Here is a 49,221-nt window from a genome sequence, read left to right on the forward strand (position 1 = left end):
CGGCATTTGCTTCTACATTTGCCCACTATTATACCATGTGAAAATGCTTTAGTGCCTCCATAATTGCCGCTTCCTTGTCTGGTGGACACTGCGGCACTTTAGCATCTTCCTTCTTCGACAGATTATAATTCTGCCCCACATCCAGCCCGCACTTCCGTTTGACCTGGGAGATATACAGGCTGGACACCTTCAGGCCGTGTTTTTCCAGCACATACGCTTTGATCTCATCATAGGTAGCCTTGCTCTCCGCCTCTGTCAAATCCAGCTCGTCCAGATTCAGCTCCACCTTAATATGCTGCTTGGTATTGAGTTTGGACAAAAGTACAACCGTCTCAACATGTTCTGTCCCTGGGAACAGATCCACCGGCACGATTTTCTTCGCTCTCCACCCTGCCTTGCGCAGTGTTTCCATATCTCGTTTCTGTGTCTCCGGATTGCAGGAGATGTAGACGATCTTTTCTGGTTTCATGTGGCTTACCGCTCCCAGAAATTCCGGTGTGCTGCCGGCCCTCGGCGGATCCAGAAAGACGACATCTGCGCGCTCGCCTCTTGCAGCCATCCTCAGGATCACTTCTGTTGCATCGCCGTTGATAAATTTTGCATTTTGAATCTGGTTGTCCTTTGCATTCTGTACGGCACATCTGACTGCACTTGCATTTTTCTCAATTCCCAACACGCTTTTTGCATGTGCCGCGGCTGCAAGTCCGATCGTTCCCACTCCGCAGTATGCATCCAGCACTGTCTCGTTTCCTGTAAGTCCTGCCGCATCGATTGCTGTACGGTAAAGGACTTCTGTCTGGATCGGATTGATCTGATAGAAGCTGGATCCGGAAATGCGGAAACGAACGCCGCAGAGGGAGTCTGTGATATAGCCTTTTCCGTACAGGATCTTCTCCTGGAATCCCAGGACGGCGCTTGTGGATCGCGGATTGATATTCTGGATCACTGTAGCGACTTTCGGACAGCTTTTCCGGAGTTCTTTTACAAAAGTTTTTGCTCCCGGCAAGGATGGTTCCGCTGTGACAAGCACGACAAGGATCTCATCTGTAAGCAGGCTGTGTCTTACAAGGGTGTGACGGATGAGTCCGGTCTTTCTGTCCTCATCGTACGGTTTGTATTTGCACAGGCGTGCAGCTTTCCGCACTGCTTTAACTGCCGCATCCAGTTCCGGATGATGCAGAAGACAGGTTTCCACAGGTAGGACGTAGTGGGAGCCTTTCGCATAAATCCCGCTGATCAGCTGGCGGCCTGGCCCGAAAGCGAACGTGGAGATCGCCTTATTCCTGTAATGCCATGGATTCTCCATCCCCAGGATCGGCTGGATCTTCCCGAATTTCCCCAAAAGCTTTTTGACGTCTTTCTGTTTTTTCTTGAGCTGTTCTTCGTACGGTATTCCAAGAAGCGGACATCCCCCGCATCCTTTCTCTTTTAATCTGCATGTATATTCCTGTGTGTCCATATTCCACCTCTTCGTTCATTCTTATCTTTCTATTGTAACAAGACGACCGCAGCAGGGCTAGTCTTAACAGACAAAAAATCAAAATGAAACAGAAAAAGAAGCCTGTCGAGATATGTATCCAGGATCCATGTACATATCATCAGAAAGGCTTCTTCTCCTATCTTATCTGTATCTGCTTGTTACCGGCGGTATACACAGTTTCCCCCGATATAAGTCGCTTTTACTTTTACCTTATCTATCTCTTCCGGCGGGATCTCAAAGATATCTTTGTCCAGTACGATAAAATCTGCCTCATATCCTTTTTTGATCATCCCCAGGACGCCAAATCCTGCTGCTTTTGCCGCTTCTCTCGTATAGAGACAGACGGCTGTCCGAATATCGATGGCTTCGGCCTGCCCACAGTCGGTTCCATCATAGGCTTTTCTTGTTACCGCTCCTTTTATACACGGAAACGGATCTGATGGAACCGCCCAGGATGTAGCCGGAGCATCGGTAGAAAAACAGAGTTTCACTCCTGCATCCAGCATCTTTTGTACAGGATAGCATGTCTTCATCCATTCTTCTCCCAAATTTTTCAGGTAGCTCTCGATCTCAGCATACATAAAGATGGGCTGAGTCACAAACGCGATCCCTTTTTCCGCAGCTTTTTGGATACTGTCGTCGGAAGGATCCGTTATATGCTCCACCCGCACATATGGGGTGTCATCTTCCATCCAGTTGTCTTCCCCGTATGCCCGCTCGACGACGCGTGAGATAGCCTGCCCGCCCATAGCGTGCATGGAAAGCTGGCATTTGTGTTCTTTACAGAAAGAAAATGCTGTTTCCATCTGTTCGTCCGTGCAGACGGAGATCCCATACTCTTCACATGAACCAACATATGGCCGGGACATCCATGCCGTCCTCCCTGAAACACTTCCGTCCCCGATGAGCTTGAGCCCTGCAGCAAAGATCTGACGCGACCGGTCCATCTTTTCTTTCGGAATATCAAATGTTTGATTTCCCATGAAATAATCCCACATATAATAAATCCCTACTTTTTGGGCAAACCCTCTTCTGGCTGCCTCTTGGTAAAGTGGTTCATTGTCGCTGTCATCTAAATTTCCCATGTCGCAGACTGCTACGATCCCCTGGGATGTGAGAAGATTTCCGAGTGCTACAAGATTTTCGATCTTGTCTTCTTCCTTCTCTTCCGGCATGAATGGAAGGATCAGATTCCTTGCGTTCTCTTTGAGAACTCCTGTCGGCTCTCCGTTTTCGTCCCGCTCGATCTCTCCCCCTTCCGGGTCCGGCGTGTTCCGGTCGATACCAGCCAGGCGAAGAGCCATACTGTTGACGCATCGGATATGTCCGCATGTGCGGATGATGGATACCGGGGAATCGCTGCAGCCTCGATCCAGATCATATCTGTTGACAGAGCGCTTTTCCGCAAATTTTCCTTCGTCGTATCCCCAGCCTTCAATCCACTGTCCTGGCTTTTGCCGTTCTCTTACATGTGTGATCTCCTGAATCAGCTCTTCGATAGAATGGACCTTCGGAGGAAGGGCAGATATTTTCTTGCTGAAATCCGCCAGCATGACCGGGTGCATGTGGGCATCCACAAATCCCGGCAGAACACAGGCTCCTGCAAGATCTACCGTCCTGTCGTTCTCTTTGTATCCACAGTCTTTTGTATTTTCTTCCTTCCCTGTCCACACAATGCGGCCGTTCTCCACAATCATAGTGTCGACAAAAGAATGGTTTTCATCGGCTGTGAAAATTTTTCCGTTTCTGTATTTTACTCGCTGGTTTGTTTTTTCTGCCATTTGTCTACCCCTGTTTTCTTCTTTTTATAACTTTTAGCCTTGTAAATTCTTCTCTTTCTTTTTCTTCCAGGGCGTTGCTGATACTGTATACCAACTTGGAATACATTGGAATCGTAATATTCTGAAGAGCATTGGCGCGCTTCTGTGTCTTCTTGATATTGCTGGCAAGACGGTATGCGGCATTCTCCACCATGGAGAGTTTGACTGTCAGATCTTTTACCTTCCGAAATGCTTCCAAAGCCTGATCCACCGACTCTTTTGTCGTGCTGAAAGCATAGGTTGGAACCGGTGTCTGAGGCGTATACTTTACATGTGGGATTTCTGTCCCCATGATACTTCTCGTCTGTATGACGATGGAATCCTCGATCGGCACTGTGTAGGCGATCTGGGATACGGTATTGATTCCATTTTCAATGTTGGCTCTCTGCAGACACTGATACGCGTGGGTAAAGGTACTGTCGATCTCTTCCTGGATCGTGCGTGCCTGGTCGATGAGCTCCATCAGCTCCCGGATGAGGATATTTCGTTTTTTGTCCATCAGCTCATATCCCTGCTTTGCCAGCTGAAGGGAATTTTTTGCCAGCATCAGGTTCCCTTTTGTAGGAAATGTACGCGGATCCACATCATCACCCCTTTATTTATTCGCAATGGATCCCGGACTTGCACTTGTCGTGACCCCTTCATCTCTTTTAGTTGGATGATAATACTTGTCCAGAATCTTTGTATTGACACGGTCCAGTTCTTCTCTCGGAAGCCTGCCCAAAAGCTCCCATCCCAAATCCAATGTCTCCTCTATCGTCCGGTTTTCCTCCATCCCCTGCCCGATATATTTCTCTTCGAATTCCTTTCCGAAAGCCAGGTATTCTTTGTCGATAGGAGACAGTTCATCTTCTCCGATAACGGATGCAAGATTTCTTGCATCTCCTACTTTCGCATAGGCAGAGAAAAGCTGGTTTGCCAGATCCTGATGATCTTCTCTCGTGTAACCCTCCCCGATACCGTCTTTCATCAGACGGGAAAGGGACGGAAGTACACTGATGGGCGGATAGATGGACTGGCCGTTCAGGTTCCGGTCAAGAACGATCTGTCCTTCCGTAATATATCCGGTTAAGTCCGGGATCGGATGGGTAATGTCGTCGTTTGGCATAGTCAGGATCGGAATCTGTGTCACAGAACCTTCCACTCCGCTCACGATACCGGCACGTTCATAGAGAGAAGCCAGCTCACTGTATAAGTAACCCGGAAATCCCTTTCTGCTTGGGATCTCTCCTTTTGAGGAAGAGACTTCACGCATGGCCTCAGCAAAGGAAGTCATATCCGTAAGGATCACAAGGATGTGCATGTTCTGCTCAAATGCCAGATACTCAGCCACCGTAAGGGCGACTTTCGGCGTGATGAGACGCTCTACCACCGGATCGTTGGCCAGATTCAAAAACATAGCCACGTGGTCGGCGACACCGCTTTCTTCAAATGTCCTCCGGAAAAAATCCGCCACGTCATGTTTGACTCCCATAGCCGCAAAGACGATGGCAAACTCTTCCCCGGACTCTTCTCCCAGGGAAGCCTGCTTTACGATCTGGGCTGCAAGCTGATCGTGCGGAAGCCCGTTTCCAGAGAAAATCGGAAGTTTCTGTCCTCGAATCAGCGTTGTAAGTCCATCAATAGCAGAAATCCCAGTTCGGATATAGTTTCGCGGATATTCCCGTTTAACCGGATTCAGCGGAAGTCCGTTCACATCCCGCTTAAGTCTTGACGGGATCGGCCCCAGGTCATCGATGGGCTGGCCGATTCCGTTGAAAGTCCTTCCAAGCATTTCTTTTGACAGAGCAATCTCCATCGGATGCCCTGTAAGTCTCGTGTGGGTATTTCGAAGAGACATCCCTTCGGATCCTTCAAACACCTGGATGACCGCTTTATCTTCATACAGTTCGATGATACGTCCGATCCTCCGCTCTGTACCATTGATGACGAATTCCACGATCTCATCGAAAAATGCATCCTGAACCCCTTCGAGTACGATCAGGGGGCCGTTGATGCTGCTTAATCCAAGATATTCGATTGGCATAGTTTTCATTTCCCCCTTTTATGCATTCTTTTCCAATACGTTCTGATAAAACGTATCGATATCGCGCCGGTACTGAGCGAACATTTCAAGCCGGTCGTTTGGCACATCGTACTTGATGGAGATGACCCGTTCAAAGATCGGTTCCGATTTCAGCACGGACATTGGATGCCCCATTGTCACAAGCGCTCTTGCCTGTTTATAAAGATACAGGATTGTATCCATCATCAAAAACTGTTTTTCCATAGATACGCACGTGTCGTCTTTGTGGAATGCGTTCTGCTGCAGAAATCCCAGACGAATAACTCTCGCGATCTCAAGGATCAGCTTCTGGTCGTCCGGCAGCACATCGCTTCCTATCAGCTTTACGATCTCCAAAAGGCTGCTCTCCTGATTCAGGAGAGCCATCAGTCTGTTCCGATAGTCTACAAACTTCGGCGATACATTGTCCTGATACCAGTGTGAGAGATCCTGCAGATATTCACTGTAGCTTGTAAGCCAGTGGATGGCAGGGAAATGTCTTGCGTAGGCAAGGCTTTTATCAAGCCCCCAGAAGCAGCGCACAAATCGCTTCGTATTCTGTGTGACCGGCTCGGAAAAATCGCCCCCCTGAGGGGAGACTGCCCCGATGATGCTGACCGATCCTTTCGTTCCGTTTAAATTCTGCATCATTCCGGCACGTTCGTAAAATGCAGAAAGCCGGGAGGCCAGATAAGCCGGGAATCCTTCTTCCGCCGGCATCTCTTCCAGACGGCCAGAGAGCTCCCTGAGCGCTTCCGCCCACCGGGAAGTGGAGTCCGCCATGATGGCGACATCATACCCCATATCCCGGTAATATTCCGCCAAAGTAAGTCCGGTATAAATGCTTGCCTCACGGGCCGCTACCGGCATATTGGAAGTATTTGCGATCAGAGTCGTCCGGTCCATCAGAGGATTTCCGGTACGCGGATCCGTAAGTTCTCCAAACTCTTCCAGTACCTGTGTCATTTCATTTCCACGTTCCCCGCATCCGATGTAGATAATAATATCTGCATCCGACCATTTTGCGATCTGATGCTGGGTCATCGTCTTCCCGGTACCAAATCCGCCCGGGATGGCAGCTGTTCCGCCCTTTGCGATAGGAAACATCGTGTCGATGATCCGCTGACCGGTTATGAGAGGCACAGAAGCCGAAAATCTCCGACTGACTGGTCTCGGTGTCCGGATTGGCCACTTCTGCGCCATCGGAATTTCCACTGTCCGACCGGTTCCCGGGTCGATGGCAATGAGCGGTTCTTCGATCGTGTAAGCGCCATCTTCCTTGACAGACACAACGGTTCCGTGCAGATGCGGAGGGATCATACATTTGTGGACGATAGCTCTTGTCTCCGGTACTTCCGCAAAGATATCTCCTCCGTTTACATAGTCCCCTTCTTTTATCGTAAAATGGGTTTTCCATTTCTTTGTCTTATCCAGATTGTCTACCGACACTCCTTTTGTGATGAATGCACCGCCTGTCTCGGAGATTTTTTCAAGAGGACGCTCGATACCGTCAAAAATATTGTTCAGGATACCTGGCGCCAAAATGACTGACACTGCATCCCCGGTAGCGATGACTTCCTCTCCCGGCCGAAGCCCGGATGTCTCTTCATATACCTGAATGGTTGTCCGGTCTTTGTCAAGGGCGATGACCTCCCCTACAAGACGCTCTTTTCCTACATAGACCATCTCCGACATCTCAAACCCGGTATTTCCCTTCAGATAGATGACAGGTCCGTTGATCCCGTATATAATTCCTGTCTTACTCAATGTCATCACCTCCCGAGAAAATAAACTGGTCGTATTCATTGCGCAGAGCAGTCCTGAAAGAATGGTCGATCAGGATATTTCTCCCCCGGATCACAGCGCGGATTCCTCCGATAAAATCTTCCTGGCTTACCGTAAGGAACGTCCCGCTCTTTACTTCCAGCTCTTCTTTCATCTCCACGTCCGAAGGATTGATATATAAGGTAAGCTCCTCCCGCCCGGCAAACTCCACGGATTTTCGGATGCATCGTAACAAAAATTCCTTGTAGCTTTCCGTCTTCATGTACTCCTCTGCCATCTTCATGACTTCCCGGAAAATCTTATCTTTTAACTCTTGCTGCACCCTCCCTTCTTTCCGTTTCAGGTTGAGCTGCGCTTTGGCCATAGCCTGATTTTTCTGCTGCTTCGCATTGGTCGTCTCTGCCTTAATGCGAGTCTCCATCTGCCGGATCGCTTCCACCTTGTGGTCCTGTAATACCTTCTCAAGAGCGGTACGGTAGGAACTGATGATATCATTTCCTTCCGCTCTCGCCTCCTCCATGGAAGTGACCCTGAGCTGTTCGATTTTTTCTTCTAATGTCAAAAGGAATCCCTCCTTTTATAATTTCAGTCCGATCGCTTCGGTAATATACGATGTGATAAAGTCTTTGCTGCGGCCGGTTCCGTGCCTGTCCGGGATCTCTACAAGAAGCGGCATCTTTCTCTCCAGACGGAATTCATCGATGATGTCCGGAAATTCCCTTCCGAATTTCTCTGTCAGAAGAACGATGCCTACTGTCTTATCTTTCAGGACGTTCTGGAGCGCATCGTAGAGCTCCCCTCGCTCATGTACGACGACTCCATCCACGCCCGCCAGACGCATCCCTGTGTACGTGTCGACATTATCACTGATCAAAAACATCTTCATGGCTTAAAGCTGCCCAAGGATCATGAAGGAGATGATAAGCCCGTACAGGCACACACCTTCTGCAAGTCCTACGAAAATGAGCGACTTACCAAGCACACTGGAGTCCTCACTGATGGCTCCAAGCGCTGCACTTGCCGCGCTCGCCACGGCAATACCGCCGCCGATACAGGATAAACCGGTTACCAGAGCGGCTGCGATATACCCAAGTCCCGTCGCCATAGAAGATGCCTGAGCAGCTGACTGCGCTGCTTCTACCGGTTGCCCAGTAAACATCATAATGGCTCCCACAAGACATGCTCCAAAGAAAAAGAACACATTCACACCGAGGGCACATTTGTAACGCCCTTTGTTTCGCTCCCCTATCAGATAGTATCCGAAGGGAATCACAATACTTAATATCAATGCTGCTATCAAAATCAGTTTGGCTGCAAGAGTCATAATAAGCTCCTCCTTTAATTTTTCTTTTTGCTATATGGTTGAAATACTCTCCCGCTTCCTTTATAAAACCTGCTGAACATCTCGTAATATTCCAAACGGAGTACCTGGATTCCTACGACCAGCCCCTCCATCAGGCAGACGAAAAGGTTTCCAAACACGATGATTACCCAGTTTGTATTTCCATCTTCCACACCTGCCAGCATCAGCACGACCTCCATCATGGCCGCATGGCTGACGGCAAACGCTCCGATACGAACAAAGGACAGCGTATTGGAAAAATAGCTCAACAGCGTCTCAAATAATTCAAAAAATCCTTCCACAAGGAACATGGCCTTGCTTTCTTCCATCTTTTCTGCCTTCTTTTTGATCTTGTTGGTCAACGGCGTCTTAAAGAGAATCAGGATAAGCGGTACGCCGAACATCACAAAGAGGACGATACCCGCCGGTGTCTTGTGACCTGACATAAAAAGCGCCACTACGACGATGACCGATGCATAAAACACAAGTCCCGCCACTCCGTTGGCGTCAAACCAGGCGCTCTGGGTATCATGCTCCTTCATGGCGTTGATGATATGGAGTACCATGGCCACCACGATGAGCCCCATCCCAAAAGCAATAGACACGATGAATACGGTATTCAGCTTTCCGACAAACGGCAGCGTTGTCATATGGTCGATGGGCCTAAGCCAGAGCGGCTCGATCAAGTCTTCAAATCCGAATATACTTCCGAACATAAATCCGAATATAGTGGAAAAAATCCCCGCGGTAGCGATGATCCCGGCAAGCGGCGCCTTCTTGAAGTGATAGATGAGCGCCCCTGCAATAACGAGGAGAAGGCCTTGCCCCACGTCCCCGAACATCACACCGAAAATAAACGAGTATGTGATGCCCACAAAGATCGTCGGATCCAGCTCATTATGTGCCGGCAGTCCGTACATTCCCACAAACATTTCAAATGGCTTAAACAGTTTTGGATTGTCAAGCTTTGTCGGCGGTTCCCCGAAATAGCTGTCATGGTCATCTTCCACAACGACGAAAACCTTGTCGTCATTTTGTGCCTCTGCCATGAATTTTTCCACATCATCCTCCGCCATCCAGCCGCACAGGATATAGTAATCTTCTTTTTTATCCTTTACTTTGGCAGCCACCTTGCGGACGTCGAAATTGTGAGCCAGCTCCTCAAGTCTTTTCTTTGCCGCTACAAGCTTCGGCGCCTCCTTGACAAGCATCTCTTCCGTCTGGCGATCCAGATCCGTCATTTCTTTTTGGATCTCAAAGATCTCCTGTGTAAGTTTTCTGCATGCCTCGTCTGGGGTTCCCTGATAATCCGGCGGAATCTCGATTCTTTCAAAATGGAGGGAACGGAAGACCGCGTCCGCTTTCTGGATTTTTGCCGGCGCAGCAAAATATGCCCCGTACACAAAATTGTCATCCTGTTCCCCTTTTACAAATATAGCCTCCAGATCGTGAAGCAGATATTTCTCTAACTTCTGATACTGTTCTGCCGGGAGCTTTCCGAATCGGTAAGCAATGTATTTGTAATTCATGACCGCACCCAAATCCCCGTTAAGAGGGCGAAACGGCTCGATCACTCTTTGCTTTGTTTCCTTCTCCTCCCGCTTCTTCTTCAGTGTGTCCTGTTTTGCCTGAACCTTCAGGTACTCATCATTGGTGGTCCGGATCAGCTCAAAGATTTCATTGAGCCCCATACTGTTATCCGGCACGATATCCTCCGGATCACTCAGGTATCCCACAAACTGCGTTGCCTTAAGGAGCGCGTCCTTATATGGATTCGTCTCCACGAAAGGCCGAAGATTGTCCACTGTCTTTAGTTCGGACAGCGCTGATTCAAGCTGTATCTCGTATCTTGACAGATAAAGATCCATCACACGGTCGATATCGTTCTGCGGTCCGGATATATTGACGAATTTCATTTTTACAATCATGTCTTCTTCCCTCCTGCATACACTGCGATCTCATCCGGAGCAACGCCATAGCGCACACTCTCCATCACGGTAGTAAGTTTGCGAAGCTCCTCCTCTTTCAGGAACAGGTACGTATTGATAGAAGCGATGGAATACGGATTTCTTCTTCTGTCTGCCATATACAGATGATACAGACAGTCAGCATAGATTTTATCCACCGTCAGTTCCTTTCCGAAATCATAATGTCTGGCGTAACTTGTCTTTTGAAGCGCCTTCCAGAATTCCTCCAGAGACGGAGCCTCCACCATCTCCTTCATCAACTCCGTACTTATCTTATATTGGATCGGGATCAGGAGCGAATAAATATCCGCAGGCGGCAGGCTGAAATACTTTTTCGAACGGTAGATCCATTCGATATTCAGCATATTGATCTGAGCTCCGTAGTCCCTTGTGAAAATCTCAAGTTCTTTCTTTTTCAGAATCTTCTTTTTTTCTTTCCACATCGCTGTAAAATAATAAAGATTCAATGCCAGATCATAGTCAAAAAGTGTCGCCGCCTTTCCGTCTCTTAACATCTTTAGTGTCCGATAATATTCTGTCCCTTTTAGATTTTCGATCACTTCATCCGTCGTCCTGGAATGGATCAGCTTCTCTATGGAAATCTGGGAATACCGGTCAAAAAAATCTTTTTTATAATTCAGGTCAAACGGCTCCTTGTAGTGATTGATGACGATCCTCAGACAGTAATTGATGAGCTCTACCTCATATTTCTTCAGATAAAGCTTCAAAAACTTCCGCTGCTCCATCCCGGAAAACCGGTAGATTTTCATATAATCCCGATACAGGGACAAGACGAGCATCTTTTCTATATTTCCTCTGTGGATCAGGGATGGATCCATTGTCTCCAGTACCTGGCCATAAGTAGAATGCTGAACCAGGTATGCCACAACTTCGGGAACACTTCCCATGGCCATAATTTCATCAAACTGCTCTTTCTTTATGAGCTTTGCCTCCATGGCCCGGAGCTTTGTGACAATCCCACTGTAAGCAAGTAAATTTCCCATAGGCTACACCTCTGTGATCCGCTGTAAGATCTCCTTCGCATACTCTGTATGCCGCGTCTCATATTCGTCCTGAAGCGACATGATAAGATCCGAGCTTGCGCTTTCCTGTCCATCCAGCATCGTCTTTTTATCTCTTTCCAGTTCCTCCTGGATCTTCTTTATCTTCTCGTTTGTCTTTTCCTCAAGTTCGCGGTCAAATTCTTTCCGGCGCTCTTCAAACTCTCTGTCCAGCTCTTCCTTCTCCTTCTCCGCATGGGAAACGATGGCCGAAGCAGCCACCTCGATTTCTGTCAGTTTGTCAATTACAGAATCCATAAAAAGCCTCCTTTTTGTATGAATTGCCGATATACTTAATCATACAACTTTCCACTGAAAATGCAACCACTATTTTGGATGGCCCATCTGTCCCCCTCTTACTGTAAGATTCTGGACAAGAAAACAAAGATTTGATATCCTTATTTCGTAATGTTATCTCAGGAGGGTTAAAATTTATGGACAAGAAGATTTTGATCGTGGACGACGAACAGGCCATCGCCGACCTCGTGGAGCTGTACCTCGCCAACGAAGGCTATCAAATCTTAAAATACTATAACGGAAACGATGCGCTGGCCTGTATCGAGAAAGAAGATTTGTCCATGGCAATCCTGGATGTCATGCTGCCGGGTGTGGACGGATATCAACTTCTCCGAAAAATCCGGGAACATCATTTCTACCCGGTCATCATGCTGACTGCCAAATCCCAAGATACAGATAAAATCCTGGGTCTGACAATCGGGGCCGATGACTACATCACGAAACCGTTCAATCCGCTTGAGCTGGTTGCCCGTGTGAAAACTCAGTTTCGCCGCTACGAACGATATAATCACGCGGAAACCATGGGAACACAGCCTCCGGAAGATCACAGCATTGACATCCGGGGGTTAAGTATCGACAAAGATTCCCACAAATGTTCTCTTAATGGGAATCCGCTCTCACTCACTCCCCGTGAATTCTCCATACTCTGGTATCTCTGCCAGAACCGGGGACGTGTCATCTCCTCAGAGGAGCTTTTCGAACATGTGTGGGGAGAAAAATTTCTGGACAGCAACAATACGGTCATGTCGCATATCGGGCGCATCCGGGAAAAGATGAATGATTCCGGACGCAGGCCAAAATATATCAAAACTGTATGGGGAGTGGGGTATCAAATTGAATAATCAAAACACAACGACTCTGGCAAGTCAGCTCCGCCGCCGGCTGCTGCACCGGTTTATCTTTTCCTACATATTGTATGTAGGCACAGGCGGCCTCATATTTCTTCTTGTGTACTGGTATTACCATACGGTCATCTGGATGGGTTGGGAACCATTTTACCTGTTTGTCTCCACACTGGAACGTTTTCGGGAAATCCTGCTGTTTCTCTACTTGTCAGTAGGCGCCCTGATTTTCGGTACGTATTACCTGTCCAAATCCTGTGCTTACCTCACAGAACTTCTCAATGCCTCCGACTCACTCTGGAGGGATTCGGACACACCTGTCACTATGTCGGACGACCTGCGCGAGGCCGCACTGCATATGAATGAAGTCAGAATGAATATCAAAAACAGTCAGCAGGCCGCGGCGGAAGCCGAGCAGCGGAAAAACGACCTTGTCGTCTATCTGGCGCATGATCTGAAGACCCCTTTGACCTCTGTCATCGGATATCTGACTCTCCTGTACGATGAGAAAGAGATTTCCCCTGCACTCCAGGACAAGTACCTATCCATCGCACTTGAGAAAGCCGAACGGTTGGAAGATCTGATCAACGAATTTTTTGACATTACCCGGTTCAATCTTACTCATCTTTCCCTTGATCTGAGCCGGATCAATCTGACACGGATGCTGGAGCAGACGGTCTACGAGTTTGCGCCGATGTTTTCGGAAAAGCATCTCGACTATACACTTTCGGCTCCACCAAATCTGTCTTTTGTGTGTGATCCCGATAAACTGCAGCGAGTCTTCGATAATCTCCTGCGCAATGCGGTCAATTACAGTTTTTCAGACACTGTCATACAGATCAGCCTGACCCGGGAAGAGAATACACTGATCCTGACCGTACAGAATGAAGGTCCTACAATTCCTCCAGAAAAACTGGAACGAATCTTCGAACAGTTCTTCCGTCTGGACAGCGCCCGTACTTCGCGAAGCGGAGGTTCCGGTCTCGGCCTTGCCATCGCCCGAGAAATCGTAGAGCTTCATAACGGTACGATTACGGCAGAAAGCCATGACCAACTCATCATCTTCCGTGTCGTCCTGCCATGTTCTTAAGAAAATCGTGAGAATTTCGCAGGAAAAAAGACGTGTTTCCTTTTATGAATCTGAGAAAATAAAATACAGCATTCTGATATAGTAAAAGCGTGCTCTGAAGATCCTTTGAAAACCGATCTTTAGACACGCCTTTTCTATCAAAATTATGAAATTCAAAAAGTTTCGCCTTTCCATCTGAGGCGATCCAAATACACAGAAAGGAAACACATTTATGAGTACCAAACATTCTTATTACGACTACCACCCAAATTATAGAAAGGATTCCGACCGAAGACGTCCCACTTCCGATATCCGCCGCAAACGCATCAAACACCGCCGGCATCGGTTCCTGCACTTTATCTTTCCGATGCTCTGCCTGATCCTGCTTCTAGCCGCTTGCGCCTCCTTCATCCTGGAACACAGTCTGAACACGGGCACAGGCTTCCTTAAAAGTTCCTTCTTTGGCGGAAATCCATCCAATCAGGTACGGCGCTACGCTGAAAGAAATGGGCTGAGCCTTTCGGATTATCCTCAGAATCTCATCGATCTGTACGAACGTAATCCGGAGACAAAAGACTTCGTCTTCGAATATCCGCTCAAAAAAGATGCATCTCCATCCATCGATCTTGGCGGACTTTCCACCTCTTCCGTACCGCTCCTGATGCAGTGGGATCAGCGCTGGGGGTATGAAGAATACGCCGGAGATCTCTTTGGCCTTACCGGCTGCGGCCCAACCTGCCTGTCCATGGCAGCGATTTACTTGACCGGCGATACTTCCATGAACCCAAAATGGATGGCCGATTTTGCCACTTCCTACGGGTACGCCTCCGAAGGAAATGGATCCGCTTGGACTCTCTTCTCGGAAGGCGCCCGTAAGCTTGGACTGGACGTGACTGAGATCCCTATGGACGAGCAGCGTATAGCCGACAATTTAAACGTCGGCAACCCTATCGTTGCTTCCATGGGGAAAGGCGATTTTACGACCTCCGGACATTTCATCGTCCTGACTGCATACAAAGACGGCCAGCTGAAAGTCAACGATCCAAACAGCAAGGAGAATTCCGAAAAACTGTGGGACTATGATCAGATCAGCGGACAGATCCGCAACCTCTGGGTGCTCAGAAATTAGAAACTGGCTTTTATTTTTCCTCCAGCGTCCACCCATGGTCATTGTGATAGATCATCTGCCGCGTCATGCCGCCGTCGATACAAATATTCTCTCCTGTTATGAAACCAGCTTTCTCCGAACATAAAAACAGCACCATATTGGCGATATCCAGCGGGGTTCCTACACGCCCCGCCGGATGCTGTCTTGCATCCGCTCCTTCATATGGAGTAAAGTCGGTATCGATCCACCCTGGAGAAATAGAATTGACCCGCACTCTCCCTGCAAGGCTTACAGAAAGGGCGTGCGTCAGCGCAGAGATTCCACCTTTTGCCGCAGTATAGCTCTCTGTCTGAGGCTGGCTCATCCGATCTCTGGAAGATGAGATATTGACGATCGCAGACTCAGGTGTGAAATATGGCAAAAACAGTTTGGAAAGATAGAAGGGCGCAGTCACTCCCACCCGAAGTGCATAATTAAACTCTTCATACGAACAGGACTCAATGCCTTTCATCAGCGGCAGCGCATTGTTGATGAGGTAATCCACTTTCCCGTAATCATAGATTACCTTTTCTGCAAAAGCCCGCAAGGTCGCTTCCTCTGCCACATCTCCGGTAAAATATTCATTTGGCTGTTTATCGATCACGCATACATGCGCCCCATTTTTTATAAACTCATCGGCAATACACTTTCCGATTCCCTGTGCGGCTCCTGTGATCACGACAACTTTACCTTTAAACATAAATTTCCTTCTTCCTTCTGTATAATAAATTTATCCAATATGATATAACCAACACTTTTTCTTGTCAACTATATGAAAAGGACACCTTTCTAAAATTTCTTTTAGAAAAAGTGTCCTCATAATATCTTCTATTTACTTAAACTGGATTGACTGCAGTCTTTGCTTTCTAGTACAGCTTCGCACCTGCCGGAATCCGGTCATCTACCATCAGAAGGTTCAGGCCTTCATGTCCGTCTTCTTCATGGACTGCTGAGATCAGCATTCCGCAGGAATCAATCCCCATCATCTTTCTCGGCGGAAGGTTCACAATAGCGATTGCCGTCTTTCCGATGAGTTCTTCCGGTTCATAATACTCATGGATTCCGCTCAGGATCACACGGTCTGTGCCTGATCCGTCATCCAGAACAAACTTCAGAAGTTTCTTGCTTTTTGGCACTGCCTCACACTCTTTGATCTTCACTGCACGGTAGTCTGATTTCGCAAATGTCTCAAAATCTACCATTTCTTCAAAAAGAGGTTCGATCTTTACTTTGGAGAAGTCGATTTTTTCTGCCTTCACTTCCTCTGTCTTGGCAGCCTGCGCTGTTTTCTTCGGCGCCGGGGAACCGCCCAGAGTCTTCATTGTCGGGAAGAGCAGTACGTCTCTGATGGCTGCGGAATCTGTAAGCAGCATGCACATTCTGTCGATTCCAAATCCGATTCCACCTGTCGGCGGCATTCCGATCTCCAGCGCATTGAGGAAGTCTTCGTCTGTCGTGTTGGCTTCTTCGTCTCCCTGTGCAAGAAGTTCTTCCTGCGCTTTGAAACGTTCTCTCTGATCGATCGGGTCGTTCAGCTCTGAGTAAGCGTTCGCCATTTCCCATCCGTTCATAAAGAATTCGAAACGCTCTGTATATTCCGGATTTTCCGGTTTTTTCTTTGTGAGCGGAGAAATCTCAATCGGATGATCCATGACAAATGTAGGCTGGATCAGATGTTCTTCCACGTATTCTTCAAAGAAGAGGCTTAAGATATCGCCTTTCTTATGTCTTTCTTCAAATTCGATTCCCTTTTCTTTTGCCAATGCTTTTGCTTCTTCAGTCGTTTTGATCTCATTGAAATCAACGCCTGCGTATTTCTTAACTGCGTCTACCATAGTAATACGTTCAAACGGCTTTCCGAGATCCATCTCTACTCCGTTGTATGTGATCTTTGTCGTACCGAGCACGTCCTGCGCAACATGGCGGTAAAGATTTTCTGTAAGATCCATCATGCCGTGATAATCCGTATATGCCTGATAGAGTTCCATCAAGGTAAATTCCGGATTGTGGCGCGTATCAAGCCCTTCGTTTCGGAACACACGTCCAATCTCATATACACGTTCCATTCCGCCTACGATGAGACGTTTCAGATACAATTCCAGAGAAATGCGGAGCTTAAAATCTTCGTCCAGCGCATTGAAATGTGTTTCGAACGGTCTGGCTGCTGCTCCACCTGCATTGGCAACAAGCATCGGTGTCTCCACTTCCATAAATCCCTGTCCATCCAGATATTTACGGATGCTGCTCAAGATCTTTGATCTCTTGATGAATGTATCTTTTACTTCTCTGTTCATGATAAGATCGACATATCTTTGTCTGTATCTTGTATCTGTATCAGTAAGTCCATGGAATTTTTCCGGGAGAATCTGAAGGCTCTTGGAGAGAAGCTGCACCTTCTCGGCGTGGATGGAGATTTCCCCTGTCTTTGTCTTGAACACAAAACCTTTGATACCTACGATATCGCCGATATCAAACTTTTTGAAATCTTTGTAATCCTCTTCTCCGATACTGTCTCTTGCAACATAAGACTGGATATTTCCCTCCAGGTCCTGAACATTACAGAAAGAAGCTTTTCCCATAACACGTTTCTGCATGATACGTCCTGCTATCGATACCTGTTTATTTTCCAGCTCCTCAAAATTGTCCTTGATCTCCTGGCTGTGATGTGTCACATCGTATTTTGTGATAAGGAACGGATCAGCTCCTCTTGCCTGAAGATCAGCCAGTTTTTCACGGCGTACCTTTCTCAAATGGTTAATGTCCTGCTCCTGTACATTCTTCTGCTGTTCTGCCACTTCTTTCACTCCTTTTCGCATTCAATCCTTCTATACATATGAATTTATATATACTGTAAGAAAAAGTTTGTCCGGATCATTCATTCTTAAATCGAACGTTCAATCTTCAATACTTTGTATTTGATTTCTCCTGCCGGTGTCTCCACTGTAACAACATCTCCGACTTTTTTACCCATCAGCGCCTGTCCGACCGGTGATTCATTGGAAATCTTTCCCTGCAGGCTGTTCGCTTCTGTGGATCCTACGATTTTAAATTCGATCTCTTCATCAAATTCATCATCGTGTACAAGAACTGTACATCCGATATTGATCTTTTCGAGATCCACTTCTTCTTCTACAACTACTTCTACATTTTTCAGAATTTTTTCCAGCTCGTCGATACGCGCTTCGATATCTCTCTGCTCATCTTTCGCTGCATCATATTCTGCATTTTCAGACAGGTCTCCCTGCTCTCTGGCTTCTTTGATCTTTCCTGCCACTTCTTTTCGTTTTACAACCTTCAGATTTTCCAGCTCGTCTTCCAGCGCTTTTAAGCCGGCATACGTCAAAATCGTTTTCTTTTCTTCCATCACAATTACCTTCCTTACAAATGGATATAGGCAGCTTTTAGCTGCAAAATTTCATAAAATATTCTACTTCCGTAATTTCAATATTATACATAACCATCTCCGGCATGTCAAGATTTACGCAGGATTCTGCCACTATTCATGCAGTTTTTCAAAGAGCAGTTTTTCAAGCTCTTCATAGCTTTCCACCTGGTTGATCTCCGCTCTCAATCTCGCTGAGTTCGGGAAACCTGCAGTATACCACGCCACATGTTTTCTCATTTCTCGAATCGCTGTATAGTCGCCTTTGCATTCCATCTGGAGTTTTGCATGGCGCAGCATCATCTCTCTTACTTCTGTCACAGATGGCCTGGCAAGTTTCTCCCCTGTCTCTTCATAGTGGATCAGCTCCTGAAAAATCCACGGATTCCCCTGCACCGCACGTCCTACCATGATTCCGTCGCACCTGGTTTCGCTTACCATTCGCTCTGCATCTTCCCCGGAAGAGACATCTCCGTTTCCGATGACCGGTATAGACACAGCTTCTTTAACTTGCCTTATAATATCCCAGTCTGCCTTGCCGGAATAGTATTGTTCTCTTGTCCTGCCGTGTACGGCCACCGCCGCCGCACCTGCGTCTTCGATGATCCTGGCGATTTCCACCGCATTGACGCTGTCATCATCAAATCCCTTCCGTATCTTGACTGTTACCGGTTTTTCTATCGCTTTCGCCACCTTAGATACGATTTCATGGACAAGGGCTGGATTTCGCATCAGCGCGGATCCCTCGCCATTCTTCACAATTTTAGGCACCGGGCAGCCCATATTGATATCCAAAATTGCAAACGGCAGTTCTTCTATCTGCTTTGCGATCTCACTCATGATATCCGGATCCGATCCGAAAAGCTGGAGTGACACCGGGCTCTCTTTTGGATGAATTTCGAGAAGACTTTTCGTATTCCTGTTTTTATATAAAATCGCTTTGGCACTTACCATCTCCATGCATAAAAGACCTGCGCCCTGCTCCTTACAGAGCAGACGAAAAGAAAGATCCGTCACTCCCGCCATCGGCGCCAGAATATAACGGTTCTCCAGTTCCACATTTCCGATTTTCAGTTTTTTCATCTCGTACTTCCCCTACTCTTGTTTTTCATCCAGGTCTTCGCCAAGGAAAAATACCTTGTAGTAAAGCTGAAGGGATTCCAGCAAATCTGCCTTCGTCCTCTGAAGCTCTTTGATCTTTAACGCGCTCCCGATATCGTCAAACATGGCGTCCCCCTCCTTGGAAGTTACCTCAAAGCAAAGGGAGCCATCCTCTTCATATACAAGTGTGAGGATACCGCCCACATCGTGTACATAAAGCACACACATAATCTTGAGCTCATCTTTGATATGATCCGGCAGATTGTCAAAATCCGGATTTAAATAATACTTTTCTTCATATGAGTTTGCGCCACACAATACAATTTTCTCTTCGTACATATCCATCTCCTCTATTTTCTATTCTTACATTCTTTAGATTATTCTCAAATATATCCATAAACTCCCCGAACGGAAACTTCCCCGGAATCCACTTCCCGAAGATTTCCTCCGTCGGTCTTTACAATCAAAGCTCCTGTCTTTGAAATACCGAGCGCTGTTCCTTTCCATTCATGTCCCGGCTCCAGAACACAGACAGTCTCTCCCCTGTTCACAAGAGCAGCTTCGTACTCGTCTTTTATGAAAGCAAGCGACTGCTCTTTACAGAATTGTATGTAAAGCTGTTCAAATTCTTCAAGGACACGACACACCAGTGTTTCCCTGGGCACATCCTGTCCCGTCTCCAGCCAAATGGAAGTCGCCTTCTCTGCAAGCTCCTCCGGAAACTCTCTCTGGTTACAGTTGATACCAACTCCGATCAGCACATAGTCCACCGCTCCCTGTACGACACTCATTTCTGTAAGAATACCGCAGATCTTTCGGCCCCCAATCACGAGGTCATTCGGCCACTTGATTCCAACCTCCACATGGCAGACTCTGCGTACTGCACGGGTTACAGCACATGCCATCAAAAGCGTCAGCATCGGAGCCCTGTCTGGCAGAAAATCCGGCCGCAAAAGCACTGTCATATAAATATTCTCCCCCGGCAAAGACAACCACGAACGCCCCCGTCTCCCACGCCCTGCGGTCTGCTGCTCCGCCAAAACGACCAAGCCCTCGCCGGCCCCACTCCTGGCAGCTTCCTTAACCCGCATATTTGTCGAATCTGTCTCCTCATATACAACCAACTCACGGCCAAACCTGTCTGAACAAAGCAAAAGAGAAATCAGTCCCCTCTTCATCACACAAAACGCCTCCAATCAACCACTGTGTGATATTATAGCATACTATGTTGAAAAATAAAACGGGGACGTGTTCCGACTTGTCGGAACACGTCCCCGTACCTTGCAGTTGCGTTTCTTATGCAACTTTTTTATTTCTGTCGTTTTCTTTCTATTTTGATTTTTTCTTGTTTTTCATCTTGTGATCAATTTTTTCTTTATTCTTCCCCGAGTGTTGCGACCATAACAGCTTTTATCGTATGTAATCTGTTTTCAGCTTCGTCGAAGACAACCGATGCTTTGCTTTCGAATACATCTTCTGTTACTTCATATCCTTTTACTGCCGGGAGGCAATGCATAAATATAGTGTTTTCTTTTTTGGTTTTTTCCATGAGTTTTCTGTTTACCTGGTATTTGTGCAGGATTGCTTTTCTTTCGGCCGTTTTTTCTTCTTCTCCCATGGAGATCCATACATCTGTATAGATAATATCTGCGCCTTCTACATCGTCCGTATTATCGCTGATGGTTATGGCTGCTCCTGATTCTTGTGCGTATTTCTGACATGCGTCGACGAGTGAGCGCATCGGCCAGAGTTCTTTTGGTGCAATCAGTGTAAAGTCAATTCCAACTTTTACGCACCCTATCATAAGGCTGTTTGCCATATTATTTCTTCCGTCTCCGATGTATACAAATTTCAGGCCTTCAAAATATTCGAATTTTTCCTGGATCGTGAGCAGGTCTGCCAGGACTTGTGTCGGATGGTAGTCATCGGTCAGCCCGTTCCAGACAGGTACGCCGCTGTATTCTGCCAGTGCCTCTACGTGTGAATGGCGAAATCCGCGGAATTCGATGCCGTCGAACATTCTTCCTAATACTCTTGCCGTATCTTCGATACTTTCTTTATGGCCGAGCTGTATCTCATTTCCGCTCAGATAAGTGGGAAATGCTCCTTCATCGTTGGCTGCGACAGTAAAAGCGCACCGTGTTCTTGTAGATGGTTTTTCAAATATCAATGCTATATTTTTCCCTTCCAGCGCATGCCCTTTGATTCCCTGTTTCTTTTTCGCTTTCAGCTTTGCAGCGAGATTAACCAGATATCGGATTTCATCCGGTGTATAATCTTTCAATGTTAAAAAGCTTCTTCCTTTTAAATTCATGTCCAAATCCTCCCTGATTTCTGCCAGCACACGAAGAAAACGCGGTATTGCTACTTTACCTTCCAGTTCCGCATATTTTTTCAGCACCAGTTCCAGCAGTTTCCTTTCTTTATAAATTTGATATTTAGGTATATGAAAATATTTTGCACCGGCTTCCAGCATGGAGAGATACAGAAGTTCATCGTCTGCCCCTAGTGGGAGTTTCAGCACAAACTTAATTTCCCGTTTTTCCTTTTCGCTGATCCCTTTCATCCGCTCTGCATACGCTTCTTTCGGATAGGAGCTGTCGATATAATAAATGAGGCCTTTAAGTCCGTAGATCATCCGTTTCGCATCGTAATATCCGATCTTTAGATTCTGCCGGCTCCTTTTTCCGTGAAATTCCAGAATGCTTCCGAGATTGACCCTCGGGGCGATCTCACATATTTTCGTGTTTTCATCCAGCTTTACTTTTGGTTCTCTCCCAGGCCCGTATATTCGGACTGTGATGATATCTTTGTATCCTCGATTTATCAACGAGTTGAGGGGTACATTATTGATAACGCCTCCGTCCAGATACGTTTTTCCATGCAGAGGTTCATTTTTAAACCCAAGCAGATATGCGCTTGCCAGAAGAAAATCTTCCAAAAGTCCTTCCGGAATATCGTCCAATGTAAGATCCAGTTCTTTCATATCAGAAAGCGAAAAGGTAAGAAGTGAGAAGTCGATCCCTGCATTTCGGATTTTCTCTTCATCGATGACTTCGTGGATCAGATTTCTAAGCGGGGTAATATCAATCCCGCCCTCCTTTACTTTTGCCCATACTTCTCTGAAAAGTTCTTTGATAGGCGTCTCTTTCTGAAACAGCCTTTCCATCCAATCATCATCTACATCCATGATTCTTGAAAATGTCATTTTTTCCCAGATGCGCTCTGCCTGATCAACGCTTCCCATGCAGATCAGAGCTCCGTTCAAAGCTCCTACCGATGTACCTGCCACTGCCTTGATCTTAATACCGGCTTCAGCCATCGCTTTCCACGCTCCAATCTGGTACGCGCCTCTTGCGCCGCCTCCGTCCAATACGAGTCCATATTCCTTTGATAAATCGATTACAGGCTTCATGTCTTCACTCCTTATGCATTATATTACTCTTTTTTGCATAAAATTACAATCCATTTTTCTTGTTTTTTACAAAAAAAGATCTTCGTCTGTGTTCAACAAGCTATACTCTCTGAGTTTTCTCGGTTTTGTCTTCTCACACATGTTAATCGCTATAGATTCAGTATACACCGAATTCTCACATAATGTAAAGGGAGCACTTACCATGTAAAGTGCTCCCTTTCTCTTTCTGAATAATTATACAATTTATATATTCTTTCTAACCCCTTAGTGGAACCAATGTGCCCCGATTTTGATTCCTGTATTATTTCCATCCCCGAAATGAAGTGCATTTCCAACCGGGCTTACTCCGGCAAGCGCTTCGCGTGCAGCCTGATAACAAGACGCCGGAATGTTTCCGGATGCAAGGACTCTGTCAAGCTTTCCTGTCATGGCTGGTCCAAACTGTCCTCTCTGATAAATAACTCCTCTGATAGAACTTGCATATCCGGCATTCAATCGGTTCATAACCACAGCTCCCACTGCAACCTGCCCCTGGTACGGCTGGTTTCCTGCCTCACAATAAATCAGTGCTGCAAGAAGATTTTCATCTCCTGCCTGAGCTGCTTGGGCAGCTTTTTGCGCCTTCACAGCTTCCGCGGCTTTTCTTGCTTCTTCGGCCTTTCTTGCTTCCTCAGCCTTTCTCGCCTCTTCGGCTTTTCTTGCCTCCTCAGCTTTTCGAATCTCTTCTGCTTTCTTTACTGCTTCATTTCTTTTCGTCTTTATCTGTTCCGTATATCCGGAAACTGTCTGGGATAACGCCTGTACATTCTCAGCCGCTGCTGCTTCCACAACAGCTCCTTGAGGCGCTTCTGCTATAAGTCCTCCGTCTGCGGCAATAACCTGTACATTCACACTTGCCGTGAGAACTACCGCAGAAAGAATTCCTGCCAGCATTCCTTTCTCAAAATGTCTTTTATGACCAAAATTGGGTTTCATATAATCCTCCTTCTTACCTGATGCAGTTATGTCTATGTAACACTCTGCTCTCTTCGCCATCTTTTGTATGTAATAAATAATACGCATTTTAGTTTTATTTTATTACAAATATTACGAATTTGTTACATAACCTTGCAACGAGGATTATATTAGCAAAATTTCATTGTCTTGTCAACTTTTCTTCCTATTTACGTCATTTTTACCAGTTATTTGCCATATTTTATATCTATTTTTATCTATAATGCACATTTTATATTTTCAGACAACTTCTCTTATTACTATGTTTTTTCTTTCTCACACCTGTTTTTTCCAAAAATACTAGACTACGCTTTGTCACATTAACGTAATATTTCCATCATATTTTAACAAAATATCTAAAGCCTCTTCGCCGCTTTCAGAAAAAGTTTTTTCCGCATAAAAAAACCGCCACTGCCTTTCGCAGTGACGGCTTATATCTCCGCATTTTGGAATGATTATTCCTGAACGTACGGCATCAGGGCAATATGTCTTGCTCTCTTGATTGCTACTGTCAGAGCTCTCTGATGCTTTGCACAGTTTCCTGTGATTCTTCTCGGAAGGATCTTTCCTCTTTCAGAAACGTATTTTCTTAATTTTGCAACGTCCTTGTAATCAATTTCGTTGTTTTCTTTACCACAGAATACGCATACTTTTTTTCTTCTGCGGCTCGGTCTTCTTCTCATCTGAGAATCAGCTTTGTTTGTTTTATCGTAAGCCATCGTTCTTACCTCCAATACTAATTAAATGGTAATTCCTCATCAATTCCGTCCGGGATATTCATAAACCCGTCTCCTGCATCCATACTCGGAGCCTGTGGAGCTGACGAAACCGGGCTTGCCTGATAATGGCTCTGATTTGCTTCACTCACGCTCTTGCTTTCAGCAAATTCCTGCTCTTCTACGACAACTTCTGTCGTATAGACTTTTACGCCATCTTTATTCGTATAACTACCTGTCTGAATGCGACCACAGATTGTGATGCGCATTCCCTGACGGAAATACTTTTCCGCAAACTCAGCTGTTCTTCCAAAAGATACACAACTTATAAAGTCTGCTGTCTGCTCTCCGTCACGTCTGAATCTCCTGTCTACCGCAAGGGTGTACCGCGCAATAGCCAGCGGATTTTCTCCACCTTGAGAATATCTCACTTCAGGATCTCTTGTCAGGCGCCCCATTAAAATTACTTTATTCATAAATTTCCTCTTTTCTTCTTTATGCTTCCTGTTTCACGCATAAATATCTGATCACGTTGTCCATGATGCGAATTCTTTCTTCGATTTCGCCTGGAGTTGTTGTATCAGATTCGAAGTGGATGAAATAATAGTATCCTTCTTTCATCTTCTGAATTTCGTAAGCAAGTCTCTTCTTGCCCCATTCATCAACGTCAGTAACATTTCCACCGAAACGTGTAACTAATGCTTTTACCTTTTCGATCACTTCTGCTCTGGCGTCGTCTTCGATTTTTGCATTGACAACAACAGCTAATTCATATTTGTTCATGTCGTTTGCACCTCCTTATGGTCTTTTGGCTCCCGGTCCTGCTTAACGCCGGGGACAAGGATTATTATAATATATCACAATTTGATACTATATCATGATTTCTCCGGTGTTTCAAGCTTTTTTTGAATTTCTTTTGTATTTTTTTCTACAAGCTTCCTGGCAATCATGATCTGGTGCCCACACCCTTTACATTTCAACCGGAAATCCGCTCCAACCCGAAGAATTTCCCATTCATAACTTCCGCAGGGATGCTTTTTTTTCATCTTTATGGTATCCCCAACCTCAAAATTTACATCCATCATTTTTTCTTCCTCTTTAATTTTGCTGTTCTTCGGCCTTGTATGCCTGCACGATCAGGCGGTCTTCGTTATTGGCCTTTGTACAGGTAGATAACGTCACAACCTGAGCGTCATCCGGCACTTCCACTTTTGTATCATAGAAAGAATGGTCTTTTCCAAACTGTACAAAACTCTGAAACTCCGAAGTATCCGCAAAGGTGGTCTTATAAGCTTCCGAAGTATCTTTGACCTCCCCAACGGCAAAGATCTGATATTTTATCTCCTTCCCATCTGGTGTATAGAGATAAAAATATGGATATTTTTCATAAAAGCTCTGTTCCTTATACTCTTCCAGCTTCCCGAACATAGACTCGCTGTTCATGCGGTGCCCGTAAATAACGCTGTTTTTGTCACTTAGATCTTTATTGTTATATACATTCAGGAATATCGCACCATATGTATTCGGATACCCGGAAATCGTCTTGTCCAGATATTCCTGGTTATCTTTCCCCTGTACGACCGGATAATTGATGATGGACGGCTCATCAAAGCGAATCCATGCAATGATATCCTCGTTTATTTTCCACAATTCTTCAAAATCAACCATATACTTTGGAGTTTCTTCTGCATCACTTGCATTGTCATCGTTATTCGGCTTGATTCCTACCTTGATCAACTGATCGTACTCCTGATCTCCTTTGTGATATCCGTAGTAAATGGAAAACAGTTTATATCCGGATACGCAGAACACAATAATAGCAAGGAGTAAAATCAGAATACTTACAATCCCAAATCGTTTCTTTTCTTGGCGCTTTCTTCTCTGCATTTTCTTCCCTTTTTTCGCCTTTACCGACTTTTCTTCTATGTTCTGCTGGGAAACCTGCCTTTCTTGTACACGTCCCGTTTTCTGCGGATGCTTCGCTCTTTCTTCCTGTGGTCGACTCGGTCCTGTTTCCCGCGTACGTCTTGGTTTTTCTCCCTGCGGTCGTTTTTTCTTTGTCACTTCTGCGTGCCTTGCTCCCTGGGAGTGTTTTACTCCCTCCGTTTCCAGTTTTTTCCTATTTCCTTCCTCTGGGCGGGGCCTGCTCTTTCTTTCTTGTGCCGCACGTTCTCTGTGCTTCTTCGCTTCTTCTGCACGCTCTCTGCGCTTCTTCGCTTCTTCTGCACGCTCTCTGCGCTTCTGCACTTCTTCTGCACGTTCTCTGTGCTTCTTAATCTGTCCCCCGGCCGGCTCCGGTCTTTTCTGCTGGTCCGGCCGGGTTCGAGGTTTTCTCTCTTTTCCGGCTTGCCGTATCTCTTCGTCTCTGACACGCCGCCTCTTCTCTATTTGTTTTGTTTCCATTTTGCTCTCCTGAAACTTTTCTCTTAGTATAAGTAGTAAGTATAAGTATAACTCATTTCTTCGGTAAGCAAAAGGAAAATCTCTATAAAAAGTAAAGCTAGTTCCAGTGTGTTCCGATTCCAGCTTCCACTGCCTTGTCATAAATTGCTTTTGCAGCGATCAGATCCTGAGTAGCCACGCCGACCGTCTCAAACACGATGATTTCTTCGTCGTTTTCACGTCCCACAATCTTTCCTCTTATGACATCTCCCAGGTCGCCGGTAAAATCTTCTTTTGTGATTGTTCCGTCGCCTAATGGAATCAGAATGTCTCCGGATTCGGAAAGAACCGCCTCCTCAGAGTCAAAGTAGATCTTGGAAGCACGGGTAAGGATGACCGGATCCATTTCCTGCATATGAGGCTGGTAAGCTCCCACACAGCTTACAGTTGCTCCTTTTTTGACTTTCGCTCCGTCAAAAACCGGTTTCGAAGAAGGTGTTACCGTGATCAAAAGATCTGCATTGTCAATAGCCTCGTCTGAGGATTTTGCAGCCACAATTCTTACTCCGTATTCTTTCAGCTCCTCCTGCATCCTCGCTGCAAATTCCTGGGTTCTTTCATAATTCAGGTCATACACCCTCACTTCTTCCAGATTTCTTACTGCAAGCATCGCTTCCAGCTGTGTCGCAGCTTGTCCGCCTGTCCCGATGAGAGCCCCGATCCGACAGTCTTTCTTAGCCAGCAGATCGAAAGCTGCACCGGATGCCGCGCCTGTACGCAGCTGTGTCACATATGTTCCGTCCATGACAGATTGAACCAATCCATTTGTTCCATCGATGAGAAGCACCTGAGCAGGGGAAGATGGAATTCCATTGTCAATGTTGTGTGGGAAAATATTGACAATTTTCAGTGATGCCGCATCCATCTCTTCAACGTACGCCGGCATAAACAAAAAGCTTCCATCATACTTCGGCGCCTGTATATTCGTCCGGATCGGAGAATCGCATTTCCCTTCCACTACAAGCTGAAATGCTTTTTTGTCCGCTTCAATGGCGTCCTTCATCGTAAACACTTTTTTGATATCTTCTTTTGACAATAATAACATGTTGTTTCCTCCTGTTCTGCATCTATGCACTTGAACTGTTTTCTATTTTAATGAAATTTCGCGTCGAGATCCCAAGGCTGCATTGCTCCGCCTTCTTCAGCCGGGCGGCACATTCTTGCAAAAATATTCAGACAGCCTTTTTCTTCTTTCAGCGGAGGACATACCCAATTTTCTCTTCTTTTTTCCAGTTCTTCATCTGATACGAGAAGATTGACTTCCCCGTTTGGAATATCGATAACGATTTCATCTCCATCCTTCACAAAGGCGATTGTTCCTCCATCGTACGCCTCCGGAGATACATGTCCGATGATGGCACCGTAGTTAAATCCGGAAAATCTCGCATCTGAGATCAAGCCCACACTCTTGTGAAGACCAAGACCGATCAGTGCGTCGATGCTGAGCATCAGCTCTTTCATTCCTGGAGCACCTTTGCATCCTTCATAACGAATAACAATGATATCTCCCGGCACGATCTTTCCGGATGAAATAGCCTCGAAAGCCGCTCTGTCGCCATCAAATACTTTTGCTTTGCCCTTCATATATTTCACTTCGTCATAGACAGCTGTCGGACGCACAATAGCACCGTTCGGGGAAAGATTCCCTCTTAAGATCTTAAGTCCCGGTTCCTCAAAGAGCGGACGTTCCAGCGAATGGATAACTTTGTTTTCCTGCGGTTTTACTTTGGAAAGGAGCTCTTTCCATGTAGAACCGTACATGGTCGGCACATCTGTAAAAAGCTTGCTCTCCAGCATCTTCATGACATTCATGACGCCGCCTGCATAGTGGAAATCCACTACGGTGTACGGGCCGCTTGGCACTACCGCGTTGATACAGTGGATCTCTTTTGCGTATTTTTCAAAATCATTTAATGTAAGCTTGATACCCAGTTCATATGCGTAGGAGAGGATGTGGAGTACAGCATTGGTAGAACCTGCCACCGCCATGTCAAACATAATGGCATTCATAAGCACTTCTTTTGTGATAAGTTCCGACGGTTTTCTTCCTTCTTTCACAAGACGCACAGCATACTTACCTGCTTCTCTGGCTCTTCTAAGCTTCGCATTGTCTGATGCTGGGATCGTGGATGTGCCAGGCAGAACAAGATTAAGCACTTCCCCAAGCATCTGCATGGTATTTGCAGTTCCCATAGACGGACATGCCCCAAAGGATGGGCAGACACTGTCTTCCATTTCCATAAGTTCCTCTTCTCCTACACCAGAAAATCTGGCAGAGTCAAGATCCGCCTCCACTACTGTCTTCCCACAGTACTGTCCCGGCTGCATAGATCCTCCTGTCACAATCATGGACGGAATGTCAAGGCGCATAGCAGCAAGGTAGCATCCGGCAATAATATTGTCGCAGGATGCGATCATGACAAGCCCGTCGAAATTATGTACACGTGTGACAAATTCCACAGACATGGCCACAATGTCACGGCCTACCTGTTCGTATTTGAGCTCTTCTGCTCCGTTTGCGATATTTCCGCATGTAGCCGGAATTCCGAATTCCACCGGCACTCCTCCTGCAGCCCAGATTCCTTCTTTTACCGCTTCTGCTATCTGTCTTAAATGTGCAGATCCAGGTGATCCGGACATATAAGAGTTCGGCACACCGATATGTGGTTTTTTACGGATATCTTCATCGGAGTATCCGGCTGCTTTCATCATTACTCTTCTGTGCGCCGCCTCGGCGCCGTTCCAATATTCTGTTCCCATGTTAGAACCCTCCTGTTTTTGATATTTTCCGGAGATCTCTTTTCTCCAGCTTCTTGACATTATTTTAGCATATATGTTTATAATAGGATGCAATTTTGAATTACAAAAGCAATATTTCCTAATGACATCCTTCAATTTTTCTAATGGCAGGTGCAACTATATGAATAAATACGAAACCATTTTAAGTGTATTTGAAACTCGCAGCATTTCCCGGACTGCTGCTCTGTTCAATTATACACAGTCTGCAGTCAGTCAGACGATCAAAAATTTCGAAAGAGAGCTTGGCATTGAGCTCTTCTCCCGTTCCAAAAACGGTATGGAGCCAAAGCCTTATACAGCCGAAATACTGGATTCTCTGCGCATTATCTGCCGGGAAGAGAAACGCATCTCAAACATTGCCTCCTCCCTTGCCGGACTGGAAAGCGGTTATGTGCGCATCGGCGCTGTCCAGAGCATTTCATACTACTGGCTTCCGGATATCATGAAGGCTTTTTCCGACCGGTACCCAAACATCCGCTTTGAGCTCTCCGTGGACGGATTCAGTCCGCTGAGACAACTGCTGAAAGAAAACCGTCTCGACTGTATTTTCGTCTCGGAATATTCCGTTCCGGATATGCCGTTCCTCCCTCTCGGAAAAGATGAACTGATGCTTGTGACTCCAAAAGATCATCCATTTGTCTCTTCCCGGTCTATTCAGCTTACCGACCTGAACAACGAGGACTTTATCTTATCCGCAGATGGTCTGGAATATGAGACCGGGAAACTCTTCCAGGAGCATCACATCGTACCTCGGATACGTTATAAGCTCAACGACGATCTTGCTGTCCTGAAAATGGTCGAAAAAGGATTTGGCATCACGATTCTTCCAAGACTTCTTGTGGACCACGCCTCCTTTGATATTGCCTCCCTTCCTCTCCCGGACAAATACTACCGCACACTTGGTATGGCATTTCCTCCGGGTATCCTCCCGGATCACGCAGTTCAGACGTTTCGAATGTTTGCCAAAAAATGGACGGAGCAAAACAATTTTATATAATTTTTATAATCCTTTTATTGATTCCTCAAAAAAATAAGGTAAAATATATTACACATAGAATCAATAAAGGCAGGTTTTTTACATGAAAGACAAATTTATGCGGTTTATGTACGGACGGTATGGAGTGGATTCTTTCTCCAAATTTCTTGTGATCGCAGGTATCATCCTTCTTGCGCTGTCCGGCTTCTTCGAGTACGGATGGATTTTATATCTTCTTTCCCTCGTTTTGCTTGCATATTCCTATTTCCGCATATTTTCCAAAAATCATTCCAGAAGATATGCCGAGAACCAGACATGGCTTAAGTATACATCCCGCTTTCGCCGCGCTTTCGGAAATCTCCGATACCGCGTGCGACACATGAAATCGTACCATATCTACAAGTGCCCGTCCTGCAGCCAAAAGATCCGTATCCCTCGCGGGAAAGGGCGTATCGAGATCCGCTGTCCGAAATGCGGCACGAAATTTATTAAAAACAGCTGATCCCAACGGTCAGCTGCATATCTTTAGCGGAAAGGAGGATGCAGACCATGCTGGATTACATGGTATTATACCAGAGCAATACGGGGAATACAAAAAAGCTTGCAACAGCTATTTTTTCCGCCCTCCCTGGTATGTCCAAAGATTTAAGAAGCATTGACGAGCTCTCTGATCTGCCGGAAGCCCGGACCTATTTTATCGGTTTTTGTGTACATCGGGGGACTTGCAGCCTGGAAGTCGGGAATCTCCTCTCTTCGATCTCATTAAAAAACGTTGCCCTGTTTGGCACATGCGGCGCAGCAAACCAGGACAATTATTATCAAAATATCGAAAACAGCGCCCGCATCTGGCTGGAAGACGACAATCACTATCTGGGCGGATTTTTCTGTCAGGGAAAGATGCCGCAGATGGTACGGCAGAAATACGAGTCTATGCTGACCGGAGATGAAAAGCATGATTATCATCTGAAAATGCAGATGTTGAATTTTGACGAGGCGATGATTCATCCTACCAAAGCTGACTTATCACACGCAGAACAGTTTGTGAAAGAATGTCTCACAAAAGAATTGCCAAAATAAACCCTCAAAGGGGCAGCAGCTTCAACGATCTAAATCGAGAAGCTGCTGCCCCTTTCTATAATCAGTCGAAAGGCTCTTTACCCTTCACTGATCTCATCAATCTTTTTCAGTTCTTCTTCCGTAAACGGCGATCCGCCCAGCATCTTTACATTTTCTTCGATCTGAGAAGGCTTGGACGCTCCGATCAGGACGCTTGTTACCGCACTGTCTTTTACAACCCAATTCAGAGCCATCTGTGCCAATGTCTGTCCTCTTTGTTCTGCCAGATCCTTGAGCGCACAGATCTTTTTCATCCTTGCATCCGTCAGCGCCTCTTCTTTCAGGAAACGCCCGTCTGTCCGGATCCTGCTGTCTTCCGGGATCCCGTGCAGATAACGGTCTGTGAGCATTCCCTGAGCCAAGGGACTGAACGCAATGATGCCTTTTCCAAACCTCTCTGCGGACATTTTCAGACCGTTTTTCTCAATAGTCCGGTCGAATATAGAATACCGGTTCTGGTTGATCACAAATGGACAATGCAGCTCGCTCAAGATGCTTGCCGCTTTCTCCATAGTCTCTCCGTCATAGTTCGAGAGCCCGACATACAGTGCTTTCCCGCTCTGTACAATAGAAGCGAGCGCTCCCATCGATTCCTCCAGAGGGGTTTCTGAGTCCATACAGTGGTGGTAGAAAATATCTACGTAAGAGATTCCCATCCGCATCAGACTCTGATCCAGACTGGCAATCAGATATTTTCTGCTGCCTCCTCTCCCGTATGGGCCATCCCACATATCATATCCTGCCTTTGAGCTGATGATGAGTTCGTCTCTATGACTCATCAAATCTTTTTTTAAGATCCGCCCAAAGTTTTCCTCCGCGCTTCCGGCTTCCGGACCGTAATTGTTTGCCAGGTCAAAATGGGTAATTCCATTGTCAAAAGCGGTAAAACACAGTTCCTTCATATTGTCATAGGATGCATTGCTCCCGAAATTGTGCCAGAGCCCCAGTGAGACAGCAGGAAGCTTCAGACCGCTCTTACCGCATTTTCTGTATGACATTGTCTCATATCTGTCTTTTTTTGCTGTGTACATTTGAAATCCATCCTTTCACATTGTTTTTCTACTGCAGCCTTTTCCGCCGGTACACTTCCTGCATAAAGCCTTTTTTATCTTTTACAGACACCATCACATTATCGCCTGACAATGTATAGATATAAATCCTGTCAAGAGACATGGCCAGAGAAGAAAGCGGATTGTGTGTCTCCTTTAATAATATGATGTTTTCATATGCGATCCGTTTTTTAAAAAGTCCGAAAAAGATGACCATCTCTTTGTCTTTCAGAAGGATACGGTTTCGGAAATACATTGGTACTAAAAATATGTCGATCAAAATCAACGTGATCGCCATGAACACGATTTCCCCTTGTTCTGCTTCTGTAGCAGCTGCCACAAGCATCGCACCGTTGATGAAAAGCAGGACTGCCCACATCCAGACAGCGATCTTTCCCTGGAATGTCAAATCTCCTGTTTCGACAGCATACCCGCCGCTTTCACAGGTGCTTTTCTCCAGTTTTTTCGCCTCCCCGGCTATCTGCCCGGCGTTACTCCTGGCTTTCACACATACATAGATGATCACTGCCGCTGTCGCGCCAAGAAAAACGATCAGGAAACCTTTTCCAAGCCTTCCCCAGTAAGTCCCGGCAAACGTAATCCATCCGATCCCGCCGGCTACAACCGGTCCCATAGATGACAGCGCATCCCTGCCCGTCATATCGGAAAATCCGGTCCTCTCACTATCCTTTATCGCCCTGTGCAGCGCTGCGTGCTCGACTGCTGAAATAAAAATCTGAACACCTGTCATAATCCATAGCATCCACTTTCCTCCCCACTCATCCGGCTCTCCAAAGAACCCGTAATGGTGGGGAATGATGTCCGGAAGATTCGGATACTCTATCATCACATACAGCAATGTGGCCAGATTAATGCCCCACATGAGTCCAACCGATACTTTCTCCTTCGTCCGATAGCTTCTAAAGATTGACATCCCATCCACCTCCCAGCATGATTCCGTAGTTTTTACATTATTGCCGTTCTGTCTCCTTCAAAATCCGTTTTTCCATGAGGTAAAGCCAGCCTTCCCATATCAGCACATACACTGCAAGGAAAAGAAAGCCTGCTCCAAAAAAGGCCAAGGTCTCCATTCCATTATAGTATCTTACCGCACACGTGGTCGCCCACATGATCACAGAGATCACTCCTGCCACAAAGATGGAAATGCGAAAATTCATCTGTACCTGGCTTCGAACCAGCTTTCTCCTCTCTTTTCCTTTCATCCCGACTCTCTGGAGGAACAGATCCTGCCATATGATCTCTTCCATCTCGCTCTCTGTCTTGATATATGCCTGCAGAAGTCCGAATGAAAGCAGAATGACGATGGTCAGGATACTTACAATCTGATTTTCCAGGCGAACCGGTTCGATGCCTCCTACGTAAGACCTTGCCCCATACAGCGGGCCTGCCGTCGGATCCCAGGATGTATCCATCGGATACTTCTCTTTGAGAAATCCCAGCTCCTCCATCATGCTGTCATACTCTTCCTCCGGAACATCCCATACAAAAAGGGTTGTCTGGCCTTCCGTCATGTTCTTTCCGTGTTCCTCCAGATATGCATCCCACTGGGCATCCTGAGTTTCCATGCGAAGCTCCATGTTTTTGCTGTTCCATTCCATGATCTCAGAATACACTTCATCAAACCATTCGTCTGACAAGACGACGAGATTTTCCTGCTGTCCTTCAAAGAAGACTCCGGTTAAAATGTCTTTCTCCTCACTCACGACCTTTTGCGACGGAAATACATCGTTGCGCTCCGTATTGTCGTAGTGATTAAGCGGCTGGCCAAATCTCATGCGGTAAGCAAGCCTGCTTCCGCTTGTCTCTATCATTTTCGGAGACATCGCCACATCTTCCTGGTAGACAATATGCATCTCTTTCCCTTTCAGATCCAGATCTTTCGCTTTTTTCCCAAGCTCTTTTTTCATCTCTTTGTATGTCGATTCCGAGATGGCCACATTTTGTCCCTGCGGCCAGAGTACGGAAATCAACGATTCTGCCGACTGCATTGATTCCGAAGCGTACCGTGCTGTGATCCTTACCATCGGATATGATCTTCCGTTCGCGTGATGACGGGCTGCGATATCCTGGATTTCCTCCACATCCTGCTCATATCCCATACATACAATGTCATACGGGTAAAGCTTTTCCGGCGCCGGCGCGATGGCAGTCGCCAAAAATGAACTCCCCACTATCACAAAAACACAGAAATGGACAACTGAAAAAATAAAGGTGTTCCAGCGGTTTCTCCGAAACCGGTAATAAATGTTTTTATTTCTCAGCAGATTTTTCTGGTAGGCACCCGGCTTTTTTCTCTGCCTTCTCATATACAGAAGCATTCCTGCCGAGAGCAGCAAAAACATACTCAGCAAAATGGCAAGATAGCTGCCCGGATTGTCCGTCCATGCCCGTATCGCAAAGATTCCTCTTCCAGTATCGAAAAAAAGGAGCCCAAAGATTACGGATCCAAGTACCTTTTCCGGTATGGGCTCTGGTTTCTTCTCTGCGTAAAATACGGTCGAACTCCCCATCTCCAGAATGTTTTCCTGGTTGAACATGGTGGCTAACAGCACGATCAGGAGAAAAGCCGCTGACCCAATGCCCAATATTTCCACGGAAAAAACTCCCGGCACCTGGATTCCCTTTGTCATATCTCTGAAACAGTACCGTATCAGCATGTAGAGAGCGGATCCCCCGACCATTCCGGCCACATATGCCACAAGCAGGCTCATGATGTACTCTGCCGCAAAGATCAGGTAGATTGTTCTTGTACGGATACCAAGCACGAGAAACGCTCTGTAATTTTCCTTCCGTGTCTTCGTGTAATTGGAAATAGTATAATACATCAGTATGAGGCAGAGGAACATGATCATCCATCCGAATTCTGCTGCCATCGTCAAAAGGATTTTCCCTGTGGACATCCCTGTCCCGTACTTCAACGGCACAGATATCTGGCCCAGGCCGATGATCACGACCAGATATATCCCACACATGATTCCTCCAAAAATCAGAAGACCTCCGCTTTGGAAATTGCTCCGGAAGTTTTCCCAGATAAGCCCTTTTAGTTCCTTTGGATATTTCCCCGGAAAGTAAAGCGCCTTTTTACGTCTGAGCTTTTCTTCCCTTTCCCGCTTCTGAATCTCTCTATAAGAATCCATCTGCTCCTTCCACTCATCCAAAAACCGAAAACCTATATATTCCAGAAGAGGAATCACACATATACACACAACTGTAAAGTATCCTGCTCTCTCTTGTTCCGGAAGGCTCTGTGCCGGGATCAGAGCTGTGTACATTGCAAGCATCGCCATCGCTCTTCCGACGATGTTAAGCCATCGCTTTTCTTTGTCAAACAAAGCAAGAATTCCGCGGGCACAATACACGATGCTCCCTAAAAGCATCAGTGCATGGCAAAACATCAGCATCGGCCCAGCCGTCGAATCAAGCCAGAATCCATAGTAATCTCCCGATCCGATGGCTCTTGCAAATGCACCTAACGCAAAATAGCGTTCTCCGCCAATCGGAGGAAGTTTCCAAAAGAGCGTGACGGCAGGTACAAGGAAACAACAGACAACCTGCCATATTTTTGCCGCCTTTTTCATGTCAAATTTCCCCTCTCTCAGAAAACATCCAACAATTTATCCACATTCTCTTCTTTCGTTGCCCAGGAAGTGCAGATCCGGATTACCATATGATTCTCATCCAGTCTCTTCTCATAGTTTACAACGAAGTTTTTTTCTATCTCCTGCAGCTTTTCATTGTCCACGATAACAAACTGCTGGTTTGTAATACTGTCGATGTAAAAGCGATATCCTTTTTCCTTGAGACCGTTTTTGAGCTTCATTGCCAGACGGTCCGCATGTCTTCCCATTTCCATATAGAGATCCCCATCAAAAAGGGTATCAAACTGTACTCCCAGCAGTCGCCCTTTTGCCAGCATACCGCCTTTCTGCTTGATCATGTAACGGAAATCTTCCTTGATTTCCCGCCTCTTTATGACTACACATTCTCCAAAGAGCGCCCCTGATTTCGTCCCTCCGATGTAGAACACATCCGTAAGAGCTGCAATGTCTGCCAGTGTAACATCCGTCCCTTCTGCTGCGAGACCGTATGCAAGCCTTGCACCGTCCAGGAAAAGATACATCCCGCACGCGTCACATACAGCCCTGAGATCTGTCAGTTCCTGCTTCGTGTACAGTGTCCCAAGTTCCGTCGGATGGGAAATGTAGACAAGTTTCGGCTGCACGATATGTTCGTGCGCTCCGTCCGCCCAATGCTCTTTCCACATTTCCTGCACCTGGGATGCCTTGATCTTTCCGTCTGTCCCTTCAAGAGCCAGAACCTTATGTCCTGTCGCCTCCACAGCACCTGTCTCATGTACGTTGATATGACCTGTCTGTACACATACCGCTCCCTGATGCGGGCGCAGAGCTGCGGAGATAACTGTCATGTTCGTCTGCGTTCCTCCCACAAGGAAATGGACATCCGCATCCGGTGCCTGGCAGGCTTTTCTTACCTTCTCCCTGGCCGCCTCACAGTAAGCGTCTTCTCCATATCCCACCGTCTGCTCCATATTGGTCTGAAGGAGCCTTTCCATCACTTTCGGATGCGCTCCTTCCGCATAATCATTATTAAACAAGATCATCTTCTCTTCCTCCCATCTCATCTTGACTTTTCTCTATAAAAACTCTGCGAACACGGATGCAGCGACAACAGTAAGAAGACCCGCCACAGCTATAGCCAGACTGCTCATGGCTCCTTCCACATCTCCCATCTCCATCGCCTTTGATGTGCCCATCGCGTGAGCGGATGTGCCAAGGGCAAGTCCTTTTGCCACCGGTTCCGTGATACGAAAAATCTTATATACAAACTCGGCCGTAATTCCCCCTACGATTCCGGTAATGATGATAACCGCCACCGTAATCGTGACAATGCCGCCCATCTCCTCGGAAACTCCCATCCCGATAGCTGTCGTGATAGATTTCGGGAGAAGCGTGACATACTGCTCATGGGTCAGTCCAAACAGCTTTGACAACAGCAGAATACTGATCATACTGGCCATCACTCCGGCAATGATCCCGCTCATAACCGCGGCAAAATGTTTCTTCAAAAGAGACAGCTGCTCATAGAGCGGCACTGCCAGCGCCACTGTGGCCGGCGTGAGAAAATAACTGATATATTTCGCACTTTCATTATACTTCTCATATTCGATCCCCGCAACTGCCAGCACTCCAATAATGATCGTCGTTGCGATCAAAAGAGGATTTAGTATCGCCAGTTTAAACTTCCGTTTGACGATCAGTCCTGCTTCATAGGCAAGGAGGCTCAAAGCAGGTCCGAAAAACAGAGCCCCTGAAATCAATTCTTTCATGTTTTTATTTCCTTCTCCTTCGCTTTCTTCTTATCATAGTCTGCGTTACCACACCTGTGGCTGCCATGACGATCACAGTCGTGGTAACTGTGATAACGGCCACCGGTCCGCAGATCGGCCGGAGCGCTCCCCACGCGGTCATCAGCCCGACCGCCGCCGGAATAAACATAACCGGCATAGTCTCGATCAGCACCGATGATGCATCTTTTACCTGATGCAGTTTCAGAATTCCTGTTTTTAACGCTGCCACCATGATCACAAGCCCGTATACGCTGGCCGGAATCGGCAGCGGAATGACCATCTTCAGTATTTCTCCCAAAAATGATATGAACAAAATGATCATCAGCTGTTTCAAAATTCTCATTTCTTCCTGTTCCTCTCATAATCTCTTATTAATATATAAATGACGTCGGCAGACTACCCGATAAGATATGCCACCAGCATATCTACCATCTTATCATAACTCTCCCCCCCATCCTTCTGCCCGTTCGTCTTCAGATAGGCGTCGTTGATCTTATTTGACACTTCCTGGATCTTCCCTTCATAGCGGTCCCAGAATTCGTTTCCCGCCTGCAGATCCGCCTTTGCCCCATCTGGCAGCGCGGCGTAAAGCTGCTCGTATGTATCGGGATCATAATCCCAAAGCATGTTTGTCGCGTAAACCCACCCTGACAGCGCGGCACTGTACTGAAATTCCGGTATATCCGAGCTATCGCACGCAAGCCAGGCGATAAAGTTTGCCTCCTGCTCCTGCATAAACCCTTTCAGGTGTGAAAGCTCATGGCACATCGTAAATGGAATACTGTACTCCGTGATGGCATTGTTGTAATTTGCCTCCACAGTAAACGGTGAGTACACTCCTGTCAGTCCTTGCCACGAAAGGAAATCCGGAAATAACAGTCCTTTCGGCTCCGGATAATATCCTTCGAAATCTGGGTACGTCTCCCCAAGATGCTGCATGGCCCTTACCGCATTCTTCTTCTCAGATGTCTCGAAAATCATCCTGCCATCCTCATCTCTTGCAATGTCCGGCTCCGTTTTCTGCACTTTCTCCGTCAAAATCCGGCATACTTCTGCCAGCTCCTCCACTGTGTACTTTCTCGTCTGTATACCGCTTTTCTCGGAGAACGAAGCACTCCTATAATTGATCCCGCAGTTTACCACATAGAGAAAAAGAAGGAGTGAGACGATCCAGAGCAGTACTTTTGCTGTCTTCTTACTCCTCTGTCGTGTCCAGGCCCTGTGAAAAACCGATAAAACAATATAGATCAGTCCAAACACAAGAATCAGCACGAGCAGATACAGACCGATCTCCGCCACCGATACCGGTATCATGCCAAAAAGCCTTCCCATAGCCCCTGATACAACCGGGTAAATATGCTCTGTATACCAGTTTGCAAATCCTTCCATATAGATCGATGCGGCCATAAGTAATACCGATATGCCAAGCAGACATATCGGTATCAGGAGGCTTTTATTCCATTTTCTTCCTTTTCTTCTCTTTCTGGTCTTCTTCGTCATCTGTATCTCCTTCCGAAAGAAAATATGCCCTCGTCCGGCAAATATCTTCTTCCACCTGCTGTCTTACTTCCTCCAATGAGGCGAATTTCTTCACGCCCCGGAGGAACAGATGGAACTCCACTTCCATCTCTTTTCCGTACAAATCCATATCCAACTCCGGTATATACGTCTCTACTGTAATGTGGGAGTCATCGTCCACGGAAGGCCTCGTCCCTACATTCGTCACTCCGATATAGCTTACCTGGTCTACTGTTGCTATAACTCCGTAGACTCCTTGCTTTGGAAGTCCCTGTTCAGATCCATAGTCCAGATTTGCAGTCGGCATTCCGACCTTCCTTCCATTCCCTTTTCCGTGAATGATTTTTCCTCTTAGTTTGTACAATCCTCTTCCTCCACTATCTTTCGCTAAGGAATATTATGACATTTTTTTCTTTTTCAATCAAGACCATCTTTCTTCCAATTCTATTTTACGATCTCCGGGTCAAACGCTTGTTTCCACGTCTCCTCATTTCCGAACGCCTGCAGATTGACCTTTACCGTTCTGTCTGCAAACCGGATTTCGAAACAGTCATCCTCATCCAGATCCATTTCTTCTCCAGCCCTTGTCAAGATCGTGTCCTCATCCACATATGTGTATCCCACATATGCATTTTCCTGCAGCGACCTGTTAAGCGGATTGTCCCACTGTGCCTGAATGTCTGCCTCAAATTCCTTATTATCGTAAAATGCACCGCTCAAATGCACCTTCTCATTTTTCGGTATGATCTTAAGAGTTACGACCTCTCCATTCTTTTCATACTCAAATGTCACATCCCCGGAATCTACAAGCCATGTTTTCTCAAAGTGATACATCCAGCCGCCGAACACAAGAACACAAACTGCCGCCGTGATACCCACCGCTTTCCATATCCTTCTTTTCCACTTCCGAAATGGCCGGATCTCTTTTTTATTCCGGGCTACGATCTCCGGCGCAGTAATCTCACGCTTCATCTCCTCATAGTATGACCGGCACTCCGAACAGCTCTCCAGATGCTCCCGGATCAGTTCATTGCTGGCTTCGCTCGTCAGCCCATCGATATAACTTGGCAATAAATCTTTTATGATATCACACTTCATGATTCTTCCCTTCCTTTCACAAGTTTCTGCTTTGCACGATAAAATGTTACCCTGGCCCAGTTTTCCTGTTTTCCAAAAATCTCTCCTATTTCCCGGAATGAAAATTCTCCCGTGATCCGGAGCAGCACGACCTCTTTTGACGTCTCGTCGAGAAGATGTACTTTCCGGAACAGTTCCATCTTTTCCTCCCTTATGACGATCTCCCTCTCGACTCCTTCTGTCGGCTGTCCAACGTCCTCATCAAGCGGAAGCGTTCCCTTCTTCTTTCTTTTCTCAATCTCCCGGTACCACAGGTGCTTTGCGATCTGGCAGAGCCATGTGGAGACTTTGCATGTCCCGTCATACCGCCCGGATGACCGGATTGCCTGATAAAATGTCTCCTGAGTCAGTTCCCTTGCCGTCTCCTCTTCATGGCAAAGTGTCATCAGGAATCGAAAAACTGTCTCGGCATGCTTCCGGTATACCTCATCCATATTCATCTCTTGATCACCTCCTGTACCCATCTATCCGATTTCACATTCTTTCGTTACAGATCTTTATAGAAATTTTTCAAATTTTTTATTTTGCAAAGGTGTCTTTTGGATCAAAATAAATAGATTTCTTTCTCAAACACTTCCACCAGTATAAAACCTGCTGCCAAAAATGGCCCCAGCGGAAGCGTCTTCTGACCCTTTTTTCTGCCTTTTCCCCCTGCCGTGAGAGCCAACGCATAGACGGCGCTGAACATCAGACCATATACAAATCCATTTAGACACGCTCTCCATCCCATAAAACACCCGGCGGCCGCTGCCAGCTTGATATCGCCGCCTCCAAACGCGCCATTTGTCCATACAGTGATCAAAAACAGCGGGAGGCTTACCACGAATATTCCCGCCGCTGCGCCCACAATACCGTCCGGATCCATCAGACTCCGAGCCATGCCAAGAATGAAAACCGCAGCCGCATACCGATCGGGAAGCCTCTTCTCCTTCCAATCCTTCCACGACAAAAAAAGCAGGATTACAAAAAATCCAACTTTTAACAGAATATCACAAAACTCCATATCTTTCCTCATTTATACTTTTATTTACTTGAATATCATGACATCAGTGTACTAGAAATCGTACTTCGAACGAAAACATGAAATGATACAGACGATTTCAAAAACCGATTGAAATCAAAATTGCCTGGTTCTTATTTTATATGCTCTTACACATAAAAACAAGACCAGGCAGTAAAATTGGTGTGGCTATACTGCTGCGATACTCTTTTTCAATCTCCTCAAGCCGTCTTCCAGCCGTATCCTTGGACAAGCCAGATTCATTCTGAGGAACCCATCGCCGTTTCTGTATTCTCTTCCATCGGAGACGTAAAGTCCGCTGTCTTTTCGGATGAATTGACACAGTTGTGATAAATCTGTCTGAAGCTTCCGGCAATCCAGCCATAAAAGATAGGTGGCTTCTGCTTCCACTGGAGAGACATAAGGAATTTGCTCTTTTATAAACTGCTCCGCAAACTCTCGATTCTTCCAGAGATACGTTCTTAGTTCATCCAGCCATGCCCCTCCGTGGCCAAAAGCTGCTGCCGGTGCGATAGCCGCAAATACGTTTGGCTCTGCCACCTCATCGGTATTCAGTCCTCTGTTTACCCGGTGTCTTAGTACCGGATCCGGTATGATGACTGCCGCTGTCTGGATTCCCGCCAGATTAAAAGCTTTTGTCGGCGCCACACAGGTAATACTGATGTCCCGGCAAGCCTTCGACACCGACGCAAACGGAATATATTTCTGCCCTGGTTTTGTGATATCACAATGAATTTCATCGGACAATACAAGGACATGATATCTGCTGCACAATTCGCCGATCTTCCTGAGTTCTTCACTGCCCCAGATTTTTCCTACGGGGTTTTGCGGGTTGCATAAAATAAGCATAGAAGTCTGGGGATCAGCCAATTTCTCTTCCAGATCCGCAAAATCTATATCATATACTCCGCCTTTATACTGTAATCTGCTCTCCAGAACATTTCTTCCATTGTTCAAGATCGAGTTGAAGAAAATATTATAAACAGGTGTCATGACTACGATCTTCTCCCCTACAGTAGTCATTTTCCGAACAATGCTTGATATGGCCGGGACCACACCGGTACAAAAGAGGAGCCAGTCTTTTTGTAATTCAAATCCGTGACGCTCTTTCCACCAGTTCTGATAAGCCTGATACCATTCATCCGTGATCAATGTGTACCCGAACACTCCATGCTCTGCTCTTTTTATTATGGCTTCCGTGACTGCCGGTGCGGTCTGGAAATCCATATCCGCCACCCACATCGGAAGCTCTCCTTCCGGCACATCCCATTTCATACTCCCTGTGTTTCTTCGGTTTATTTCCCTGTCAAATATACTATCCATGATCTTTCTCTCCTCCCGTTATGCCATGCCAAATAACATCGCAGCCATCCCTTCTGCTATGCACACATATGCTCCAGCTCACGGCCAATTTCCGGACATATGATCTTTGTGTCCTGCGGGTTGATCTTATCTTTCTCCATAATGAGTTCCCCGATCGCTCCAGCCCGGATAACCCCGCTTGTCGGGTTCATCACACTGTCAACCTTTCCGCGGATATCCACATCCACCGTAGAATATTCAAATGCCAGAGTCGTGTTCAGCAACGTACAGTTTTTCATGACAAGGTTCTCGATGTAACACATTCCCTGAAGGCTTTCGATCGTACAGTTTACAAGTGTCAGATTTTTTGCATTCCATCCAAGATACTCTCCTGAAATAAAAGAATCATATACCGTCACATTTTCACTGTTCCAGAATGCGTCTTTTGACAGCATCTTTGCATTGTGGATTTCTACATTTTTTGCTCCGTCAAAAGAATAATTTCCCACCAGCTGAAAATCATTGATTTTCATGTTCTGGCTGTTCATGGCAAAGTAGTCTCCTTTTGCCATCACATGTTCCATCTCCACGCCATCACAGCTCCAAAGAGTTTCGGCCGCATTCGGAAGAGACACATTGCTAAGTGTAAGTTCATGGCACCTGCGGAAATTCTTTGGCGCTTCGATTACCGCATTTTTCACTGTCAGATGATCCGTATACCATACTCCCGCACGCGCCATCTCAAACCAGGTGCAGTCTTCTGCCACAATATTTTTGCTGTACCAAAGCGGATATTTCCACTTGAACATGCTGTTCTTCAGCTCTATATCACTGCATTCTTTGAGAGGAGACTCCCCGTCTGCAAAAATGGTTTCGTTGATTCTTAAATTGTTTTCATGGAACAGAGGGCGTTCTCCTGTTAAATATGCCTGATTGACTTCTTTCATTTCTTTCTTCATAGTATGATATCCTCCTGAACTGTCTTGATCACTTTCGCAGGCACTCCTGCCACCACCGTATCTGCCGGAACATCTTTTGTGACCACTGCCCCCGCCTTTACTTTTTCTCCCGTATTCATAGCTTTAATAAAGAGTTCTGTATTCATTTTTATACCTGTCTTCCCATTTCATAAGCCTGTTTTACTGCCGCATGATCCGCTGCTGTTCCCGGTGCATCTACGCCCCCGGCAAACACAGTTCCTGCAAGCTCTGCCTTCTCATAACAGTCAATAAATCCCTGAAGTCCCTTCAGCGCTCCGTCCATGGCATGGAGGTCATCCTCTGCGGCTGTTGCAAGAAGGTAGACTTTCCGGTACGCATAGTCCGCAGTAAAAAGCGGATTTGCCCGATCAATCAGCGTTTTCATCTGGCCGCTCATCTCGTAGTAATAAATTGGAGTTGCAAATACAAGTACATCTGCATGGGACATCTTTTCCACAATCTCCTCGGCATCATCATGTATCACGCAGTTTCCTGTTTTCTGACATGCAAGACATCCACGGCAGAATGCAAGCGTTTTGTTTTTGAGACTTACCTTCTCCGCCTCGTGTCCTGCACTTTGTGCGCCATCCAGAAAAGCATCTGCCAATATTTCAGAATTACTGTTGTTTCTTAAACTTGTAGAAATTACCAATACTCGTTTCTTCATTTTTTATCATCCCTTTTTTATTTTAGTTTAAAACCGCCGCACAAAAACAGCAAATACTTATATATGATAGAAATACATAGGTAAAACTTATGCGGTTTTCCATGGTTTAAATGACATTGCCCCCTGATTTTGACCGTCTTTTTCCTGTCTTGGACAACAAAATCGCCAAATAATGCCCGAGGCACGCCCACATCCCCATCATAGCGATGTATTCTGCCAGAAATAATACAAGAGGCTGACTCATATCAAAAAACACAAACATATTCCGTAAGAACAGATACGAAGCAATATCCTGTTTTGCAAATACATAAATTCCAAACACGCTTACCGACAGTGCCAGTATGCGCGCTGCATTGGTCCGAATCGCCGACGTCTTTTTGATTCCCGTCATTTTTCTCATCATTCCCATGATCATGCCCCAATGCAGGCCTATATGAATACTCATCAAAATAAATCCCCAATAGGCAGACAGCATGTGAAGCGTTCTGGCAAAGCCCATGCCTCCCGATATCGGCAGGAACGCAAATACAGTCCTTGACATCATGATTCCACTTATCATGGAACCGATCATGGATAAGAGCAGCAAAAAATCTACTGTCGTCTGTACGATCCTCACTCCCGTAATCCTGCCTTTTGTCAGATTCCTGTGCCAGTTCCAATTCAGCAGATGATGAAGGACAAAAAGCAGGAACATCGCTAAACCAAGCCATTCATGGACTTCCTCCCCTACCAGCATATAAGCCATCAGCAAAAGAAGCAGTACTGCCATAACAAGATCCACTGTCATTTTTATGAGCATTTTGGGCTTCATCGTCTCATTCCTCCGGTTTCTGTATTTTTTCTATATTTTCAGTGTATCGATCTCATCCTGAAATGTCTAATACTTATATTGGATTTTAATAAATGCTCTTTAAGCATTTCTTTCTTGACCGTCTTTTCTTTCCCGTGCTACACTGAAAGAATCATGAGGAGGTATCAATATGGAGATTCGTGTACTAAAATATTTTCTGATGGTCGCGCGTGAGGAAAACATTACCCATGCCGCTGAACTGCTCCACATCACACAGCCTACTCTTTCCAGACAGCTGATCCAGCTTGAAGAGGAATTAGGCGTAAAACTGTTCCAGAGAAGCAAACACCGCATCATCCTTACCGAGGCCGGAATGCTTCTGCGCCGTCGTGCAGAAGAGATTGTTTCGCTGTCCGAAAAAACGGTGGAAGACATGCATCACAAGACAAGTCAGCTTACAGGCAAGATCTCTATTGGGAGCGGCGAACTCAAAAGCTCACAGTTTCTTGCGGAACTGATCACATCTTTTCATAAAGAACATCCCCAGGTACAGTTCGAAATTTACAGCGGAAATGCGGATAATATCAAAGAACGGATCGATCGAGGCCTCCTGGACATGGGGCTTCTGGTAGAGCCGGTAGACATTTTAAAATATAATTTTGTCCGAACACCGTTTAAAGAATGCTGGGGAGTCCTCGTAAACGAAGATTCTGATCTTGCTGAAAAGAAAGAAGTGACGGCCCAGGAACTGGTCCGCTTTCCCGTGATCATGACACAGCGTGAAATTGTAAGAAACGAACTTTTAAACTGGTTTGGAGACTATTCCGAGCAGCTTCAGAATATCGCGTCTGGGAATCTTCTCTACAATCTCGCCGCTCTTGCCAGATGCCGCCTTGGCAGCGTCATTACCTTGGAGATGAACTGCTCCTATGACGGTCTGCGGTTTATTCCTTTTAATCCAAGACTTGAATCAGGAACGGTTCTTGTCTGGAAAAAGGCTCAGGTATTCTCCCGCGCCAGCAATGCATTCATTGACTATACCCGCCAGTATCTTTCAACTCTTCGCAATGATTGAGCAAAACAAAAATACCTTTCAGGCATTTATTGAAATTGGATATAAGCATTAGACATAGATTCATATACCGACTACAATAGAATTGTTCAAAGAAATACTCATTTTGTACGGTATCTCCTATATCGCCGAACAGAGAACCGGCATGCAGAGAGGAGGGGACAAATGACGATCGACGAGGCAAGCGAGCGTTACAACATACCTCTTGAAATTCTTCACGAGTATGAGCGCTGGGGACTGTGCGGAGCAGTTAAAAAAGTGATGGGGTCCTGGCAGTATGATGATACAGATTTGGAGCGCCTGAGCCTGATCATGACACTCCACGAGATCGGTTTTGAAATCTCAGAAATAGAGACATATATGAAATTACTGCTGGAGAATGAAAGCAGCAAAGACCAGCGCCTTCGGATGCTAGATCTGAAGCGGCAGAATCTTCTGGACGAGATTCATTTCCGCGAGAAACAGCTGACCCACCTTGATTATCTCCGCTATAGTATACGTAAAAGCAAAGAAGAAAATCAGATTGTTTAAGGAGAGATTATTATGAAGATTCAGGACAAAGAAACATTCGACAAAGCAAATGTATTTGGTCTCGGACAGGAAAATTCTGCTTTTGCCCAATATTTTATCGGGAACTCTTATTTAAATCCACTCACAAAGCCGGGAGAAAGCACCATTGCTCTGGCTAATGTCACATTTGAACCGGGATGCCGTAACAATTGGCATATCCATCACGCCAAAACAGGCGGTGGACAGATCCTCATCTGCACAGCCGGAAGCGGCTGGTATCAGGAAGAGGGAAAGCTCGCTGTAAGTCTGGAACCGGGAACTGTTATTGTAATTCCACCGGAAGTAAAACACTGGCATGGCGCGAAGGCTGACAGCTGGTTTTCTCACATCGCTTTCGAAGTTCCGGGCACAGAGACAAGCAACGAATGGCTGGAAGAAGTAGATGACGAAGCTTATTCAAAATTGCAGTAAAAAATAATGATCATTAAAAGGGAGCACAGTCATATCATTATCCTTGACTGTGCTCCCTTTCCTCATTCATTTTAACTCTTCATTACACTGTGTCAGCTTACTCTGCAAGTGAAAGGGAAACCGTTACATCCCCTTCTCCAAGAATTTCCCGCAACTCCTCTTCGCTAGCGTCATTGATCTTTCCAAGACGTGTGAAATTCCATGAATTCGATGCGTAATAAATAACAAATGAATTGCCCTGATATAAAATCAAGTCTCCTGCTTCTGTCGTAATCTGTTCATCATTAGTTGGAAGACTCTGTCCCAAACTTCCCACTTTCTCCATATTCCCATAGTCCTGCATATCAAGCGTTGCCGGTCCGTCTGCTAACATCTCCTTTAGTGCCTGAGCAGAAGAATTGTCCTCCAGCGTTGCTGTCAAAGTCGCATCGCCGATCTGGAGATTGAGTGTATCTCCATCTTCCTGGGAATCCGCTTTGTATCCCAACTCCTGTACCCACCGTACGATCTCTTCCCTGGAAGATGCCGCATCCTCCTCATAGCAGTCAAAAATTTGATCTGAAATCTCGGCATCCGGCACCGTATCTGTTATGATCTCCACGCTGTCGGCAAGTCCTCCTGTTCCGTGAGAGCAAAATAAGTAAATCTGTTTTCCCGCAAAATCATTTTCCTCAAGGAAAGATAGCAATGCCATAGGGACCCCGTACCACCAGTTAGGATATCCCAGAAAAACCGTATCGTACTGATCCAGATTTTCTACATTTTCCACAAGTTCCGGTCTTTCATCCTCCGCCCGCTCATCGTTGGCACGTTCCAAACATTCATCCCAATCACTTGGGTACGGATCCGCCACACGGATAGAAAAAAGATCGCCTCCTGTCTCCTCCTGGACCCAGCCCGCCAGCTGCTGGACATTCCCAGGTGGGATCACACTTGGAGATGTCGTTGCATCCACATCCTCCTCAAGTATTGCATTGTCCGCCCATGAAAAATATGCAATGAGAACTTTCCTCTGTGTTTCTGCTGTATTTTGGCTTTCGTTTCCACTTTCTGTATCTTCCTGCATCTGAACAGGACGACTTTCATCCGTTGATTCTTCTGTTCGTCCACTGCAACCTGCCAAAGATACTATAAGCGCTGATGCAAGCAGTGTCGCCATCCATCGTTTCTTCATCATCTCTCCTCCTTCTCCTGATAATCTCTGCAGTTTGATAAATCAGACTGCTTCAGCTTCATTATTTGACTTTCATATTGTACCTTCATTATAAAAAACACCTTTTGAAATGTCTAATACCTCTGAAACATATCAAAAAATGCCTATTTAGTATTTTTATGATTCCCAAAACAGGGGCGCAGTCAATGTATCTGTATCACTGGCTTCGCCCCTGTCTGTATTGCCTTATTTGACTGATGACATATTGCATCAGAATCACAAAAAAACTCAGAAACTTTCGCTTCTGAGTTTAGAAGAGGCGCAGACCGGATTTGAACCGGTGGATACTGGTGTTGCAGACCATTGCC

Annotated in this window: 52 protein-coding genes; 9 read left to right on the top strand and 43 right to left on the bottom strand. The window is 46.1% G+C overall.

Features of this window, described 5'->3' with window-relative positions:
- Nucleotides 1-28 precede the first annotated feature (28 nt).
- The 11 genes from rlmD to ACLROL_RS08815 form a co-directional block, all read right to left on the bottom strand.
- On the bottom strand, nt 29-1,459 hold the full coding sequence (gene rlmD, locus ACLROL_RS08765) for a 23S rRNA (uracil(1939)-C(5))-methyltransferase RlmD (protein ID WP_413067692.1): 1,431 nt from the start codon (nt 1,457-1,459) through the stop codon (nt 29-31).
- Between the two features lie 179 nt (nt 1,460-1,638).
- A complete protein-coding gene (locus ACLROL_RS08770; protein WP_413067693.1) occupies nt 1,639-3,261 on the bottom strand; it encodes an amidohydrolase in 1,623 nt (540 codons plus the stop codon).
- Nucleotides 3,262-3,265: 4 nt separating this feature from the next.
- A complete protein-coding gene (locus ACLROL_RS08775; protein WP_087200647.1) occupies nt 3,266-3,883 on the bottom strand; it encodes a V-type ATP synthase subunit D in 618 nt (205 codons plus the stop codon).
- A 12-nt stretch (nt 3,884-3,895) separates the two neighbouring features.
- Nucleotides 3,896-5,326, bottom strand: a complete 1,431-nt coding sequence (locus tag ACLROL_RS08780) for a V-type ATP synthase subunit B (protein ID WP_087200645.1) — start codon at nt 5,324-5,326, stop codon at nt 3,896-3,898.
- Between the two features lie 18 nt (nt 5,327-5,344).
- Nucleotides 5,345-7,111 (bottom strand): V-type ATP synthase subunit A, encoded by a 1,767-nt coding sequence (locus ACLROL_RS08785; protein WP_413067694.1) that lies wholly within the window; start codon nt 7,109-7,111, stop codon nt 5,345-5,347.
- Nucleotides 7,104-7,691 (bottom strand): V-type ATP synthase subunit E, encoded by a 588-nt coding sequence (locus ACLROL_RS08790; protein WP_087209066.1) that lies wholly within the window; start codon nt 7,689-7,691, stop codon nt 7,104-7,106. Before ACLROL_RS08790 ends, ACLROL_RS08785 begins: the two co-directional genes overlap by 8 nt.
- A gap of 15 nt (nt 7,692-7,706) precedes the next feature.
- Nucleotides 7,707-8,015 (bottom strand): V-type ATP synthase subunit F, encoded by a 309-nt coding sequence (locus tag ACLROL_RS08795; protein ID WP_087200638.1) that lies wholly within the window; start codon nt 8,013-8,015, stop codon nt 7,707-7,709.
- Between the two features lie 3 nt (nt 8,016-8,018).
- On the bottom strand, nt 8,019-8,453 hold the full coding sequence (locus ACLROL_RS08800; RefSeq protein ID WP_087200637.1) for an ATP synthase subunit C: 435 nt from the start codon (nt 8,451-8,453) through the stop codon (nt 8,019-8,021).
- 14 nt (nt 8,454-8,467) lie between these two features.
- Nucleotides 8,468-10,399, bottom strand: a complete 1,932-nt coding sequence (locus ACLROL_RS08805) for a V-type ATP synthase subunit I (protein ID WP_413067695.1) — start codon at nt 10,397-10,399, stop codon at nt 8,468-8,470.
- Complete coding sequence (locus ACLROL_RS08810; protein ID WP_087200634.1) at nt 10,396-11,442, bottom strand: V0D/AC39 family V-type ATPase subunit; 1,047 nt, start codon at nt 11,440-11,442, stop codon at nt 10,396-10,398. The genes ACLROL_RS08805 and ACLROL_RS08810 overlap by 4 nt, the downstream gene beginning before the upstream one ends.
- A gap of 3 nt (nt 11,443-11,445) precedes the next feature.
- Complete coding sequence (locus ACLROL_RS08815) at nt 11,446-11,757, bottom strand: hypothetical protein (protein ID WP_287449357.1); 312 nt, start codon at nt 11,755-11,757, stop codon at nt 11,446-11,448.
- A 176-nt stretch (nt 11,758-11,933) separates the two neighbouring features.
- On the opposite strand from ACLROL_RS08815, the gene vanR reads away from it, so the two are divergent.
- The 3 genes from vanR (at nt 11,934) to ACLROL_RS08830 (ending at nt 14,836) form a co-directional block, all read left to right on the top strand.
- Entirely contained in the window at nt 11,934-12,638 is a 705-nt protein-coding gene (gene vanR / locus ACLROL_RS08820; protein WP_287449358.1) for a VanR-ABDEGLN family response regulator transcription factor, read from the top strand.
- Nucleotides 12,631-13,728, top strand: a complete 1,098-nt coding sequence (locus ACLROL_RS08825) for a HAMP domain-containing sensor histidine kinase (protein ID WP_334299900.1) — start codon at nt 12,631-12,633, stop codon at nt 13,726-13,728. The genes vanR and ACLROL_RS08825 overlap by 8 nt, the downstream gene beginning before the upstream one ends.
- 211 nt (nt 13,729-13,939) lie before the next feature.
- Nucleotides 13,940-14,836, top strand: coding sequence for a C39 family peptidase (locus ACLROL_RS08830; RefSeq protein ID WP_413067696.1), 897 nt, complete (start codon nt 13,940-13,942; stop codon nt 14,834-14,836).
- Nucleotides 14,837-14,846: 10 nt separating this feature from the next.
- Here ACLROL_RS08830 and ACLROL_RS08835 read toward each other — a convergent pair whose 3' ends face one another.
- The 15 genes from ACLROL_RS08835 to ilvD form a co-directional block, all read right to left on the bottom strand.
- Nucleotides 14,847-15,554, bottom strand: coding sequence for an SDR family oxidoreductase (locus tag ACLROL_RS08835; protein WP_413067697.1), 708 nt, complete (start codon nt 15,552-15,554; stop codon nt 14,847-14,849).
- Between the two features lie 166 nt (nt 15,555-15,720).
- Nucleotides 15,721-17,670 (bottom strand): lysine--tRNA ligase, encoded by a 1,950-nt coding sequence (gene lysS, locus ACLROL_RS08840; RefSeq protein WP_287448725.1) that lies wholly within the window; start codon nt 17,668-17,670, stop codon nt 15,721-15,723.
- Nucleotides 17,671-17,735: 65 nt separating this feature from the next.
- Nucleotides 17,736-18,218 (bottom strand): transcription elongation factor GreA, encoded by a 483-nt coding sequence (greA, locus tag ACLROL_RS08845; protein WP_087203160.1) that lies wholly within the window; start codon nt 18,216-18,218, stop codon nt 17,736-17,738.
- Nucleotides 18,219-18,350: 132 nt separating this feature from the next.
- A complete protein-coding gene (dusB, locus tag ACLROL_RS08850; protein WP_413067698.1) occupies nt 18,351-19,319 on the bottom strand; it encodes a tRNA dihydrouridine synthase DusB in 969 nt (322 codons plus the stop codon).
- A 12-nt stretch (nt 19,320-19,331) separates the two neighbouring features.
- Nucleotides 19,332-19,676 carry a DUF6145 family protein gene (locus ACLROL_RS08855; RefSeq protein WP_087203158.1) on the bottom strand — a complete coding sequence of 115 codons (345 nt, stop codon included), beginning with the start codon at nt 19,674-19,676 and terminating at the stop codon, nt 19,332-19,334.
- 44 nt (nt 19,677-19,720) lie between these two features.
- Nucleotides 19,721-20,515: a biotin--[acetyl-CoA-carboxylase] ligase gene (locus tag ACLROL_RS08860; protein ID WP_413067715.1), complete on the bottom strand. Its 795-nt coding sequence runs from the start codon at nt 20,513-20,515 to the stop codon at nt 19,721-19,723.
- 197 nt (nt 20,516-20,712) lie between these two features.
- Entirely contained in the window at nt 20,713-22,752 is a 2,040-nt protein-coding gene (gene argF / locus ACLROL_RS08865; RefSeq protein WP_413067699.1) for an ornithine carbamoyltransferase, read from the bottom strand.
- Between the two features lie 264 nt (nt 22,753-23,016).
- Nucleotides 23,017-23,727 (bottom strand): cell wall hydrolase, encoded by a 711-nt coding sequence (locus tag ACLROL_RS08870; protein ID WP_318257010.1) that lies wholly within the window; start codon nt 23,725-23,727, stop codon nt 23,017-23,019.
- 473 nt (nt 23,728-24,200) lie between these two features.
- A complete protein-coding gene (gene rpsR, locus ACLROL_RS08875) occupies nt 24,201-24,464 on the bottom strand; it encodes a 30S ribosomal protein S18 (RefSeq protein ID WP_087203155.1) in 264 nt (87 codons plus the stop codon).
- A gap of 17 nt (nt 24,465-24,481) precedes the next feature.
- Nucleotides 24,482-24,937 (bottom strand): single-stranded DNA-binding protein, encoded by a 456-nt coding sequence (locus tag ACLROL_RS08880; RefSeq protein WP_087203154.1) that lies wholly within the window; start codon nt 24,935-24,937, stop codon nt 24,482-24,484.
- A 19-nt stretch (nt 24,938-24,956) separates the two neighbouring features.
- Nucleotides 24,957-25,244 (bottom strand): 30S ribosomal protein S6, encoded by a 288-nt coding sequence (gene rpsF, locus ACLROL_RS08885; protein WP_087203153.1) that lies wholly within the window; start codon nt 25,242-25,244, stop codon nt 24,957-24,959.
- A 92-nt stretch (nt 25,245-25,336) separates the two neighbouring features.
- Nucleotides 25,337-25,546 (bottom strand): DUF951 domain-containing protein, encoded by a 210-nt coding sequence (locus ACLROL_RS08890; RefSeq protein ID WP_204244078.1) that lies wholly within the window; start codon nt 25,544-25,546, stop codon nt 25,337-25,339.
- Nucleotides 25,547-25,559: 13 nt separating this feature from the next.
- A complete protein-coding gene (gene srtB, locus ACLROL_RS08895) occupies nt 25,560-26,864 on the bottom strand; it encodes a class B sortase (protein ID WP_413067700.1) in 1,305 nt (434 codons plus the stop codon).
- A 97-nt stretch (nt 26,865-26,961) separates the two neighbouring features.
- A complete protein-coding gene (locus tag ACLROL_RS08900) occupies nt 26,962-27,948 on the bottom strand; it encodes an ornithine cyclodeaminase family protein (protein WP_287448156.1) in 987 nt (328 codons plus the stop codon).
- 47 nt (nt 27,949-27,995) lie between these two features.
- A complete protein-coding gene (ilvD, locus tag ACLROL_RS08905) occupies nt 27,996-29,663 on the bottom strand; it encodes a dihydroxy-acid dehydratase (protein WP_413067701.1) in 1,668 nt (555 codons plus the stop codon).
- A gap of 160 nt (nt 29,664-29,823) precedes the next feature.
- Between ilvD and ACLROL_RS08910 the strand changes: the two genes are divergently transcribed.
- The 3 genes from ACLROL_RS08910 (at nt 29,824) to bilS (ending at nt 31,755) form a co-directional block, all read left to right on the top strand.
- Nucleotides 29,824-30,699 carry a LysR family transcriptional regulator gene (locus ACLROL_RS08910; RefSeq protein ID WP_087203150.1) on the top strand — a complete coding sequence of 292 codons (876 nt, stop codon included), beginning with the start codon at nt 29,824-29,826 and terminating at the stop codon, nt 30,697-30,699.
- Between the two features lie 82 nt (nt 30,700-30,781).
- The gene (locus ACLROL_RS08915) at nt 30,782-31,180 is read left to right on the top strand and encodes a hypothetical protein (protein ID WP_087203149.1); all 399 of its coding nucleotides are present in this window, start codon (nt 30,782-30,784) and stop codon (nt 31,178-31,180) included.
- A 47-nt stretch (nt 31,181-31,227) separates the two neighbouring features.
- Entirely contained in the window at nt 31,228-31,755 is a 528-nt protein-coding gene (bilS, locus tag ACLROL_RS08920; protein ID WP_087203148.1) for a flavodoxin family protein BilS, read from the top strand.
- A 77-nt stretch (nt 31,756-31,832) separates the two neighbouring features.
- Here the strand turns inward: bilS and ACLROL_RS08925 are convergent, their stop codons facing one another.
- The 16 genes from ACLROL_RS08925 to ACLROL_RS09000 form a co-directional block, all read right to left on the bottom strand.
- Entirely contained in the window at nt 31,833-32,825 is a 993-nt protein-coding gene (locus ACLROL_RS08925; protein WP_413067702.1) for an aldo/keto reductase, read from the bottom strand.
- Nucleotides 32,826-32,853: 28 nt separating this feature from the next.
- Nucleotides 32,854-33,777, bottom strand: a complete 924-nt coding sequence (locus tag ACLROL_RS08930; RefSeq protein ID WP_413067703.1) for a DUF1648 domain-containing protein — start codon at nt 33,775-33,777, stop codon at nt 32,854-32,856.
- Nucleotides 33,778-33,814: 37 nt separating this feature from the next.
- Nucleotides 33,815-36,442 (bottom strand): ABC transporter permease, encoded by a 2,628-nt coding sequence (locus ACLROL_RS08935; protein WP_413067704.1) that lies wholly within the window; start codon nt 36,440-36,442, stop codon nt 33,815-33,817.
- Between the two features lie 17 nt (nt 36,443-36,459).
- On the bottom strand, nt 36,460-37,485 hold the full coding sequence (locus ACLROL_RS08940) for a threonine aldolase family protein (RefSeq protein ID WP_413067705.1): 1,026 nt from the start codon (nt 37,483-37,485) through the stop codon (nt 36,460-36,462).
- 33 nt (nt 37,486-37,518) lie between these two features.
- The gene (locus ACLROL_RS08945) at nt 37,519-38,211 is read right to left on the bottom strand and encodes an LrgB family protein (RefSeq protein WP_087203143.1); all 693 of its coding nucleotides are present in this window, start codon (nt 38,209-38,211) and stop codon (nt 37,519-37,521) included.
- A gap of 4 nt (nt 38,212-38,215) precedes the next feature.
- A complete protein-coding gene (locus tag ACLROL_RS08950; RefSeq protein WP_087203142.1) occupies nt 38,216-38,575 on the bottom strand; it encodes a CidA/LrgA family protein in 360 nt (119 codons plus the stop codon).
- Between the two features lie 53 nt (nt 38,576-38,628).
- A complete protein-coding gene (locus tag ACLROL_RS08955) occupies nt 38,629-39,732 on the bottom strand; it encodes a DUF3810 domain-containing protein (protein WP_413067706.1) in 1,104 nt (367 codons plus the stop codon).
- Nucleotides 39,686-40,114, bottom strand: a complete 429-nt coding sequence (locus ACLROL_RS08960) for a riboflavin kinase (RefSeq protein ID WP_087212049.1) — start codon at nt 40,112-40,114, stop codon at nt 39,686-39,688. The genes ACLROL_RS08955 and ACLROL_RS08960 overlap by 47 nt, the downstream gene beginning before the upstream one ends.
- A gap of 80 nt (nt 40,115-40,194) precedes the next feature.
- Nucleotides 40,195-40,848 carry a zf-HC2 domain-containing protein gene (locus ACLROL_RS08965; RefSeq protein ID WP_413067707.1) on the bottom strand — a complete coding sequence of 218 codons (654 nt, stop codon included), beginning with the start codon at nt 40,846-40,848 and terminating at the stop codon, nt 40,195-40,197.
- On the bottom strand, nt 40,845-41,327 hold the full coding sequence (locus ACLROL_RS08970) for an RNA polymerase sigma factor (RefSeq protein ID WP_087203138.1): 483 nt from the start codon (nt 41,325-41,327) through the stop codon (nt 40,845-40,847). The genes ACLROL_RS08965 and ACLROL_RS08970 overlap by 4 nt, the downstream gene beginning before the upstream one ends.
- A 104-nt stretch (nt 41,328-41,431) precedes the next feature.
- Nucleotides 41,432-41,890, bottom strand: a complete 459-nt coding sequence (locus ACLROL_RS08975) for a prepilin peptidase (protein ID WP_413067708.1) — start codon at nt 41,888-41,890, stop codon at nt 41,432-41,434.
- A gap of 186 nt (nt 41,891-42,076) precedes the next feature.
- The gene (locus ACLROL_RS08980) at nt 42,077-43,231 is read right to left on the bottom strand and encodes a MalY/PatB family protein (RefSeq protein WP_413067709.1); all 1,155 of its coding nucleotides are present in this window, start codon (nt 43,229-43,231) and stop codon (nt 42,077-42,079) included.
- 56 nt (nt 43,232-43,287) lie between these two features.
- Complete coding sequence (locus tag ACLROL_RS08985) at nt 43,288-44,157, bottom strand: DUF3737 family protein (RefSeq protein ID WP_087203162.1); 870 nt, start codon at nt 44,155-44,157, stop codon at nt 43,288-43,290.
- 8 nt (nt 44,158-44,165) lie between these two features.
- The gene (locus tag ACLROL_RS08990; protein WP_413067710.1) at nt 44,166-44,315 is read right to left on the bottom strand and encodes a hypothetical protein; all 150 of its coding nucleotides are present in this window, start codon (nt 44,313-44,315) and stop codon (nt 44,166-44,168) included.
- A gap of 2 nt (nt 44,316-44,317) precedes the next feature.
- Entirely contained in the window at nt 44,318-44,857 is a 540-nt protein-coding gene (locus ACLROL_RS08995) for a flavodoxin family protein (protein ID WP_413067711.1), read from the bottom strand.
- Nucleotides 44,858-44,963: 106 nt separating this feature from the next.
- Nucleotides 44,964-45,668 carry a DUF4405 domain-containing protein gene (locus tag ACLROL_RS09000; RefSeq protein ID WP_413067712.1) on the bottom strand — a complete coding sequence of 235 codons (705 nt, stop codon included), beginning with the start codon at nt 45,666-45,668 and terminating at the stop codon, nt 44,964-44,966.
- 169 nt (nt 45,669-45,837) lie between these two features.
- Between ACLROL_RS09000 and ACLROL_RS09005 the strand changes: the two genes are divergently transcribed.
- From ACLROL_RS09005 to ACLROL_RS09015, 3 genes are all read left to right on the top strand, one after another.
- Nucleotides 45,838-46,722 (top strand): LysR family transcriptional regulator, encoded by an 885-nt coding sequence (locus tag ACLROL_RS09005; RefSeq protein WP_087203132.1) that lies wholly within the window; start codon nt 45,838-45,840, stop codon nt 46,720-46,722.
- Nucleotides 46,723-46,884: 162 nt separating this feature from the next.
- Nucleotides 46,885-47,250: a MerR family transcriptional regulator gene (locus ACLROL_RS09010; protein ID WP_413067713.1), complete on the top strand. Its 366-nt coding sequence runs from the start codon at nt 46,885-46,887 to the stop codon at nt 47,248-47,250.
- Between the two features lie 12 nt (nt 47,251-47,262).
- Nucleotides 47,263-47,700 (top strand): cupin domain-containing protein, encoded by a 438-nt coding sequence (locus ACLROL_RS09015; protein WP_087212072.1) that lies wholly within the window; start codon nt 47,263-47,265, stop codon nt 47,698-47,700.
- Nucleotides 47,701-47,797: 97 nt separating this feature from the next.
- Here ACLROL_RS09015 and ACLROL_RS09020 read toward each other — a convergent pair whose 3' ends face one another.
- On the bottom strand, nt 47,798-48,877 hold the full coding sequence (locus ACLROL_RS09020; RefSeq protein WP_413067714.1) for a cyclophilin-like fold protein: 1,080 nt from the start codon (nt 48,875-48,877) through the stop codon (nt 47,798-47,800).
- Nucleotides 48,878-49,221 lie beyond the last annotated feature (344 nt).

This window comes from Sellimonas sp., from assembly GCF_047234585.1.
GTDB classification, from domain to species: domain Bacteria; phylum Bacillota; class Clostridia; order Lachnospirales; family Lachnospiraceae; genus Sellimonas; species Sellimonas caecigallum.

Coding starts and splice junctions, on each gene's coding strand:
- ACLROL_RS08990 (WP_413067710.1), bottom strand. CDS start 44,315: ATGAATACAGAACTCTTTATTAAAGCTATGAATACGGGAGAAAAAGTA.
- rpsF (WP_087203153.1), bottom strand. CDS start 25,244: ATGAACAAATATGAATTAGCTGTTGTTGTCAATGCAAAAATCGAAGAC.
- ACLROL_RS08815 (WP_287449357.1), bottom strand. CDS start 11,757: ATGGATTCTGTAATTGACAAACTGACAGAAATCGAGGTGGCTGCTTCG.
- ACLROL_RS08925 (WP_413067702.1), bottom strand. CDS start 32,825: ATGTACACAGCAAAAAAAGACAGATATGAGACAATGTCATACAGAAAA.
- ACLROL_RS08780 (WP_087200645.1), bottom strand. CDS start 5,326: ATGCCAATCGAATATCTTGGATTAAGCAGCATCAACGGCCCCCTGATC.
- vanR (WP_287449358.1), top strand. CDS start 11,934: ATGGACAAGAAGATTTTGATCGTGGACGACGAACAGGCCATCGCCGAC.
- rlmD (WP_413067692.1), bottom strand. CDS start 1,459: ATGGACACACAGGAATATACATGCAGATTAAAAGAGAAAGGATGCGGG.
- ACLROL_RS09005 (WP_087203132.1), top strand. CDS start 45,838: ATGGAGATTCGTGTACTAAAATATTTTCTGATGGTCGCGCGTGAGGAA.
- ACLROL_RS08770 (WP_413067693.1), bottom strand. CDS start 3,261: ATGGCAGAAAAAACAAACCAGCGAGTAAAATACAGAAACGGAAAAATT.
- ACLROL_RS08855 (WP_087203158.1), bottom strand. CDS start 19,676: ATGTACGAAGAGAAAATTGTATTGTGTGGCGCAAACTCATATGAAGAA.
- dusB (WP_413067698.1), bottom strand. CDS start 19,319: ATGAAAAAACTGAAAATCGGAAATGTGGAACTGGAGAACCGTTATATT.
- argF (WP_413067699.1), bottom strand. CDS start 22,752: ATGAAGCCTGTAATCGATTTATCAAAGGAATATGGACTCGTATTGGAC.
- rpsR (WP_087203155.1), bottom strand. CDS start 24,464: ATGGCTTACGATAAAACAAACAAAGCTGATTCTCAGATGAGAAGAAGA.
- ACLROL_RS08795 (WP_087200638.1), bottom strand. CDS start 8,015: ATGAAGATGTTTTTGATCAGTGATAATGTCGACACGTACACAGGGATG.
- ACLROL_RS08870 (WP_318257010.1), bottom strand. CDS start 23,727: ATGAAACCCAATTTTGGTCATAAAAGACATTTTGAGAAAGGAATGCTG.
- ACLROL_RS09015 (WP_087212072.1), top strand. CDS start 47,263: ATGAAGATTCAGGACAAAGAAACATTCGACAAAGCAAATGTATTTGGT.
- ACLROL_RS08835 (WP_413067697.1), bottom strand. CDS start 15,554: ATGTTTAAAGGTAAAGTTGTCGTGATCACAGGAGCCGCACAGGGAATC.
- ACLROL_RS08830 (WP_413067696.1), top strand. CDS start 13,940: ATGAGTACCAAACATTCTTATTACGACTACCACCCAAATTATAGAAAG.
- ACLROL_RS08955 (WP_413067706.1), bottom strand. CDS start 39,732: ATGACGAAGAAGACCAGAAAGAGAAGAAAAGGAAGAAAATGGAATAAA.
- ACLROL_RS09010 (WP_413067713.1), top strand. CDS start 46,885: ATGACGATCGACGAGGCAAGCGAGCGTTACAACATACCTCTTGAAATT.
- bilS (WP_087203148.1), top strand. CDS start 31,228: ATGCTGGATTACATGGTATTATACCAGAGCAATACGGGGAATACAAAA.
- ACLROL_RS08940 (WP_413067705.1), bottom strand. CDS start 37,485: ATGATCTTGTTTAATAATGATTATGCGGAAGGAGCGCATCCGAAAGTG.
- ACLROL_RS08935 (WP_413067704.1), bottom strand. CDS start 36,442: ATGAAAAAGGCGGCAAAAATATGGCAGGTTGTCTGTTGTTTCCTTGTA.
- ACLROL_RS08995 (WP_413067711.1), bottom strand. CDS start 44,857: ATGAAGAAACGAGTATTGGTAATTTCTACAAGTTTAAGAAACAACAGT.
- greA (WP_087203160.1), bottom strand. CDS start 18,218: ATGGAAGAAAAGAAAACGATTTTGACGTATGCCGGCTTAAAAGCGCTG.
- ACLROL_RS08900 (WP_287448156.1), bottom strand. CDS start 27,948: ATGTTATTATTGTCAAAAGAAGATATCAAAAAAGTGTTTACGATGAAG.
- ACLROL_RS08880 (WP_087203154.1), bottom strand. CDS start 24,937: ATGAATAAAGTAATTTTAATGGGGCGCCTGACAAGAGATCCTGAAGTG.
- ACLROL_RS08910 (WP_087203150.1), top strand. CDS start 29,824: ATGAATAAATACGAAACCATTTTAAGTGTATTTGAAACTCGCAGCATT.
- srtB (WP_413067700.1), bottom strand. CDS start 26,864: ATGGAAACAAAACAAATAGAGAAGAGGCGGCGTGTCAGAGACGAAGAG.
- ACLROL_RS08930 (WP_413067703.1), bottom strand. CDS start 33,777: ATGTCAATCTTTAGAAGCTATCGGACGAAGGAGAAAGTATCGGTTGGA.
- ACLROL_RS08800 (WP_087200637.1), bottom strand. CDS start 8,453: ATGACTCTTGCAGCCAAACTGATTTTGATAGCAGCATTGATATTAAGT.
- ACLROL_RS08965 (WP_413067707.1), bottom strand. CDS start 40,848: ATGAAGTGTGATATCATAAAAGATTTATTGCCAAGTTATATCGATGGG.
- ACLROL_RS08975 (WP_413067708.1), bottom strand. CDS start 41,890: ATGGAGTTTTGTGATATTCTGTTAAAAGTTGGATTTTTTGTAATCCTG.
- ACLROL_RS08945 (WP_087203143.1), bottom strand. CDS start 38,211: ATGAAAGAATTGATTTCAGGGGCTCTGTTTTTCGGACCTGCTTTGAGC.
- ACLROL_RS08860 (WP_413067715.1), bottom strand. CDS start 20,515: ATGAAGAGGGGACTGATTTCTCTTTTGCTTTGTTCAGACAGGTTTGGC.
- lysS (WP_287448725.1), bottom strand. CDS start 17,670: ATGCGAAAAGGAGTGAAAGAAGTGGCAGAACAGCAGAAGAATGTACAG.
- ACLROL_RS08810 (WP_087200634.1), bottom strand. CDS start 11,442: ATGGGAAATTTACTTGCTTACAGTGGGATTGTCACAAAGCTCCGGGCC.
- ACLROL_RS08980 (WP_413067709.1), bottom strand. CDS start 43,231: ATGGATAGTATATTTGACAGGGAAATAAACCGAAGAAACACAGGGAGT.
- ACLROL_RS08950 (WP_087203142.1), bottom strand. CDS start 38,575: ATGAGAATTTTGAAACAGCTGATGATCATTTTGTTCATATCATTTTTG.
- ilvD (WP_413067701.1), bottom strand. CDS start 29,663: ATGGGAACAGAATATTGGAACGGCGCCGAGGCGGCGCACAGAAGAGTA.
- ACLROL_RS09000 (WP_413067712.1), bottom strand. CDS start 45,668: ATGAAGCCCAAAATGCTCATAAAAATGACAGTGGATCTTGTTATGGCA.
- ACLROL_RS08915 (WP_087203149.1), top strand. CDS start 30,782: ATGAAAGACAAATTTATGCGGTTTATGTACGGACGGTATGGAGTGGAT.
- ACLROL_RS08970 (WP_087203138.1), bottom strand. CDS start 41,327: ATGAATATGGATGAGGTATACCGGAAGCATGCCGAGACAGTTTTTCGA.
- ACLROL_RS09020 (WP_413067714.1), bottom strand. CDS start 48,877: ATGATGAAGAAACGATGGATGGCGACACTGCTTGCATCAGCGCTTATA.
- ACLROL_RS08985 (WP_087203162.1), bottom strand. CDS start 44,157: ATGAAAGAAGTCAATCAGGCATATTTAACAGGAGAACGCCCTCTGTTC.
- ACLROL_RS08805 (WP_413067695.1), bottom strand. CDS start 10,399: ATGATTGTAAAAATGAAATTCGTCAATATATCCGGACCGCAGAACGAT.
- ACLROL_RS08890 (WP_204244078.1), bottom strand. CDS start 25,546: ATGATGGATGTAAATTTTGAGGTTGGGGATACCATAAAGATGAAAAAA.